This window comes from Erwinia sp. 198 (assembly GCF_003937915.1).
Lineage (GTDB): Bacteria > Pseudomonadota > Gammaproteobacteria > Enterobacterales > Enterobacteriaceae > Erwinia > Erwinia aeris.
In genome coordinates, this window is record NZ_RHUM01000014.1 from 42,835 (window position 1) to 100,505 (window position 57,671).

The window sequence follows — 57,671 nt, forward strand, 5'->3', positions numbered from 1 at the left end:
TGGCGCAACCTGCTGCTCAGGCTGAAGGGTGCGCGCTGGCGCTACGACGGCTTTGGTCGCATGACGTGGCGGAAATCGTCCGCCAGTGCTGTGGAGCAGCACTTCAGCTACGACGATGAACATCGCATCAGTGAAGTACGCTTTGACGGACATAAAGAGTTCAGCCGTGCGGAATACCGCTACGACGTGCTGGGCCGCCGCACGCAAAAAATTCTGCACCGCCACGGGCGTGAAACGGAAGTTATTTCTTTTCTGTGGAGCGGCCTGCGGATGGTGGGCGAAAGCAGCAGCCTTCAGCCTGCGCGCAACACGCAGTACATCTACGGCGAAAACAGCTGGGAACCGCTGGCGCGTGTGGACAGCATCGGCGAACAGTCGGATGTTTTCTGGTATCACACCGAACTGAACGGCTTGCCGGAACGGATGAACGACGAGCATGGCGAGGTGGTGTGGCGCGGCCGCTTCTCCGCCTGGGGTGAAACGGAGCGCGAAAGCGTGACCGGCTTCCAGGCGGTACAGCAGAATCTCCGGTTTCAGGGGCAGTACCTGGACAGGGAGACGGGCCTTCATTACAATTTATTCCGCTATTACGATCCGGTGGGTGGGCGGTTTACCCAGGTCGACCCGATAGGACTGGCGGGTGGGATTAATACTTATGGATATGTGGGCGATCCGATGGTTTGGGTTGATCCACTGGGTTTAAGCAACTTCTTTACACCATCGGTATTCAATGCCCCATCGGGCAGCACGCATACGGTTTACCAACAAGCAATTGATTGGGATTTACCTGTTAATACACGAAACGGAGTGAAAACAAACTTAGATTTAGTATTAGAAGGTAAAAGTCCATTTGTCGTTAAAAACGGAAAATATTCCCAGATAAATCTCCATCACTCCAAACAAAACGGATTAGGTTCATTGTTTGAACTCTCAGCAGGCACTCACCAAAAATATTATGGAACAAATGCACTGCACCCTTATTTACCGAAACCACATCCAACAAACCCTGTAGACAGAGAAAGCTTCAATAATGATCGTGATAGTTACTGGCGACAACGTGGTGAAAGTGAAATACATAAGCGAAGCTTAAAAACTAAATGTAGAGGTTAATATGTTATCTCAGAAGGTTAAAGAATATCTCAAAAATCAGGGGTGGTGGTTTGATGAAGTATCGGAAGAGTATAAGAATGCGCTTAGTAAGTTGGGCATAAAGCAATCATCTGATATATATGATTTTTATATTCACGCTGAAGATGGCCCTACTTTTTATAGTCGCCAGAAAGAGATATATCAGCTTGGTTGGTTCATATTGAATTCAGATTATGATCTGGATCTAAAGAGAACCCATAATGTATTGGGGTTAAGTGATGAATATATTCCACTTGATAGTTTTGAGGGGGGGTATGGTTTTTTTTATAATAAAAAAACTGGTGAATTGGCAGAATTAAGCCTAGGTGAAAAATTGGAGGATTTTAAAGCGGGGACGATTCATCCTCAATGGAAAGATTTTAACAGTTTCATAGAGTGGTTCTTTGGATTATAAATCCTAAGATAAAAACAGCCGGAAACGATCTAACGATCCATTCGGCTTTATTTTTAGCAGCTGGCTTGGGCCAGCAGCGCCTGTTGCCGGGTATACTGCACCCCCGCCTTTGCTGTTCAAGCCAAACCCGCTCCTGTCGGAGTTGCTTTCCCTTCCGGCTGCCGAGTATCAGCACCAGATAGTCGTTCAGCATCTTCAGATTGACACCGTTTCCCACCTCAAACTCCGTCTCAGCTAGCCACTTACCCGCAAATAAGGAAGAGCATTTCAACTGGGATGCCGCGGGCAACCAGACCGACCGCCCGGGCGAAACCGTGTGGCGCAACCTGCTGCTCAGGCTGAAGGGTGCGCGCTGGCGCTACGACGGCTTTGGTCGCATGACGTGGCGGAAATCGTCCGCCAGTGCTGTGGAGCAGCACTTCAGCTACGACGATGAACATCGCATCAGTGAAGTACGCTTTGACGGACATAAAGAGTTCAGCCGTGCGGAATACCGCTACGACGTGCTGGGCCGCCGCACGCAAAAAATTCTGCACCGCCACGGGCGTGAAACGGAAGTTATTTCTTTTCTGTGGAGCGGCCTGCGGATGGTGGGCGAAAGCAGCAGCCTTCAGCCTGCGCGCAACACGCAGTACATCTACGGCGAAAACAGCTGGGAACCGCTGGCGCGTGTGGACAGCATCGGCGAACAGTCGGATGTTTTCTGGTATCACACCGAACTGAACGGCTTGCCGGAACGGATGAACGACGAACACGGCGAGGTGGTGTGGCGCGGCCGCTTTTCGACCTGGGGTGAAACGGAGCGCGAAAGCGTGACCGGCTTCCAGGCGGTACAGCAGAACCTTCGTTTTCAGGGACAGTACCTGGACAGGGAGACGGGCCTTCACTACAATCTGTTCCGGTATTACGATCCGGTGGGTGGGCGGTTTACCCAGGTCGACCCGATAGGACTGGCGGGTGGGATTAATACTTATGGATATGTGGGCGACCCGCTGACGTGGGTGGATCCGCTGGGTTGGATGAGCTGCTCTACGGATGCGGCCAAACTCGCTCGTAACTTAGGCCCCCAACCTTTAGGGGGAGGGAAATATGATGCCCATCATATTGTAATGTCCAATTCCTCAGATCCTCGTATGGTTGCGTTGAGGAAGCGAATGGATGATCTCAATATTGATATTAATAATTCAAAAAATGGGGTTTGGCTTCCAAATACACGAGCAGATCGTATTGATGGTACATTAACAACAGCTCATAAAGGCAATGGCATACATGGTAATGCTTACAAGCAATATGTTTATGATAGATTAATTAATGGCCAAACGGATGAAGAGTTTTTGACTGCGCTTAAGTCAATCAAAAGTGAACTTGCAAGTGGAAAGGTCTTTCCCCTTGCTAATGGTAAATTTCCTATTCTATAAAGAGGATGATAGGGTGCAAGAAATAGCAGATAAAATTAAGAGGAATTTAGATGAATTTTCTTCTCTTTTAAATTCAGAAGATTTTTTATCAAGTAAAATAAGTTCCATTGGCAGTAATGAAGAAAAAATAGTATCGTGGTCTAAATTTAATGCATTTAGTGTCATACCTTTCTATAACGAGCTAACAGGATTCAAAAATGGAGATATGCAACAGAAAGAGCCAAAAAATAAAAAAAATGTATATTGTTATCTTTCAAATGACAGGTTAATTAGTAAGATTCTAAGCTATAACTCTAAAGGAGTTGTAGAAGATGTATCTTATATTATTCGAGAAGAAAACAGCGAGTTAGAAATAAAGCAAGATATTAATGGGAAAAACTTGGCTATTTCTCAAGTTTTTTTTGATGAGAAAAGCAGACCAGTAGAAGCGTATTATGCTAATGATGATGATAATAATTCAGGGTATCATTATTTTTATGAAGGAAATGTCATCAAGGAAATTTTAACAGTAGGTAATAATTCTGCACAACCTTATGTGATTTTATCATGCGAATATGATAATGATAAAAAAATAAAAGAAATATATTTTGACAGTAAAAATGGGAAGGTCAATGTTTTTCCAAGGTAGTTTTATATTAACAGTAATTGAAATTGTTTAATATTAATATCGAACGAGGGAGGGATCTTACTATATTTAGAGATAAATAATATTAGGCAGCTTCTACTGCCTAATATGTTGCCTTTGTTCAAAGTATATCACTTCTCACTTCAGCTGGAGTCGCGCCAGCCATCTGGTGACTTCGCCCACTATTTCATCGGCCAGGCGGTAGAGTATTTTGGTGGCCTTCCAGTGAAGTAACCACAATTTTTTCTGCATCATTGCCAGTAAAAAATAATAGATATCTGTATTAAGTAGCTATCACATTGCAAATTACAGAATTCCTCGTATTTATTCGAATCAGTAAGGAAAAGCCGTTCATCCTTTTAAAAGACTGCCTCCTTAACTCTCTTCACCACCTGTCGCACCGGATAAAGCTGTTTCCCCAGCGTCGGCACTCGTCGCGTCAGCGATCAGTACGATACACCCGTGCAAAACCCTGTGGGTGATGCCGCGCCCGGTGTCAAATCCCGCCTCAACCAGTCGCATTTAAGGTACAGGCTGGAACATTATTGATAGTATGTAGCTTGCCTGGTTGGGTGCTTCTATAAAGCGCATTAACGTGATTAACCGAAAAGCAAAGCTGTATTTTGAAGGGCAAGACCAGGGGATTAGAATAGTATAGTCTAGGTAAAGGAATATCAGGGTACGGCGGAGTATATGAGCTATGATGGGGGGGGCTCGGGCGTTGAGCTGAAAATAATCGTTGTGTCACTAAAGGAATTATCCTTCTGGGAAGATGATAATTTGGCACGCGCTGAGAGGAACGGCGGTGGCGAGGTTATTATTATCGAAGGATGTACGACAATTTTAATTGATAAGTAAATTGTTGCAAGTGAAAATATTATGGGAGTCATGGCTTTACTGTCTTTTTTATTTGTAACTCTTTATCATTTTGACGAGATAAAATTTATTATAGAGAAAATTCATTAGCAAACGCAAGTAAAGGACTGATCGTTGTATTTATTGGGATTATTGTTTTTGGTTGTTTCCTTAAATTCTTAGTCGCGATAATTCCTGGCTTTACTAATGATGCTGCCGGCGATCTAACGGAGGAAATAGGTGCCTCGTTTATAGTGGTGTGGGGAACGAGGTTTACGATTGTAGCTATATCGACTATCTTTGGCCTAATTATGGGTTTTCAAAAAAACATAACTTTAAAAATTATAAAATTTTTCGCAAGTTACCAGTAAACTGGCCGCTGGTCTTCTAACTTTTGTCGAATGTATAGTCTCTTTGGGGGCTGTATTGATGCTTTATGGTATTTGGTTTACGCATTGAGTCAGAAGGGAGATGGTCTATGGATTTTGATAACGAATATAGAATCTTTATTACTCCCGATTTTACTAAGAAATAGATTGCATTGCATTTTTGGAAGTGCCTTTATACCTCTTCACGCAGTACATCTACGGCGAAAACAGCTGGGAACCGCTGGCGCGGGTGGACAGCATTGGCGAACAGTCGGACATTTTCTGGTATCACACCGAACTGAACGGCCTGCCGGAACGGATGACCGACGAGCATGGCGAGGTGGTATGGCGCGGACACTTCTCGACCTGGGGCGAAACGGAGCGCGAAAGCGTGACCGGCTTCCAGGCCGTGCAGCAGAATCTCCGGTTTCAGGGACAGTACCTGGATCGTGAAAGCGGGCTGCACTTCAATCTGTTCCGGTATTACGATCTGGTGGGTGGGCGGTTTACTTAGGTTGACCCGCTGGGGTTGAGTAAGTGTAGTTTAGCTTCCAAAATGGTGAAGTCAGCCAATGGTCGAATGCCAATTAATGGTAAATTTGCAGGAAGGATGTATCCTCTTGAAAGTTTACCTGTAGGGATAAGAAGCAAATATCCACATAGTGTTCCATTTAATCACGCGGGGTTCCCTGACTTTACTAGATATGCAATAAAGAATGTTCGTATTGAACTTGGTAGAACTCGTGGTATTGATTTTGCTCGTGCAGATAGAGCCGCAGGATATGATAGAGCTAACCCAAGGCCTGGAAATTATACCTGGCATCATTACCAGGATTCAGGTTACATGCAGTTAATACCAACCGACATACACGCCGCTGTAAAACATACTGGTGGCATAGCAACAGGGAGATGAATCTATGACACAAATACATGGTTCAAAGGGTGTTGTAAGTGAAAAAGAGATATTCGATATAGAAAGTCAGCATGCCATTAAACTACCTGGTAGCTATAAAAATTTCTTAAAAAAATATAATGGTGGCTATCCTCAGCCAGATGGTTTTGACTTTGCTGATGGTAGTGATGGCTCAAGCATTGATAAATTTTTAGAAATTAGCAGTTCAAAAAGTGAAAGCCTTATAGAATACTTTAGAAATTATAAGGGTCGTATTCCTGAGAAATATTTTCCCATAGCTAAAGATCCTGGGGGTAGCCTAATTTTAATAGAGATTAATAGCGGGGGTGATAATGTTTATTATTGGGACCATGAAAATGAAGCTGAAGACGGCGATAAACCTGGAATGGATAACATGCATCTGATAGCATCAAGTTTTGATAATTTTTTAAATAACTTGTATGAAATAGAATTATAGCTGTAAACCGGAAGGCAACATTAATTTCTTCCGGGTCTTTGAGTCTAGAATGCCATTTTATATTTATTTTTTTAAATTGCTTGCTATCATTTTGGCTCTGGATTTAGAAAGGTATGTTAATTTAAATAATAATTTTGATTGTTATATGCCCGTGCAGGTGTTTTTTCTGACAGAATAGAAGATGGGTATTAAATAGACTTGTAACTTCAAACGGAATTTTGTTCCATCTTAAATCACGCCTATGTCACCCGCTTATCTGTAATATTTACCTACACTAAAATGTAATCGTCTTCCTGTGGAGAGTTCCCGATGACGTCAGCGCAATGTAGCACAACAAGTGAGCAAACCAGCAGCAGCTCTTTGGCTATGGTGCGGTGGGCCAGGTGATGGGTGAGGTACGGGTGTATAAAGAAGAGCAATTTAGTTAGGATCCGGCAGGGAACCGGACGGAGAAATCAGGTGATGCTGTCTGGCAGAATCTACAGCGAAGACTGAAAGGCGCGCGTTGGCAATATGACGGCTTTGGCCGCATGACGTAGCGGAAATCGTCTGCCGGCGCAGTAGAGCAGCACTTCAGCTATAACGATGAACATCGCATCAGCGAAGTGCGTTTCGATGGGCACAGGGAGTTCAGCCGCGCGGAATACCGCTATGACGCGCCGGGCCGCCGCACGCAAAAAATTCTGCATCGCCATGGGCGTGAAGCGGAAGTTATTTCATTTCTGAGGAGTGGCATGCGGATGGTGAGTGAGCACTGTAACCTGACGCTGGCATGCAGCACATCCCATGTTTACAGAGGGCTGCCGGGAGCCGTTCATGGGTAAAGCCTGTTAACGAGCAGCTTAATACTTTGTTATACCATGCTGCACTGAAAGGCCTGCCAACTCATATGGACGTCGGATTCTCAATCTGAGGAGGGTTTGTGCTGCAATCTTTTCCAATATTACAAATCAGTCAGAGAAAGACTTATGCTGCCGGGGCCGCCAGAGCGGGATTATAAAAAAATTAAATGCTATGCCGATTATCGCAAGGATGGATAGCAGTCGTAATTTTGACAAATGCCAAAAGTAATGGCCTGATTAAAAGAGATAAAATAAGCGAAAAATCATGGTAAAATAGCGAAAGGACAGCATTTTCTTAAAGCGGCCATGTCTGTTTTGCATTCAATAAATTCATTATCATTTTAAGATCCCCATCATGAAAACTTCCCCGATCATACTGTTACTGCTCGCCTGTACCGCTCAGGCAGAGGATTTTTGTACCCATCTCGATGCACTGGCCAATAAAGAAGGCATAAGCACCGACGGCACAGAAAACGTCTACAAAGTGACAGGCAAAGGGCGGCTCCAGTTTTACTCCGCGCCAGAGAGTCGATGCGCGATGCGCGGAACATTTATCATTCCGGGGCAACAGGTTTATACCTATCTCGAGTACAAAAATTACGCCTCGGTAATGTATATGGCCGATGACCAACAGGTAACCGGCTGGGTTGATAAAAGCAGACTGGCCGCCACGCATACAGGCGTCGGGCCAGACTACAACCGGCAGGCAGCAACCTCGCAGGATTTATCAGCCGCTGATTTTACCGTTATCATCCGGGGTCAGAAGATAACGTTGGGTGAGGCATGGAACAACAACACCATGCAGGCTGGCGGCAAGGAAGAAAAGAGTGAATTTGTCGGTGATGTGCCTTTCGGTGAGAGCAGCTATAAGTTCTGGCAGCATCATTACTCAGGCTATTCGATATACAGCGCCAATCTTTTTTGGGACAGACTCCATCGGAGCGTCGACAGCTATATTATCGCTCAGATAGAGCTCAACTCCCCTGATATCTCTACCCGGCGTGGAATTAAAACAGGCGACAGCGAGACACAGCTGACCGCGGCTTACGGTCCGGGTACCATAGATAACAGCGACAACCAACGCTGGCTTAGCTATGACAGCGCCGATAAACGGCTTTCTTTTCAGATCGATAATAACCGCATCAGTCATATCATGATGGTGTTCAAATCGGATAATCAGAATTGAAAATTCTCTGGCTTATCGCCTGTACCTGGCTGCTGGCGTTTTCCTGTTTGGCGGCAGAGGATAAAAGCCTGGCGTAATTGTATGGACGCGTCCGAAGGTGTTATCGCAGCTATCATAGCCTGTAACGCCGTTAAGGATGATTATCAGAACAGGCGGCTTAATGCTAATTATCAACGCTATCTGGCTGGCATGAGTACAGACGTGAAGCAAAATTTTATGCTCAGCGGCTGTGGGTTAAATTCAGGGATGAAAATTGCGGCGCTTTTACTTCTCAGGAAGCTGGCGGCACGTTAGCAGCCATCGACGGCTCAGGCTGCTACCTTAAAATGACGGCGGAACGAGCTGATGATTTTAATCGGCATTCCTGAAGGCAATATCTGACCACCGCCTTGCTCATAAATCACTATTCAGAAAATGGCACAGGGACAATGCTACCTTGTGCTTATAGCCACTGTGGTATCAAACAGGAATAACCGTCTGACTATGATCGATCTTCATGCCCAAACCGATGTCCTCAACGACTACGTTCGCAACAATTATGCCGCTTATCTGCCATCTGGCTACCCGATTGCAGACGTTAACGCCGACAGTTTACAGCCTGATTATCACCTCTGGCTGAACGGTGAGCCATTACCTGGCTGGCTCTCTGCTTCTTCCTCTGCGAAGGAAAGAGAGCTGCTACGCGATCGGGCTAAAGGCGCGCTGGTCGGTCTGGCGGCGGGCGATGCCGTCGGCACGACGCTTGAATTTGAGCCACGCGATCGGCACGCTGTTGACGATATGGTCGGCGGCGGGCCCTTTAACTTAAGAGCGGGTGACTGGACCGACGATACCACCATGGCGCTGTGTCTGGCAGAAACGTACCTTTATCGGGATCGGCTGGATCTTAATGACTTCCGCAATCGCATGGTGAACTGGTATCGCTATGGCGTAAACAGCGTGACCGGGGTCTGTTTCGATATCGGTAGCGCAACGCGTTACGCTTTGGAACAGCATCTTCTGCATGGGCTGGCCTGGTTCGGCAATACCGATCCCGGCACCGCGGGTAACGCAGCGATCATCCGGCTGGCGCCTTCCGCTATTTTCCAGCGGCACTCTCTGCTGCATACGCTTAATGATGCGGAACAGCAGGGCAGAGCCACGCATGGTGCTTTTGAATCGCTGGATTGCAGCCGGTTACTGGGGCTGATCCTGCATAAATTGCTCAACGGTGCAGATAAAAACGAGGCTTTATCGCCGCACATCTGCCCGTTCAATGCCAGAGCCGCGCTAATTAATGCGGGTGAATATAAGCAGAAGCGTCGGGACCAGATCCGTTCAAGCGGCTATGTTATTGACACCCTGGAGGCGGCATTATGGGCCGTCTGGCAGACGGATAACTTTCGGGATGCCATTCTGCTGGCGGCTAATCTTGCGGATGATGCCGACAGTGTGGCAGCAACAGCAGGTCAGGTGGCGGGGGCGCTGTATGGCTATTCAGGTATCCCGCAGACGTGGCGAGAAAAGCTTACGGAAGGGGGTCGCATCACCACGATGGCGGAAGAACTGTTTAAGCGCGCGCCAGAATATAACTGATACCGGCTGACGGCAGTCGGTGAGCGATATTGCAGGCTGTAAAATTTTCGCTTTCCTGGGGGATTTTAAAACGTTACGTTTTTTTTATTAATTTTATTGAATAGGCCTGGTTTCGTCCCGGCAGCCGCCGGTTTATGGCTAAAAGATTTGCTTTTCAACTGACCTCGCCTTGCCATGATAATGACCCGGATAGCGCCATTACTGCTTACTACGGCAGCAGATACGTTAACAGGGCAATGCCTGAAGGAGCCGTAGGGCCGCGGCTATTATGCGCCACCTGACTTTAAAGGGCTGTGCCAAAAAACCAGCCCGGTGGGCTTCTTATGTCAGCTGCGGCCGGTAAATATCTGGCCTAAAAAAAGCGCGATCCAAATTCAGATCGCGCTGGTGGGTAAATCAAACTGCGGATAAATCAGGCCCGGACGGGCTGTTCGCCCTTAGTCGGAGAAGGGATACCGTCCGATCCCGACACGCTGTTTATGAGCGCCAGAGCGTAACGCCTGTTTGTTATTAATAAGCGTTATTTCGCCAGCTTATCTTCGGTACGCAATTCAAAATCAGAGGCATCGTGGCGCTCGTGCAGCTGTTCGGCTGGCTCGCCCCAGGTGCGGTTGACGATGCGGCCACGCTGAACGGCAGGGCGCTGTGCGATTTCATCGGCCCAGCGTTGCAGGTTCTTATACGCTCCTACATCCAGGAACTCGGCTGCATTGTACAGATCGCCACGAACCAGCGCGCCATACCATGGCCAGATGGCGATATCGGCGATGGTGTAATTTTCACCCGCAATATAGCGGTTCTCCGCCAGCTGGCGATCCAGCAGATCGAGCTGACGTTTGGCTTCCATGGTAAAGCGGTCGATGGCGTATTCGATTTTTACCGGCGCGTAGTTATAGAAATGACCAAAGCCACCGCCCAGATAAGGTGCAGAGCCCTGTAGCCAGAACAACCAGTTCAGCGTTTCGGTACGGCCTGCCGGATCTTTTGGTAAAAAGTGGCCATATTTCTCTGCCAGATAAAGCAGGATGGCGCCGGATTCAAACACGCGGGTCGGGGGCGTGGTAGAAACATCCAGCAGCGCCGGGATTTTAGAGTTCGGGTTCACTTCTACAAAGCCGGAAGAGAACTGATCGCTGTCGCCAATGCGGATCAGATGCGCATCATATTCGGCCTCGTTAACGTTCAGCGCCAGCAGCTCTTCCAGCAGGATAGTAACCTTCTGGCCGTTAGGCGTGCCCATAGAATAGAGCTGCAAAGGGTGTTTGCCGATTGGCAGAATAGCTTCGTGGCGCGAACCGGCGGTCGGGCGGTTAATGCTGCCCCAGGTGCCGCCTGCGTTTTTGTTCTCCGACCAGACTTTAGCCGGCTGATAATCGTTGCTGCTCATAAAATTTTCCCTTTTCACGGTTGGATGGCGTAGCGGGACTGACTTCTCGCTGTTAATGGTCTAAAAATAGCGTCGATTGCCGCACTGCACCAAAAGCGGTTGTTACAGCTGATGTCAGATATAGCACCGCTACCGCGCAGACGTTTATCTGGAAAGAGCGATCGCTACGGTAATTCAGATACTTCCGTAAGGAGAAAGAATGAAGCACGACAAAGCCGCATTAAAACAGGCGGGGCTGACGCTGTCCGAGGATGGTCGCGTGTGCTGTTACTGGCAACCGTCAATGCCGGACTATCACGATAATGAATGGGGCAGGCCGGTTGTGGACGATCGTCGTCTTTTTGAAAAAGTCTGCCTTGAAGGCTTTCACTCGGGGATGTCGTGGCAGCTCATCTATAACAAACGGGAAAATTTTCGTCGGGCCTTTGCCGACTTCGATTTTCATCAGGTGGCGACGTTCACGGAAGACGACGTCGCCAGACTGATGGCGGATAAAAGCATTGTGCGCAATCGGGCGAAAATTCTGTCCACTATTAACAACGCGCAGCGGGCTATTGAGCTGCTTAACGAGACGGGATCGCTGGCGGAGTGGTTCTGGCAGTTTGCGCCCGGGCCCGATGCCCGACCGGAAATTATCGATCTGGCGTACTGGCAGCAAACCAAAACGTCGCCGGAAGCGATAAAAATGTCAAAAGCGTTAAAAAAGCGTGGCTGGACGTGGGTCGGGCCGGTAACCGCCTATTCGCTGATGCAGGCGCTGGGACTGGTGAACGACCATCTGACAGGTTGTGAATGCCGTAGGGCGGTAGAGGCGGCAAGAGATAAGGCCTGCTTACCTGGCACTAACCAGCCCGATTTCACATCGTATTCCGAAAAAGAGTAAAAGATACGGACCGATCAGGAGAGCAAGAAAACTGTCTGGTAAGCCGCTATAGCTGCCTGACGTAAAAAGCGACCTCGTCCTTTCGCGCCGCTGGCTTCCGCTAATGGGCGCACTTTTACGCCGCGCTTGGCGGCCTTTCTTCCATTTACGCCAGGCATTCGCCGTTGTGGATTGTGTATAGCGTCCGAATCGGCGAAAATGCCGGCCATTGATGATTAATCGCCTGTGTCTTCCTGCGCAAACCGCGCAGCGGCGGCACAGCACCAAACAGAGTTTTTTCATGTCAAATGCACCTTTTATGCAAGAGGTGGCTCGTCGCCGCACTTTTGCCATTATCTCGCACCCGGATGCCGGTAAAACCACCATCACCGAAAAGGTGCTGCTGTTCGGACAGGCGATCCAGACCGCCGGTACGGTAAAGGGACGCGGCTCCAGCCAGCACGCGAAATCCGACTGGATGGAGATGGAAAAGCAGCGTGGTATTTCGATCACCACCTCCGTGATGCAGTTCCCCTATCGCGACAGCCTGGTCAACCTGCTGGATACGCCGGGACACGAAGACTTCTCGGAAGATACCTACCGCACCCTGACGGCGGTCGACTGCTGCCTGATGGTTATCGATGCCGCTAAAGGCGTTGAGGATCGTACCCGCAAGCTGATGGAAGTCACCCGCCTGCGCGATACGCCGATCCTGACCTTTATGAACAAGCTGGACCGGGATATCCGCGATCCGATGGAAGTGCTGGACGAGGTGGAAAGCGAGCTGAAGATCGCCTGCGCGCCGATCACCTGGCCAATCGGCTGCGGCAAGCTGTTCAAGGGCGTTTACCACCTTTATAAAGATGAAACCTATCTTTATCAGTCCGGTAAAGGCCACACCATTCAGGAAGTTCGCGTGGTGAAAGGGCTGGATAACCCGGAGCTGGACGCCGCCATTGGCGAAGAGCTGGCGGCACAGCTGCGGGAAGAGCTGGAGCTGGTACAGGGCGCGTCGCACGAGTTTGAGAAAGAAGCGTTCCTGAACGGCCAGCTAACGCCGGTGTTCTTTGGTACCGCGCTGGGCAACTTCGGCGTGGATCATATGTTGGATGGCCTGGTGGAGTGGGCACCGTCGCCTATGCCGCGCGCTACCGATATCCGTACCGTTACCGCCGCAGACGAGAAATTCACCGGCTTCGTGTTTAAGATCCAGGCGAATATGGATCCGAAACACCGCGACCGTGTGGCCTTCCTGCGCGTGGTTTCCGGCAAGTATGAAAAGGGCATGAAGCTGCGCCAGGTTCGTCTGGGCAAAGACGTGGTGATTGCCGACGCGCTCACCTTTATGGCGGGCGACCGCTCGCATGTTGAAGAGGCGTATCCGGGCGATATCATCGGCCTGCATAACCACGGCACCATTCAGATCGGCGATACCTTTACCCAGGGCGAGAACATGAAGTTCACCGGTATTCCGAACTTCGCGCCGGAGCTGTTCCGTCGTATTCGTCTGCGCGACCCGCTCAAGCAAAAGCAGCTGCTGAAAGGACTGGTGCAGCTGTCGGAAGAGGGCGCGGTGCAGGTGTTCCGTCCCGTGCACAACAACGATCTGATTGTGGGCGCGGTCGGCGTACTGCAGTTCGACGTGGTGGTGGCGCGACTGAAAAGCGAATATAACGTCGAAGCGATCTATGAGTCGGTCAACGTCTCTACCGCCCGCTGGGTGGAATGCAGCGACGCGAAGAAGTTCGACGAGTTCCAGCGTAAAAACGAGGTAAACCTGGCGCTGGACGGCGGTGATAATCTGACTTATATCGCGCCGACCATGGTCAACCTGAATATTACCCAGGAACGCTATCCTGACGTGGTGTTCCGCAAAACGCGCGAACATTAACAGGCAGGCTATATACGGTTACCCTGACAGGCGGCGCTTCGGCGCCGCTTTTTTTTTGCCCGCGGCTGTTCGTATCCCGCCTTACAGACTCATCTTAAAAAAATGCGCTTTTGCCCATTTATCCGCCATATCAACCACAAAGGGCAGCAGAATTCAGATCAGCGTCTATATTTATTTCAACAGGACGCAAAATATGTGGCGCGGTTGCTACAAAGCCTGACTACTGCAGTCACGCCGTTTGTGACTGAAAGCTCACAGTTGTGGGTGCATCAACCTAAGAAGGAAGAGATCGATGAACAAGACTAAGATTGCTAAAACTCTGATGGCTGCTCTGGTAGGTTCTGCACTGGTTAGTGGCGCTGCGATGGCAGAAGACACCACTACGCCAAAAGTACAGTCCACGACCGACAGCGCGGGTTCTAAAATCGATAGCTCTATGAAAAAAGTCGGTGGATACATGGATGACAGCGGCGTGACTGCCAAGGTGAAAGCAGCCCTGGTTGATAACGACGCTATTAAAAGTACGGATATCTCAGTCAAAACTCACGAAGGCGTCGTAACGCTGAGTGGTTTTGTCGCTTCTCAGGATCAGGCTGAACTGGCCGTTTCCGAAGCGAAAAAAATTGAGGGCGTAAAATCCGTCAGCGATAAACTACACGTTAAAGACAGCGCAAAAAGCAGCGTCAGCGGCTATGCCGGTGATGCAGCAACAACCAGCGAAATTAAAGCTAAACTGTTAGCGGATGACATCGTACCGTCCCGCAACGTGAAGGTTGAAACCACCAACGGTGTGGTCCAGCTTTCCGGTTCGGTAAAAACCCAGGCACAGTCAGATCGTGCTGAAGGCATTGCCAAAGCGATTGAAGGCGTCAAGAGCGTGAAAAACGATCTGGCGGTGAAATCGTAATACCGGCGTGGGCTGGCCCTTACGGCCAGCCCGTGACGGTGCCGTCGTCAGACAGAAATCAATAACAGATGATGTTCGATTTTAATATAGGGTAAGGAGAAGCTTATGTTTCGTTGGGGTATTATCTTTCTGGTTATCGCACTGATCGCCGCCGCATTAGGTTTCGGTGGTCTGGCAGGTACGGCAGCATGGGCAGCGAAAATCGTCTTCGTTGTCGGTATCATTATCTTCCTGATCAGCCTGTTTACCGGCCGCAAGAAGTTATAGCTTTAACGCTCCCCACGGCAGCGCCAGCGCTGCCGTGGGAAGAGACGTATTGCCCGTCTGCACGTCCTTTCTTTTTTCCCACGTTCACTTCTCGCAGTATCTCGTCACTTTTTTCTCACGTTCACTTCCGCCTGCATTTCATTACTCTTTTGTCCCGCATTTATTTCTCGCTACACTTCGTCATGCTTTTCACTCCCCGCATTAACACTCATAGCAATAAGCGCCAAACCGTCGTCACTACGTGAGCGTATCCTCACCGCATTAGCTATCAGAGAGGAGGAGAAAGGTGGGCAGACGCATTCCGATTACGCTCGGCAATATTACGCCGCTGTCGCTGGCACCTTTTCATCCGGGCAAGCTCGCCCTGGTCTGTGAAGGCGGCGGACAGCGCGGGATTTTTACCGCAGGCGTACTGGACGAGTTTCAGCGGGTTGGTTTTAATCCTTTTGACCTGATGATTGGCACTTCCGCAGGCGCGCAGAACCTCTCTGCATTTATTTGCGGCCAGCCTGGCTATGCCCGGCGGGTGATTACGCGCTATACCACCAGCAAACTTTTCTTCGATCCGCTGCGCTTTGTGCGCGGCGGTCATCTGATCGATCTGGACTGGCTGGTGGATATCACCGCCAAAGAGTTTCCGCTGGCGATGACGGCGGGCGAAGAGGCGTTTTCGCAGGGGCGTGAGTTTTACATGTGCGCCTGCCGCAGCGACGACTATTCGCCTGGCTACTTTGCGCCTACCGCAGCGAACTGGCTGAACATTATCAAAGCCTCCAGCGCCATTCCCGGCATGTACCGGCCCGGCGTCGATCTGGAAGGCATCAGCTACCTGGACGGCGGTATCAGCGATGCGGTGCCGGTGCGCGAAGCGGCGCGGCGCGGCGCCGACACCATAGTCGTTATCCGAACCGTGCCGTCGCAGATGACCTATACGCCGCAGTGGCTGAAGCGCGTCGAGCGCTGGCTGGACAAAGGCGCGCTACAGCCGCTGGTTAATATCATGCACCTGCATGAAGAGAGCTACCGCCAGACGCAGCAGTTTATTAACGAGCCGCCTGGCGATCTGAATATCATTGAAATCTTTCCGCCGCGTCCACTGGCAAGCATGGCGCTGGGCAGCCGCATAGCCTCGCTAAATCAGGACTATCATCTGGGTCGTCGCTGCGGCCGTTATTTTTTGGCTACAATAGGGCAGTGGCTGCAGGGCGAAGCACAGGCTACTGCGCCAGTAGTGCCGGACGTGCCGCCCGCCAATGAACCGACGATTGTGCCGTCGGCGAGCAACGATGATGATTTTCCTGAAGGATCGCTGGCATGACTTTTGTTGATACGCACTGTCACTTTGATTTTCCGCCCTTCTGCGGCAACGAGGCGGAAAGCCTGCGGCTGGCGGCGGAAGCCGGGGTGGAAAAGATTATTGCGGTAGGCGTTTCGGCGGATCGTTTTGCCGGGGTGCTGGCACTGGCGGAAAACTATGCGCCTTTATACGCGGCGCTGGGTACGCATCCGATGGCGATTGCCGGCCATCAGGAAGCGCATCTGCAACAGCTGGAAGATCATCTACGGCAGGGGGCGTCGAAGCTGATAGCGATCGGCGAGATCGGCCTGGATCTTTATATTGAAAACCCGCAGTTCGACAAGCAGCAGGCGGTGCTGGAGGCGCAGCTGAGGCTGGCAAGGCGCTATGATTTGCCGGTGATCCTGCACTCAAGGCGCACGCACGACAAGCTGGCGATGCAGCTGCGCAAGCTCGATTTGCCCGCGCGCGGCGTGGTGCACGGCTTTGCCGGTAGCGAGCAGCAGGCGTTAGCCTTTATCCGCGAAGGCTTTGCTATTGGGGTCGGCGGCACTATCACCTACGAGCGGGCCAGCAAAACCCGCAACGCTATTGCACGCTTGCCGCTGGCCTCGCTGCTGTTAGAAACCGATTCGCCCGATATGCCGGTGCAGGGTTTTCAGGGCCAGCCAAACCGTCCTGAAAGGATCAGGCACGTCTGGCAGAGCCTGTGCGAGATCCGCGATGAATCGCCGCAGGAGATTGCCGACACCCTGCGCGAAAATACCCGCCGACTGTTTCGGATCTGAAGCTGGTAAATACAGTAGGTCATTAACCGTCCAGCCTGGCTAATGCTCGGTTTCGAAACCTTTCCCGGCAGACCGGGCTGCTATCGCGGTGATACGTCAGGCCACCCTTTCACGGCACAATAATTGTGATTGCCATCATATTAATTCAGTTATTGCCGATCGTGTATTCCATATCCCACCTGATATAGCGCAAAATTAATTCCCAATTCTTTGTTTGATAAGGTCTTTAGTCTTTATTTTTGACGAAAATTACGCGGCTTGAAGGTTTCCTGAATCAGGTGTAAAACTTTCTTTGCCTTGTTGAGAGGTGAAAGGAAACTAATTATATTTCAGGTTGAAATTAAAAGGATTTTATTATGGCTATTCGAGAAGTTAGTGCTGAACTTCGGAGAGCTATTTCAGGGGCAAAAATTGGGCATATCATTGTTATTATCGTGGGATTTCAATTTGCATCAGCCATATTAAGTGGAGTGGGCATTGTGTCCGCCTGGTACACGCTACCGCAAAGCTTTTCGCGCTGGGCAGTGATAATAATAACCTCTTTGGGCAGCGTTCGCCTTTTAGATGATATCTTTGTTTTTCTTCTTAACAGATTAAATAAATCCGGTAGGGAAAGTAATTATTGAAATACCTGAATGAATCAGCCCATATAGTTCAAGGTCGCTTTGATTAGCGGCCTTATTTATTGAAAGGGCCATAAATAGCAGCACCGTTAATCTAACATTGATGCAGTCGGCGCGCAGCGTCATAACCTGTGACGTAGTTATTTCATAATTCGTGGATCCCATGCTGCTGGCAGAGGGGGTTCTCAGGCAGGGCATCCATAATTATCGTCTGAAGAAACAGGCCTGAGGGTATTCTCCGCCAGGCGAATAGCGCCGTTTCTGAATGTTACCATCATAACATTTTATGATGCCTGCCAGGATGGCCCGTATCGGGACAGCCCGGCAGCCTGATGTAATTTTGTCCGGTTTACGGTATAATTACGGCAACAGCAGCGGCCTCAATGTGAAAGCTATCACAGACGAAGCCCGGAACGAATGTTACTATTCTAACATTGTCCCTGCACTGCGCTCACGCCAACCGCCTTTTCGGAGAAAACCATGACTGATTTAACCACTGCCGCCGTTCGCGCGCTGAAGCTGATGGATCTGACCACCCTGAACGACGACGATACGGACGCCAAAGTGGTTGCGCTGTGTCATCAGGCCAAAACGCCTGTTGGCGAGACGGCGGCCATCTGCATCTATCCCCGTTTTATTCCGATTGCGCGTAAAACGCTGCGCGAGCAGGGTACGCCGGATATTCGTATCGCTACCGTGACTAACTTCCCGCACGGCAACGACGACATCGAAATCGCCCTGGCGGAAACCCATGCCGCTATCGCCTACGGCGCTGACGAAGTGGACGTGGTTTTCCCTTACCGCGCGCTGATTGCCGGTAACGAAGAAGTCGGCTACGACATGGTTTACGCCTGCAAAGAAGCCTGCGCCGACGCGGGCGTGCTGCTGAAAGTCATTATCGAAACCGGCGAGCTGAAAACAGAAGAGCTAATCCGTAAAGCGTCTGAAATTGCTATTAATGCCGGTGCGGACTTTATTAAAACCTCTACCGGCAAAGTAGCGGTTAACGCCACGCCGGAAGTAGCGGAAATCATGCTGCGGGTGATTGCCGAAAAAGGCGTAAAGCATCAGGTTGGCTTTAAGCCGGCGGGCGGCGTGAAAACCGCTGAAGACGCGGCTATCTATCTGAAGCTGGCGGACGATATCCTGGGCGAAGAGTGGGCCGATGCGCGGCATTTCCGCTTCGGCGCCTCCAGCCTGCTGGCCAGCCTGCTGAACGCGGCCGGTCACGCTGGAGCAAAAAGCGATTCCGCTTACTAATCCACCTTCATAAACGGGTCAGCCCGCCTGCCGAAAGAAGCGGGCGCCCGTCAACCCAGCCCGGACGCGACGGCCGGGCCATCAAACCTCACCAGGGGGTAACGTGTTTCTGCCACAGGAAATTATTCGTAAAAAAAGAGATGGTCAGGCGCTGAGCGAGGAAGAAATTCGCTTCTTTATTAACGGTGTTCGCGATAACGCGGTATCGGAAGGACAAATCGCCGCGCTGGCGATGACCATCTGGTTCCATGATATGACGCTGCCAGAGCGCGTGGCGCTGACGATGGCGATGCGCGATTCCGGCTCGGTGCTGAACTGGCAGAGCCTGGGGCTGAACGGGCCGGTAGTGGATAAGCACTCTACCGGCGGCGTGGGCGATGTCACCTCGCTGATGCTTGGCCCGATGGTGGCGGCCTGCGGCGGCTACGTGCCGATGATTTCCGGGCGCGGCCTTGGCCACACCGGCGGCACGCTGGATAAGCTGGAGGCGATCCCCGGCTTCGATATCTTCCCGGAAGATCACACTTTCCGCAATATTATCAAAGAGGTTGGCGTGGCGATTATCGGCCAGACCAACTCGCTGGCGCCGGCCGACAAGCGCTTCTACGCCACGCGCGATATCACGGCGACCGTTGATTCCATTCCGCTGATCACCGCCTCGATCCTGGCGAAAAAGCTCGCCGAAGGGCTGGATGCGCTGGTGATGGACGTTAAAGTCGGTTCAGGCGCTTTTATGCCGACTTTTGAGCAGTCTGAAAGCCTGGCGCAGGCGATTGTCGGCGTGGCCAACGGCGCAGGCTGCAAAACTACCGCGCTGCTGACCGATATGAATCAGGTGCTGGCCTCCAGCGCGGGCAACGCGCTGGAAGTGCGCGAGGCGGTGCGCTTCCTGACCGGCGAATACCGCAATCCGCGCCTGCTGGAGGTGACGATGGCGCTCAGCGCCGAAATGCTGGTGTCAGGCGGCCTGGCGGCAGATCGCGACGAAGCCATGCGCAAACTTCAGGCGGTGTTGGATAACGGCCGCGCGGCGGAAGTCTTTGCGCGCATGGTGGCTGCGCAAAAAGGCCCGACCGACTTTATCGACAGGCTGGACAGCTACCTGCCCGCGCCGATGCTCAGTAAAGCGGTGTATGCCGACCGGCCGGGCATCGTCAGCGCAATGGATACCCGCGCGCTGGGGCTGGCGGTGGTGGCAATGGGCGGCGGCCGTCGTCGCGCCAGCGACAGTATCGACTACAGCGTAGGGCTGAGCGAGATGGCGCAGCTGGGTGACAGCGTGGACGGCCAGCGGCCGCTGGCCATGATCCACGCCGCCAGCGAAGCGAGCTGGCAGGAGGCTGCCGCAGCAGTGAAACAGGCGATAACCCTGGCAGAAAAATCACCGCCGCCGACGCCAGTTATTTATCGCAGAGTGACGCAATAAACGGCATACTGTTCCGATCGATAAAATTTAGCTCATCGCGTTAACAACGCAGGAGACCACGATGAAACGTGCATTTATTATGGTGCTCGACTCTTTCGGTATTGGGTCAAGCAAAGACGCTCATAAGTTTGGCGATGAAGGTTCCGATACGCTGGGGCATATTGCCGAAGCCTGCTTTAAAGGCGAAGCGGATATCGGCCGCAAAGGGCCGCTGCATCTGCCCAATCTAACCGCGCTGGGCCTGGGCAAAGCGGCGGAAGCTTCTACCGGTAAATTCCCATCAGGGCTGGACAAAGACGCTGAAATTATCGGCGCCTACGCCTATGCCAGCGAGCTGTCGTCGGGCAAAGATACGCCTTCCGGCCATTGGGAAATCGCCGGCGTGCCGGTGCTGTTTGACTGGGGCTACTTTACGGAAAAAGAGAACAGCTTCCCGCAGGCGCTGCTGGACGAGCTGGTAGAAAAAGCGGGCCTGCCTGGCTACCTGGGCAACTGCCACTCTTCCGGCACGGTGATCCTTGACCAGCTGGGCGAAGAGCATATGAAAACCGGCAAGCCGATTTTCTATACCTCTGCCGACTCGGTGTTCCAGATCGCCTGCCATGAAGAAACCTTTGGCTTACAGCGCCTGTACGATCTCTGTGAAATCGCCCGCGAAGCGCTGACCGAAGGCGGCTATAACATTGGCCGCGTGATCGCGCGTCCGTTTGTGGGCGACAAAGCGGGGCACTTCGAGCGTACCGGCAACCGCCACGATCTGGCCGTTGAACCGCCTTCGCCCACCATCCTGAAAAAGCTGGTGGAAGAAAAGGGCGGCGAAGTGGTTTCCGTGGGCAAAATTGCCGATATCTATGCGCACGTCGGCATCACTAAAAAAGTGAAGGCCACCGGGCTGGACGCGCTGTTCGACGCGACCGTGCAGGAGATGAAAACGGCGCCGGACAACAGCATCGTCTTTACCAACTTTGTGGATTTCGACTCCACCTGGGGCCACCGTCGCGACGTGGCTGGCTACGCGGGCGGCCTGGAGCTGTTTGACCGTCGCCTGCCGGAGCTGATGGCGCTGGTCCAGGAGGGCGATATTCTGATCCTCACCGCCGACCACGGCTGCGATCCAACCTGGCAGGGCACGGAACATACCCGCGAGCACATCCCAATTTTGATCTACGGCCCGAACGTTAAACCAGGCTCGCTGGGATACCGTGACACTTTTGCGGATATCGGTCAGACTGTCGCAACGTATTTTGGCCTGTCCGCAATGGAATATGGCAAAAGCATGCTGTAATCAGCGCAACGTAACATGCCGGTGCAAGCCGGCAAAAAGTAAATAAGGATAAAAGATGGCTACCCCTCATATTAACGCAGAAATGGGTGATTTCGCTGACGTGGTGCTGATGCCGGGCGACCCGCTGCGCGCAAAGCACATTGCGGAAACCTTTTTGCAGGATGCCGTGGAAGTCAATAACGTGCGTGGAATGCTGGGCTATACCGGCACCTACAAGGGCCGTAAAATTTCCGTGATGGGTCACGGCATGGGCATTCCTTCCTGCTCGATCTATGCCAAAGAGCTGATCACCGAATTCGGCGTGAAGAAGATTATTCGCGTAGGCTCCTGCGGCGCGGTTCGTGAAGACGTGAAACTGCGCGATATCGTGATCGGTATGGGTGCAAGCACCGATTCCAAAGTGAACCGGATGCGCTTTAAGGATCACGATTTCGCGGCCATCGCCGATTTCGATATGGTGCGCGATGCGGTAGACGCGGCGAAAAACCTGGGCGTGGAAGCACGCGTCGGTAACATTTTCTCTGCCGATCTGTTCTATACGCCGGATCCGCAGATGTTTGACGTAATGGAAAAATACGGCATCCTGGGCGTGGAAATGGAAGCGGCGGGCATCTATGGCGTGGCGGCGGAGTTCGGTGCGAAAGCGCTGGCTATCTGTACCGTTTCCGACCATATCCGCACCCATGAGCAGACCTCAGCGGCCGAGCGTCAGACCACGTTTAACGACATGGTTGAGATCGCGCTGGAATCCGTTCTGCTGGGCGACAAAGCCTGATTTAAGCGGCCGCTGCCCTCAGCGGCCGTTGGCTAAAGCCGGTTGAAAAAGCATCCGGCTTTACCGTAAGAGTATCCATTCACTTTCCCTACGCATTTTTTGGTATTGTCCTTTATCCTCAGGCGATCAAGTATCTGGTCACGGTCAGTTACTACGCCCGGAAAAAAGCGGCCGCTAACTTTTATCCGCAGGCGTGTCGTCGCCATTATCTTCTTTTACCGGACGGTTAGCGGTAAGCAGAAAGGGCGACTGCTGCCAGCGCGTGCGGCGATCCCGCAGCAGCGTACGGGTAAGGATTATGCCGATAGCCAGCGCCAGCAGCATCATCAGGCGCAGAATATTGGTGGTATTATCGACCTGACGCGAATCCGTCACCAGCACATGGGTATCCAGCGTGACGCGTAGAAAACCGCGCGGTCCGTCAGCGCTGGCCAGCGGCTCTACCAGCTGATGGTTGAAGTAGCTGCCGGCCCGTTGCCCGTCCAGCGCCAGCCGGTCGCGCACGTTAATGGTTTCGCCGCTGCGCGCCAGCAGCGTGCCGCTGTCGTCATAGACCGACGCGTCCAGAATGCGGCTCTCTTTGGTCAGCTGCGCAAGAACATCGATAATCTTCTGATGGTTGTCATCGCTGTTTTCCATCAGCGGCGACAGGCTAAAGGCGACCTGGCGAGTCAGCGTGCGCGCCAGCTCCTCCACCTGCTCCGAGCGGGCCATCTGATGGCCCATGCTGAACCATGATGCGCCCTGCATCAGCACGACCAGCAGCGCCAGGCAGATCAGGACGATTACCGTGCGGTGCAGCCGAAATGTTAGTTTGGCTTTTGCCATTTTTGCCCTTCACATATTGTCCGGAAACGGAACCGCATTTATGTTGCCAGAAGCGGGCGAGACAGGGTAGCCTCTTGCGTGATTAAACTGTCCCCTACAGGAGCTGTAATGCCAAATAGTCTGACCTGGTGCGACCTGCCTTCGGATGTCTCTCTCTGGCCGGGTTTACCTCTTTCCCTCAGCGGCGATGAAGTGATGCCGCTGGATTATCGCGCCGGCCGCACCGGCTGGCTTCTGTATGGGCGCGGCCTGAATAAAGATCGCCTGACGGCGCTGCAGCACAGGCTGGGGGCGGCGATGGTCATCGTCAGCGCCTGGGCGGTGGAGGATTATCAGGTTATCCGGCTGGCAGGATCGCTGACGCCGCGCGCGGCCAAACTGGCGCACGAAGCCGGGCTGGACGTGGCGCCGCTGGGCCGTATTCCGCATCTGAAAACGCCGGGTCTGCTGGTAATGGATATGGATTCCACCGCTATCCAGATTGAATGTATCGACGAGATCGCCAAACTGGCGGGCAGCGGCGAGCTGGTGGCGGAAGTGACCGAACGCGCGATGCGCGGCGAACTCGATTTTACCGCCAGCCTGCGCCAGCGCGTGGCTACACTTAAAGGCGCCGATGCCAATATTCTGGCGCAGGTGCGGGCGGAAATGCCGCTGATGCCGGGTCTCAGTTCGCTGGTGCACAAGCTCCAGGCGCTGGGCTGGCAGGTGGCGATCGCTTCCGGCGGCTTTACCTATTTTGCGGAATACCTGCGCGACAAGCTGCGCCTTTCCGCGATTGTGGCGAACCAGCTGGAAATCCGCGACGGCAAGCTGACCGGCGAAGTGCTGGGCGATATCGTCGATGCGAAATACAAAGCCGAGACGCTGCGAAAGCTGGCAAAGCGCTTTGAGATCGCGCCGGAACAAACCGTGGCAATTGGCGACGGCGCCAACGATCTGCTGATGATCCAGGCGTCCGCGCTGGGCATCGCCTATCACGCCAAGCCAAAAGTTAACGAAAAAACAGAAGTTACCATCCGTCATGCTGACCTGCTGGGCGTGCTCTGCATCCTGACCGGCAGCCTGATCCATGAAGAACGCTAAGGGGTAGATTTGGCCAAAGCGGTAAAGCGCGCCTTTGTTTGTAATGAATGCGGCGCAGATTATCCACGCTGGCAGGGGCAATGCAGCGCCTGCCACGCCTGGAACACCATCACCGAGGTGCGCCTGGCGGCGTCGCCAACGGTGGCGCGTAATGAACGTCTGACCGGCTATGCGGGCAGCGCTGGCCCAAGCCGCGTGCAAAAACTGTCGGAAATCAGCCTGGAGGCGCTGCCGCGCTTCAGCACCGGCTTTAAGGAGTTCGATCGCGTACTGGGCGGCGGCGTGGTGCCGGGCAGCGCCATCCTGATCGGCGGCAGCCCCGGCGCGGGGAAAAGTACGCTGCTGCTGCAAACGCTCTGCAAGCTTTCCGAGAACATGAAAACGCTCTACGTTACCGGCGAAGAGTCGCTCCAGCAGGTGGCGATGCGCGCGCACCGGCTGGGTTTGCCGACCGCCAATCTGAATATGCTTTCGGAAACCAGCATCGAGCAGATCTGCCAGATCGCCGAGCAGGAAGAGCCAAAGCTGATGGTGATTGACTCTATCCAGGTGATGCATATGGCGGATATCCAGTCCTCGCCTGGCAGCGTGGCGCAGGTCAGGGAAACCGCCGCCTACCTGACCCGCTTTGCGAAAACGCGCGGCGTGGCGATCGTGATGGTCGGCCACGTGACGAAAGACGGCTCGCTGGCGGGGCCAAAGGTTCTGGAACACTGCATCGACTGCTCGGTGCTGCTGGATGGCGATGCGGATTCGCGTTTCCGTACCCTGCGCAGCCATAAAAACCGCTTCGGCGCGGTGAACGAGCTGGGCGTGTTCGCCATGACCGAACAGGGGCTGCGGGAAGTCAGCAATCCTTCCGCCATCTTCCTCAGCCGCGGCGACGAAGTCACCTCCGGCAGTTCGGTAATGGTGCTGTGGGAGGGCACGCGGCCGCTGCTGGTTGAGATCCAGGCACTGGTGGATCACTCGATGCTGGGGAACCCACGCCGCGTGGCGGTCGGCCTGGAGCAGAACCGCCTGGCGATCCTGCTGGCGGTACTGCATCGTCACGGCGGTCTGCAAATGGCCGATCAGGACGTTTTCGTCAACGTGGTCGGTGGTGTGAAGGTCACGGAGACCAGCGCCGACTTAGCGTTAATGCTGTCGATGGTGTCCAGCCTGCGCGATCGCCCTTTGCCGCAGGATCTGGTGGTGTTTGGCGAGGTAGGGCTGGCCGGAGAAATCCGTCCGGTGCCGAGCGGCCAGGAGCGGATTTCCGAAGCGGCCAAGCACGGTTTCCGTCGCGCCATCGTGCCCATTGCCAACGTGCCGAAGAAAACGCCAGAGAACATGAAGGTTTACGGCGTGAAAAAGCTGGCCGACGCGCTGGCGATCCTCGACGAGCTTTAACTTAAAAGCGGAGCGTATTGCGCGCTCCGCACTTCAAAGTGGCGGAACGTACGCCCGTTATGCAGGAGGCACCCGGTGTCGTCATTTGATTATCTGAAAACGGCTATTCGCCAGCAGGGCTGTACGTTGCAGCAGGTGGCGGAAGCCAGCGGCATGACCAAGGGCTACCTCAGCCAGCTGCTCAACGCCAAGATCAAAAGCCCCAGCGCGCAAAAGCTGGAGGCGCTGCATCGCTATCTTGGCCTGGAGTTTCCGCGCCGTGAAAAAACCATCGGCGTGGTGTTCGGCAAATTCTATCCGCTGCATACCGGGCACATCTATCTGATCCAGCGCGCCTGTAGCCAGGTCGACGAGCTGCATATCATTATGGGCTACGACGAGTCGCGCGACCGCGAGCTGTTCGAGGCCAGCGCCATGTCGCAGCAGCCGACCGTCAGCGATCGCCTGCGCTGGCTGCTGCAAACTTTTAAGTACCAGAAAAATATCCGTATCCATTCGTTTAACGAAGAGGGCATGGAGCCTTATCCGCACGGCTGGGACGTCTGGAGCCGCGGCATCAACGACTTTATGGAAAACCACGGCATCGTCCCCAACCGGGTTTATACCAGCGAAGAGCCGGATGCGCCGCAGTATCAGCAACATTTGGGCATTGAGGCCGTCCTGATCGATCCCAAACGATCCTTTATGAATATCAGTGGCGCGCAGATCCGCCAGGATCCTTTTCGCTACTGGGAATATATTCCGACGGAAGTAAAACCCTTCTTTGTGCGCACGGTGGCTATCCTGGGCGGCGAGTCGAGCGGCAAATCCACGTTGGTTAACAAGCTGGCAAATATTTTTAACACCACCAGCGCCTGGGAATTTGGCCGCGACTACGTTTTCTCGCACCTGGGCGGTGACGAGATGGCGCTGCAGTACTCCGACTACGATAAGATCGCGCTGGGCCAGGCACAGTACATTGATTTTGCGGTGAAATATGCGAACAAGGTCGCCTTTATCGATACCGACTTTGTGACGACCCAGGCCTTCTGTAAGAAGTATGAGGGGCGCGAGCATCCTTTTGTGCAGGCGCTGATTGATGAGTACCGCTTTGATTTGGTGATCCTGGTCGAGAACAACGTTCCCTGGGTAGCGGACGGGCTGCGCAGCCTCGGCAGCTCGGTGGATCGCAAAGAGTTCCAGGCGCTGCTGGTTTCCATGCTGGAGGCAAACAATATCGATTTTGTGCACGTCGAGCAGGACAGCTACGACGAGCGCTTTCTGCGCTGCGTGGAGCTGGTACAGGAGATGCTGGGCGCGCGATCGACCGGCGGCTGAGGGAATAAAGGGAGCGGAGGACGCTCCCTTTTTGTTTGTTAAGCCAGCGCCCGCAGCGCGTTAACGCTGCGCTCACGCACAAAGATACCCAGCAGCGCCATCCCGGTCAGCGCCAGTACGCTGGCCAGTAAAAAGGCCGACGAGTAGCCGCCGCCATACTGGATCAGAAAGCCGGTGATGCCCGGCGACAGGATGCCCGCCAGGTTCGCCAGCAGATGCACAAAGCCGCCCGCAGTGCCGATGCGCTCGGCGGGCACGATATCCTGCAGCAGCGACCAGCACGCCTGCGGCGTCATATAGGCGAACACGCTGGCCAGCGTAATCAGCGAAACCGCCAGCGTGACGCTGCTGGCCCAGGCCGTCAGCATGACGCACACGGCGGCCACTGCCAGCCCAAAAAAGATCACCAGCTTGCGCGACAGCAAAAAATTGCCGGTACGGCGGAACAGTGCATCGGAAATCATGCCGCCGCCGATAAAGCCGATGGTCGCGCCCAGCCACGGCAGAATACCGATCAGGCTCATGCTTTTAATATCCAGATGCTGAAAGTCGGTCAGGTAGCTGGGCAGCCATGACAGAAAGAAAAACTGGATGTAGTTAAAGCAAAAGAAGGCCGCCGCGACGCCCAGTACCGGCAGCGACAGCACGTAGTGCCAGAGCGGCGTCCTGGTCTGGCCCGTCGGGGTGACGCGAGTGGCGGGGCGCTGAGCGGCGATGGCCTGTCTTTCCGGCTCGCTGACGCGCGGGTGGTGTTCCGGCGTGTCGCGAAACAGCCACAGCCAGAAAGCCAGCCAGACAAAGCCCAGCGCGGCAATCACGATAAAAGAAACGCGCCAGCCGAAGTGCAGCCCGACCAATCCTACCACGGGCGCGGCGATAGCGGCGCCCAGCGGCTGACCGGCATTGGTGAAGCCGACGGCGCGGCCGACTTCCTTGCGTGGGAACCAGTTGGAGATCGATTTATTGGTGGTGGTACCCATCGGCCCCTCGCCGATGCCAAACAGCACGCGGACAATCAGCAGATGCGTGAAGCTGCCCGCCAGCGCCGTCGCGCCGCAGAACAGCGACCAGACGGCCGCCGCCCAGCCAAACACTTTGCGCGGGCCGTAGCGATCGGCGCCCCAGCCGCCCAAAAAGCAGAACAGGCAGTAGCCGATAAAAAAGCAGCTGAACAGGATACCCATCTGCGCGTCGTCGATGTGCAAATCCTTTTTCACCAGCGGCGCCATCACCGACAGCGCGGCGCGATCCAGATAGTTCAGCACGCCAGCGAAAAACAGCAGCAGGGCTACAACGCTGCGATAGTTTTTAAACATGACAGGCCTCCGCGCTTAAGGTGATATGGCTGACGGTATAATCTTTCACTACCGCCAGATCGGGCGCGAAACCCAGGCCTGGCGTGGTGGGAAGGGTCAGCGTCGGAGAAAAATCGAGCTGCGGCCAGAGAAGCGGCGTAAAGCGGATCCAGGGCACTTCCAGCAGGATATCCTGCGGCAAAGCGGCCACCAGGTGCGCCGTCGCCAGCAAACCTGCGCCGTAGTAGAAACAGTGCGGCACCACCTTCATGCCGTGCCGGGCCGCCTGGGCCATCACGCGCAGCATGGCCGTGATACCGCCCACTTTGGCCACGCTGGGCTGCAGCACGTCCACTGCCGCCGCAGAGTAAAACGGCTCGAACCCCCAGTCGCCGCAAACATTTTCCCCTGCGGCTATCGGCGTGCCCGCTCGGCGTACCGCCGCCAGGCCTGCAATATCGTCCGGCGGCCAGATCGGCTCTTCCAGCCAGCCCAGGTTTAATTCCGCCAGCTGGCGCGCGCGCGCGGTGGCTTCCGCTACCGTCCACGGGCAGTTTACGTCCACCATCAGGGTCGCTTCCTGCGGGAGCGCGGCTCTGGCGGCGGCAATGGCGGCGTAATCGGTTTCATGCAGCTTCATGGTGCGAAAGCCCGCCTGCCAGGCGCGCCGTACCTGACGAGCGACCTCTTCCGGCTGGTTGTTGTAGCTGACCAGGCTGGCGTAGAGGCCAATCTCGCTGCGTGTTGCGCCCAGCAGCTGCCATAAAGGCTGACCAAGATGCTGACCCAGCAGATCCCATAGCGCGATATCGATAGCCGACAGCGCGTAGCGTACCGGCCCGCTGCGGCCAAAAGCGTGCAGCGCCTGCTCCGCCTCGCTGACCAGTGCCGTCAGCGCCTCGCGGCTTGCGGGCACCGTTTTTCCCAGAAAAAGCGGGATCACCAGCGATTCCAGCGCCTGAAGCGTCACCGGATTGCACAAGTGGCCGAAGCCTTCGCCCCAGCCCTGGCGGCCATCGTCCGTGGTAATGCGCACCAGCAGCGTTTCCATTTTCTTTAACGCAGGCGAAGCGGCGTTCCAGGCCGGTGTCTGCTCCTCTGGCGTACTGCGGTCGCTTTCAAAAGGAATAGCGAGGCGGATCGCCTCAACGTGACTGATTTTCATGCCATAAACCTCATCGGGTAGGGAGGGAGGCAGCGGCTTGTAATCAGATTTATGGGCGCCGGTTGCCTGTTGCCGTTTCAGTATAAAAAAGCGTCCAGACGGCGGCATCGTACAGCCGCACAAGGATGGCGGGGCGAGGCGAGGGAAATTTTGGCATCTGGCTAAGCGGCTGCGGGACAGCTCACAGAAGCGGCGGATAAAAAGATCGGAAAGGGCCGTCAGCGTTACCTGACAGCCCTGTAAAAGGCGCCTGCGGCATGCCAGCTTTCATCATTCCCAAAAAGGCAGGGTTTTCCCCGCCTTCGGGTAACTACTTGCCGGATTCGTAAGCCATGACGCCACCTCCCTGTTTCCGTCCCAGTAGCGGATTTCGCAGAGCGGCTACCTTACCAGGGCGGTGAGTAGTAACAGCGTGAGACACACTATTAATATGCACAGGATAAGCTTGCTATGCGGTATTCTCATGGCTGCCTTCGCCTTGCCTTGCGGCGGGCAGGAGGCTACTCTGATGCTGTTGGTCATGCAGAACGCCTCGTGGGTTAATTGAAAAATGACCTTCGGGGCTTTCTTCTTTCTGCCACAGCCTCCATCCGCATCGCTACCAACGGCATAAGGCAAAAAGCCTCAAGCACCGACGCAATCATACCGTTTCTCTCCCTGGCAGATTGCGAGCCGTCCCGGTAGTTCGCTCAGTAAACCATCACCACTTTACCGCGCATATGGCCTTCCAGTACCAGGCGGTGCGCTTCCGTCAGCGTTTCCACGCTCAGCCCCTGCAGCGTTTTGCTCAGCGACGTGGTGACTTTCCCGTCGTCCAGCAGTTTCGCCGTGGCGTCCAGAATTTCACCCTGGCGAGCGATATCCGGCGTGTTATACATGCTGCGGGTATACATAAACTCCCAGTGCAGCGCGGCGCTCTTCAGCTTCAGCTGATCCATATTGAGCGGCTTTTCGTTTTCCACGATGGTGCAGATCTGCCCCTGCGGCGCGATCAGCTGCGCCAGCGTCTCCCAGTGGCCGTCGGTATCGTTCAGGCAGAAAATATAGTCGACCTGCTTCAGGCCATGTTTTTCCAGTTCCGCAGGCATATCTTTATAGTCGATAACCAGATCCGCGCCGCGATCTTTACACCACTGCGCCGAGTCAGGACGGGAAGCGGTGGCGATGATAGTGACCCTGCTGTGCAGCTTAGCGAAAGGAATAGCCAGCGAGCCTACGCCGCCTGCGCCGCCAACAATCAGCAGCGTTTTGCCTTCTTCAGCCTTATCGATCAGCAGGCGGTCAAAAAGTCCTTCCCAGGCGGTCAGGGCGGTCAGCGGGATCGCGGCGGCTTCGGCCCAGTTCAGCGAGGTGGGCTTGTGGCCGACGATGCGGGAATCAACCAGCTGCTGCGTGGCGTTGCTGCCCGGACGGGTGAGATCGCCCGCATAGTAGACTTCGTCGCCGACTTTAAAATTGCTGACCTTGCTGCCGACTTCCAGCACCACGCCGCTGGCGTCCCAGCCGAGAATACGCGGCTCCTTAAGGCCGTTTTTCTGCGCGCCCTTATGGACTTTGGTATCCACCGGATTCACCGAGGCGGCTTTCACTTCGACCAGCAGATCGTAACCCTCAGGGCCAGACTTATCTGTTTGTATTTCAATAAATTGATCCGGTTTTTCTGGATTAACGGCAATAGCGTTGATTGTCATAACACCTCTCCTTTGATTTATGCTATTGAGTGTAGAAGCTAAGCAGACTAATGATAAGTCGTACAATTACTAACTCAGCGTTCGTTTCAGGTGAACAATAATGTTTAAACAGCTGCAGGATATGGCTCTCTTTGCAATGGTAGCCGAGTGCGGCAGTTTTACCGGGGCAGCAAAGCGCGCAGGGTTGCCGAAATCCAGCGTCAGCCAGCGTATCAGTCAACTTGAACAGGCGCTGGGATTGCGCCTGATTAACCGCACCACCCGTCAGCTTAATCTGACTTTTGCCGGCGAGCGTTATCTGGTGCACTGCCGTGAGATGCTACAGGCCAGCGAAAGGGCCAGCATGACCATCGATCGCCTGCGGGATAATCCCAGCGGCCGGTTACGTATTACGTCGCCGGCCGGTATCGGGGCCACGCTGCTGGCGCGGTTTAACGCCGCTTTTCAGCAGGCCTGGCCGGATGTGATGCTGGAGGTGTCGGTATCGGATCGGATGCACGATATCGTGCAGGAAGGCTATGACATTGCGCTACGTACTGGCCAGCCGCAGGATTCTTCGCTTATCGGCAGGCGGGTTGGCTACACCAGGCGCTTACTGGTCGCTTCACCTGCCTATCTGGCGCGCTATGAGGCGCTTACCCATCCTCAGCAGCTGGCGGATCATCGCTGTATTGCCCATCAGGTATGGAACGAGTGGCCGTTAAGAAAAGAGGATGAGTATTATCGCTGGCAGCTGCCGCCGGTACATACCGCCAATAATCTGCTGTACGCGCGAGAATGCGCCCTGGCCGACGCGGGTATTACGCTGCTGCCGGAAATGTTGGCTAAGGACATGCTGGCTGAAGGAAAGCTGGTAGAGGTGCTACAGGACTGGAAAGCGTTGGGTAGCGAGCTGTGGCTGGTTTATCCCAGCCGTAAGCTGAACTCGCCCGCGCTGGTGCGCTTTGTCGATTTCGCGCTGGAGTCGGATATTTTCCGGGAGTTTTATCGTTAGGGCTCGGTGTGCTCAGGCGAACTGCGGGGATTTTATCGTCAGGACCTGGCGCGCTCAGGCGAACTACGGGAATTTTATCGTCAGAGCGTGGTGCGTTCAGGCGAACTACGGGGATTTCAACGGCAGAAAAAGGTGACACGCCGTGCCGGCAAACGGCCGGGCACGGCGTAGCGAGATTACTTCGCCATACGCTTGTACTTGATGCGTTTCGGCTCCAGTGCTTCCGCACCCAGCGTACGCTTCTTGTACTCTTCGTATTCGGTGAAGTTACCCTCAAAGAACTCGATCTTGCCTTCATCCTGATAGTCCAGGATATGAGTAGCAATACGGTCCAGGAACCAGCGGTCATGCGAGATAACCATTGCGCAGCCAGGGAACTCCAGCAGGGCGTTTTCCAGCGCGCGCAGGGTTTCGATATCCAGGTCATTGGTTGGCTCATCGAGCAGCAGCATGTTGCCACCGACCTGCAACAGCTTGGCCAGATGCAGACGACCACGCTCGCCGCCGGACAGTTCGCCTACGCGTTTGCCCTGATCGACGCCTTTAAAGTTAAAGCGGCCGACATAGGCGCGGCTTGGCATCTCGGTATTGCCGATACGCATGATGTCCTGGCCGCCGGACACCTCTTCCCAGACGGTTTTCGAGTTATCCATGCTGTCGCGGAACTGATCGACCGAGGCCAGCTTGACGGTATCGCCCAGCACGATGCTGCCGGAATCCGGCTGTTCCTGACCGGACATCATGCGGAACAGCGTTGATTTACCCGCGCCGTTCGGGCCGATGATGCCGACGATGGCGCCTTTCGGCACGGAGAACGACAGGTCGTCAATCAGCAGGCGGTCGCCATAGGATTTGCGCAGGTTGCTGACTTCCAGCACTTTATCGCCCAGGCGTGCGCCAGGCGGAATAAAGAGTTCGTTGGTCTCGTTACGCTTCTGGTAGTCGGTGCTGTTCAGCTCTTCAAAGCGGGCCAGACGCGCTTTGCCTTTAGACTGACGGCCTTTGGTACCGGCACGCACCCACTCCAGCTCTTTCTCGATCGATTTACGGCGGGCCGCTTCGCTGGAGGCTTCCTGCGCCAGGCGGGCATCTTTCTGCTCCAGCCAGGAGGAGTAGTTGCCTTCCCACGGAATACCTTCGCCACGGTCCAGCTCCAGGATCCAGCCCGCTACGTTGTCCAGGAAGTAACGGTCGTGGGTAATCGCCACCACGGTGCCTTCAAAGTCGTGCAGGAAGCGCTCCAGCCAGGCCACGGATTCGGCATCCAGGTGGTTGGTCGGTTCGTCCAGCAGCAGCATGTCCGGCTTTTCCAGCAGCAGACGGCACAGCGCGACGCGGCGACGCTCACCACCGGAAAGATTAGCGACTTTCGCATCCCAGTCCGGCAGGCGCAGCGCGTCGGCGGCGCGTTCCAGCTGGGTATTCAGATTGTGGCCGTCGTGCGCCTGGATGATCTCTTCCAGACGACCCTGCTCGGCGGCCAGCTTGTCGAAGTCCGCGTCTTCTTCCGCGTACAGCGCGTAAACTTCGTCCAGACGCTTCAGCGCGCCCACGACGTCGGCCAGCGCCTCTTCTACCGATTCACGAACGGTATGCTCCAGGTTGAGCTGCGGCTCCTGCGGCAGATAGCCGATCTTGATGCCGGGCTGCGGGCGAGCTTCCCCTTCGATATCTTTATCAATGCCGGCCATAATGCGCAGCAGCGTAGATTTACCCGCGCCGTTTAAGCCCAGAACGCCGATTTTTGCGCCGGGGAAAAAGCTCAGGGAAATATTTTTCAGGATATGACGCTTCGGCGGAACCACTTTGCCGACGCGATGCATGCTATAGACGAATTGAGCCACGTAGGATGAGCCTCTTGGTGTCTGTGTAATAATCGGGGCAGTCGCTGCCCACTCAGATAGCGAAGTTTAGCTGGTTTCACCCGGCAATCACAGACGCAGGCGGCAGATTATCCTGAGTACTGCGTCACGCCCGCCTGTTCCAGCCGCCGGGCCAGCGCTTCCGGCGCCGCTTTATCGCTGATCAGGGTATCAAACAGCGAGAGCTCGCCGATGCGCGCGGGCAGCACCTTGCCGAATTTGCTGCTGTCCGCCACCAGGATAGTCTGGCTGGCGCGCTGTAGGGCCTGATGCTTCATCGGCAGTTCGTTGAGGTTGAAGCAGGTTACGCCCTGATGCACATCGATGCCTGCCGCAGAGATAAAGGCTTTGCCGGGACAAAGATTATCGATAACCGATCCCTGGCCCAGCGGCGTAAAAATGGCGTTATCGGCGTGAAACTCGCCGCCGTTGAGGATCACCTTACAACGGGGTTTTTCTTTCAGCGCCAGGAAGGTATTCACCGCGCAGCAGATGGCGATAAAATCCAGATCGTTATCAATGGCGTCGATAATCCACGGCATGGTGGTACCGCAGTCAAAAAACACCGTTTCGCCGGGTTGGATCAGCGTGGCCGCCAGCTGGCCCAGCCGCCGCTTCTTTTCCACGTTGTGCGCCTGCTGATCGGAAACGAAGTAGTGGCGCTGGCTGGCTTTGGGATCGCTGACGATATAGCCGCCAAGCAACACCACGGAAGAAGGCTGCTCGCCAAGATCGCGTCGAATAGTCATTTCGGAAACGCCCAGCAGAAGCGCCGCTTCTTTCAGATGGATCTTGTCGGTACGCTTCAGCGCGTGGGCCAGTTTTTTTACTCGCTCGCTGCTACGGCTTTCCATAAACGGTTGTTCCTGTTCGGGGACGGGCGCTGCTTTTCCGTATAAATCACTCTGATTTTAATAAGTTGCAGGGAAAGATGCAGGCAGAGAGATTATCTTACCCGCATCGGTAAAGCGCCGCAAACGCCAGTGTTTACGGCCCTGAAGACAGCAGTTATGCGGTAGAGCTTTTCGTCGCGTGGTTGTCGGTTAACGCGGCGATAATATCCTGATGGCAAGAGATAATAGAGTGATGATCCGCTGCCAGCGGCACGATTTTAAGGTGCTGGCAAATTTGACCTAATCCATTATCGGTCATCGCCAGTATTTCACGCCCGTCGTTGCTGTCGATATTAATCAGGTTCACAAATTTTGTGGCCTTGAACAGCGTCACCCTGGTATGGCAAAGCGCTGAACTCAGCGGCTGATCGTTTAGCTTTAACTCCGTGTCTTCAATGCGAATAACGCGCCGGGCCGCTTCGCCTTCTAAGCCAATAGCCGCCAGCAGCGATCCCAGCATGTTTGGCGTAACGCGCTGCTGAACGGCCGTCTGGTAAAGGCTGTCCAGCACAAAAACGTGGATATGCCGATAACCGGCGCGTTCCAGCTGCGCGGCGATTTCCAGCGCAATAATACCGCCCAACGACCAGCCGAGCAGATAAAGCGGCCGATCCTGCGGCAGGCCGCGCTGTAGCATATGCTGCAAATAGTAAGCAGCCAGCGCGGGCAGGGCAGACACGGCAGGCTGATTAAAAAGGTTATAGTTATTAATCCCGATGACGTTCATTTTGCCTTCAAGGCTTAGCGCCAGATCCTGATAGATCTCGCAGCCGACAATGGCGGGATGCACCATCCACATTTCACGGCTGGCCGTATGAACATTCAATGGCTGAAGCAGACGAAACTCCGTTTGCGCCCTGTTCATGTGCTGAAGCAGCTTTTGCAGCGGCGGCGGCGAGGCGGCCGGGGTTTCGGCATGGTCACCGCTGCGAATAGCGTTGGCCTGTTGACGCAGCGTAGCGTGCGAGAGCAGCGTCTTCATCTCTATTGCGATCCCCTGATTTTTCAACTTCATCATCAGCTGGATGGCATGAATTGAATGACCGCCAAGCTCGAAAAAATCATCGTCGCGGCCGATCCGGGAAACGCCCAGTAGATCGCGCCAGCACGCGGCCAGCAGACGCTCTTCGTTATCGATCGGCGGCAGAAAGGTTTTCTCTTCCCGAGCCTGTAAAACGGGCTGCGGCAGCGTTTTACGATCCAGCTTGCCGTTGGGCGATAGCGGGAAGGCATCCAGCCGCACAATAGCGAACGGGATCATATAGTCGGGCAGCGTTTCCTTCAGCTGTTCGCGAAGCCGCTGCTCAAGCCGCGCTTCCGGTTTTGCCACTACCCAGGCGACCAGCCGTTTATCGCCCCGATCGTCATCGCAGGCCTGCACCAGCGCACCTTCTATGCCAGCGCAGCTGCCAAGCTGCTGCTCAATTTCGCCCAGTTCAATACGCAAACCGTGGATTTTTACCTGAAAATCATTGCGCCCCAGATAGTCGATGCTGCCGTCATCCAGCCAGCGGGCCAGGTCGCCGGTTTTGTACAGTCGGCCTTCACCGCAGGCGCTGAAAGGATCGGCGATAAACCGTTCCCTGCTCAGTTCAGGACGATTGAGGTAACCTCTTGCGACCTGAATACCGCCAATATGCAGCTCGCCGCTGACGCCAGGCGGAACGGGTTGCAGCTGCGCATCAAGAATATAGAGGCGAGTATTGGCAATGGGTTTGCCAACAGGGATTAGCGGACGCGGATCCGCAGGCGAGCAGTGCCAGGCAGAAACATCCACGGCGGCTTCCGTCGGGCCATAAAGATTATGCAAAGCCGCCTGGGGCAGCTGCTGGTGGCAGCGCTGCACGGTAGCCAGCGGCAACGCCTCACCGCTGCAAACGATGCGTTTCAGGCTGCCGCACCGGGCCATGTCGCCGTGGCGTAAAAAAAGTTGCAGCATGGAAGGGACAAAATGCAGCGTGGTGACCCGGTACTGCTGAATAACCTCGCTAAGGTAATCCGGTTCGCGATGACCGCCAGGCTTCGCCAGCGCCAGCCGCGCGCCCGTCATCAGCGGCCAGAAAAACTCCCAGACCGAAACGTCAAAACTGAACGGCGTTTTTTGTAACACCGTCTCTTCCGGTTGAAGCTGATAAGCCTGCTGCATCCATTTCAGCCTGTTCATAACGGCCAGGTGTTCATTCATTACGCCTTTCGGCTTACCGGTCGAGCCTGAAGTATAAATAACATAGGCCAGCGAGCGCTGTGGCCGGTCGCAGGCTGCGGAAAGGTTACCGGTTGGCGCTTCCCGCCAGTGCATTTTATCGTTCAGCAGGTGCAGGCGGGGAATCGATCCCAACCCCCGCAGGGCTTTCTCTCCGGCATCGTCAACCAGTAGCGCCACGGCGCCGCAGTCTTCAAGCATATGTTCCAGCCGCTCCTGCGGGTAGTCGGGATCAAGCGGCACATAGGCACCGCCTGCTTTTAGTATCGCCAGCAGCGCTACCACCATTTCGCGACTGCGCTCAACGCAAAGCGCCACGCGGTCGTCTGCCTTAACGCCCTGCCTGCGTAAATGCCAGGCCAGCTGATTAGCCTGGCGGTTGAGCGATTGATAGCTGGTTTGCTGGCTGTAGCCACAGAGCGCGATGGCGTCAGGGCGGTCGGCGGCCTGCTGTTCAAAATAGCGGTGGATACCTTCGGGAAAAGACCAGGCTTGCTCCGTAGCGTTCCAGCGATGAAAAATGTTTTTCTGCTCGTCGGGCAGCAGCAAAGGCAGCCGCGCCACGGGCAGATCCTGAGGGCCGTCCAGGATTGCGGTCATCATTTGCAGCAGGCGATCGGCGATATGCTGCGCTTCTTCTTCGCTAAACCAGGCCAGATTGACGTTGCACTCAAGCAGCGGGTCGTCGCCGGGATGGTAATGCCGTAAATACACGGCCAGCGGCATTTGTTCGTGGTGATGGCGCATCGCCTCGACCTTGAGCGGCAGGCCGTTCAGCTCGATGTCGGTCGGAAACGTTTCCAGCGAAAAGCTCAGGTCAAACAGCTGGCGGCGCCCCTGCTGGCTGAGACGCAGATGGCGATTCAGCTCGGCGATGGGAAAGCGCTGGTGGCGATAGCCTCGGCGTAGTTCGTCAGCAACCTGTTTAATCAAGGGGGCAAAAGGCTGGCTAACGTCGATAGCCAGCCTGGCCGGGATCATTGATGAAAACATGCCGGGCGTTTGCTTATAGCGTGCGCCGCTGCGGTTATGCACCGGTATGCCCAGGGTAAGCGAATCGGTCTGCCACTGACGAGCGAACCAGCAGGCGAGGAGTGCGCTAAAAAAATGCATGGCGGAGCCGCCGTGCTGTTCTGCAAAGTTTTTCAGCTGTTGGTAGCGTGCCGCCGTAATATGCCGCACCGCCTGCGCGCTGGGCCAGGCTTTGTTTTCCTGAAAGCCCTGACGGCGCTCCAGCAATGAAGCAGGCGCTTCGGCAAAATGATTAATCCAATATGCCCGATCGTGCTGGTAGCGCTCGGAGCGGAGATATTGCTGGTCGCGGATAATAAAATCGCTATAGCCCGCAGATATAACTGGCGCACAAGGCGCCTGTGCCTGTAATGATTTATAACGGGCCATAATCATTTTACTTAACAGCGAAACTGAGGTGCCGTCGGCAATGATATGATGCGTGCTGAACAGCCAGAGCGTGGTGACATCATTGACTTTAACCGTCATGCTGCGCCAGAGAAGTTCGCCATGTAATTTAAAAGGTTTAATAAACTGGCGGCGAATAAACGCTTTGGCTTCGTTTAACGACAGAGAGGCCTGACTGATATCGTGGTATTCAAGGACGGGTTCTTTTTTATGGATTGTGGTCTGATTAATACCCTGTTCATCTTCTTCAAGGATGATATTTAACGCGTCATGCTGCGCCATAACTTTCCTGATAGCGTCATGCAACAGATCGGCAGTAAATGCCGTATCGATGTGCCACAGGGCACCCACGTTATAGCAGGGTGCTTCTGGGGTAAGAAGCTGATCGAGCCAGACGGCTTGCTGTACGGTAGTCAAAGGAAAAATAGCCACGCAAATACCTCCGGTGAGGGATAATTAGAAAAATAAATCAGTAATAAGGCGGGTAGTATATAAATTTTAAAAAAATAAGATATGAAAAACTGAAGGAAATGTTATGAGTGATTTAACCTTAATTTGTATGCCGTTATTTTTTTTCGTGAGAAAAAATATTTAGTTTTTAATAAACAGTTAAATAAAGAAAGATAGAGATATTAGTCTTTTTTAGAGACGTCGGTATAGTGCTATTTAAAAGAAGGTTTTACAGGGTTAAACAGCCGTGTGGTTATTGGGATGGTAATGTATTTTAGGGATGGCTGTATATTTATTGCTGCGAATAATGTTCAAATTTAATTGCGCGAAGTCCTTGAAGGAAATAATTGAGATGGCGATATATTAATCGCTAAATATTAAGTCCTGCCGGAAAATAAACAACGCCTGCGGCCTTTTTCAGCGCAGGCGTCGCCATTAAATAGCTACCAGCCCGCGCACGCCGTCCGCTTCCATTGTTTCGCCCCGGCCGCGCTGCACGATTTCGCCGCGCGACATCACCAGATAGCTGTCGGCAAGCCCGGCGGCAAAATCGTAAAACTGTTCCACCAGCAGGATAGCCATATCGCCGCGCTGCGCCAGCTGGCGGATCACCGCGCCAATCTCCTTGATGACCGAAGGCTGGATGCCTTCCGTCGGCTCGTCCAGGATCAGCAGCTGCGGACTGGCGGCCAGCGCGCGGCCAATGGCCAGCTGCTGCTGCTGGCCGCCGGAAAGATCGCCGCCGCGCCGCAGCCGCATTTCCCGCAGCACCGGGAAAAGCTGATAAATCTCTTCCGGCACCTGTTTTGCCCGCGAGCCGGAAAAGCGCGACAGGCCCATCAGCAGATTCTCTTCCACCGTCAGGCGTGGGAAAATCTCGCGTCCCTGCGGCACATAGGCCATACCGGCCTGCACGCGCTGGTGCGGTCTGCGGGCGTTGATGCTCTGCTCCTGCCAGCTGATGACGCCCGATTTTGCCGGAAGCAGCCCCATCAGGCATTTCAGCAGCGTGGTTTTCCCCACGCCGTTGCGTCCCAGTAGACAGGTGATTTCGCCCGGACGTACCTCAAAGGAGAGGTCGCGTAAAATATGGCTGCCGCCATAATATTGATTAAGATCGTAGACTTTCAGCATGTTAGCGCCCCAGATAAACGTCGATAACCCGACCATTCGCCTGCACCTCGCGCAGCGAGCCTTCCGCCAGCACCTGGCCCTGATGCAGCACCGTTACGCGGTCGGCTATTGCTTCGACAAAGGCCATATCGTGCTCCACCACCATCAGCGAATGGCGGCCGGCCAGATCCTTAAACAGCCCGGCGGTGTACTCCGTTTCCGCATCGGTCATGCCCGCTGCAGGCTCGTCCAGCAGCAGCAAATGCGGTTCCTGCACCAGCAGCATGCCAATCTCCAGAAACTGCTTTTGCCCGTGCGAGAGCAGGCCAGCCGGACGCCCGCGCTCCGCGCCCAGCCGCAACAGCTTCAGGACATCGTCAATACGATCCTGCTGCTCGCCGTTAAGTTTGCCGCGCAGGCAGGCCCACACCGATTTATCGCCTTTGAGCGCGATTTCCAGATTTTCAAATACGGAAAGCGCCTCAAACACCGTGGGCTTCTGGAATTTACGGCCGATGCCCTGCCGCGCAATCTCTACCGGCGACAGCGTCGTCAGGTCGGTGGTCTGATCGTAAAATACTCGCCCGCTGGTAGGGCGCGTTTTGCCGGTGATCACGTCCATCAGCGTGGTTTTCCCGGCGCCGTTCGGGCCAATAATGCAGCGCAGCTCGCCCACGCCAATCTGTAGCGACAGGTCGGTCAGCGCTTTAAAGCCGTCGAAAGCCACCGTAATATTTTCCAGCTGTAAGACCGGGTCGGTTTGCTCGCGATAGCGGTCCGCAGGATGCGGCTGGGTAAAAAGCGGTTCAGTCATGCTTCCTCCGGCGAAGACCAATCACGCCGTGCGGCAGAAACAGCGTAACCAGGATAAACATCAGCCCCAGAAAAAAGAGCCAGAACTCGGGAAAGGCGACGGTAAACCAACTCTTTGCACCGTTGACGATCCCGGCACCCAGCAGCGGGCCGATCAGCGTGCCCCGGCCGCCGAGCGCCACCCAGATAGCCGCCTCGATAGAGTTGGTAGGCGACATCTCGCCCGGATTAATAATGCCGACCTGCGGCACGTAGAGCGCGCCCGCCAGCCCGCACAGCACGGCGGAAAGCGTCCAGACAAACAGTTTGAAGCCCTGCGGATGATAGCCGCAAAAGATCAGGCGGTTTTCCGCATCGCGCACCGCCGTCAGCACGCGGCCAAATTTGCTGCGCGCCAGCGCAAAGCCGATAGCGAGCGTGGCCAGCAGCAGCAGCACCGTAACGATAAACAGGGCGATGCGGGTGCCGGTTGCCGCGATCGGAAAGCCGAGCAGGGTGGTGAAGCCGGTAAAGCCGTTGTTGCCGCCAAAGCCGGTTTCGTTGCGGAAAAATAGCAGCATTCCGGCCCAGGTCAGCGCCTGCGTCATAATCGAAAAGTAGACGCCTTTGATTTTCGAGCGAAAGGTAAACCAGCCGAAGATCAGCGCCAGCAGCCCCGGCACCAGCACGATCAGGCAGAGCGCCCAGGCAAAATGCTGCGTACCCGCCCAGAACCAGGGCATTTTCTCCCAGGAGAGAAAGGTCATAAAGGCGGGCAGGCTGTCGCCCGAGGCCTGGCGCATCAGGTACATGCCCATTGCATAGCCGCCGAGCGCGAAAAAAAGCCCGTGGCCGAGCGACAGCAGTCCGGCATAGCCCCAGACAAGATCCAGCGCCACGGCGACGATCGCATAGCAAAGTATTTTGCCGACCAGCGTCAGCGTCCAGGCAGAGATCGCCAGCGGATTTTCCGCCGGCAGCAGCGCGAGGAAAGGCAGGATCAGCAGCGCGGCCGTCACCAGCAGACCGGCGACGACGCTAAGGCGCGGCGCTTTTCGCGTCAGAGTCAACGTAACAGGTTGCGTCATTAGTCAGTCACCCTTCCTTTGATGGCGAACAGGCCCTGCGGCCGCTTCTGGATAAACAGCACGATCAGCGCCAGCAGCAGGATTTTCCCCAGCACCGCGCCGATTTGCGGCTCCAGGATCTTGTTGAGAATGCCTAAGCCGAATGCGGCCAGCACCGTCCCCGCCAGCTGGCCGACGCCGCCGGTCACTACCACCAGGAAAGAGTCGATAATATAGCCCTGGCCCAGCTCCGGCCCGACGTTGCCCAGCTGCGACAGCGCCACGCCGCCCAGGCCTGCCATGCCGGAACCCAGCCCGAACGCCAGCATGTCCACGCGTCCGGTCGGCACACCGCAGCAGTCGGCCATGGCGCGGTTCTGCGTTACCGCCCGTACGTTCAGCCCAAGGCGGGTTTTGTTCAGCAGCAGCCCGGTCAGGATCAGCACAAAGATCGCAAATAAAATCACCGCGATGCGGTTGTAAGGCAGCACCAGCCCCGGCAAAGCCTGCCAGCCGCCGGACAGCCACGGCGGGTTAGCCACCTCCAGGTTTTGCGTGCCGAACAGCATGCGCACCAGCTGGATCAGCATCAGGCTGATGCCCCAGGTTGCCAGCAGCGTCTCCAGCGGACGGCCATAAAGATGGCGCACGATGGTGCGCTCCAGCGCCATGCCGATGGCGGCGGTGACAAAAAAGGCCACCGGCAGCGCCAGCAGCGGGTAGAAAGCGAGCCATTCCGGCGCATAGCGCTGAAACAGCGTCTGCACCAGCCAGGTGGCGTAGGCGCCCAGCATCAGCATTTCACCGTGGGCCATATTGATAACGCCCAGCAGGCCATAGGTGATCGCCAGGCCCAGCGCCGCCAACAGCAGCACCGATCCCAGCGAAACGCCGGAGAACGCCTGGCCGAGCAGCTCGCCCAGCTGCAGACGCTGTTTGATCTGCTTCAGGCCGTCGGCAGCGGCGGCGCGCACCTGTGCATCCGGCTCGTTTTGCGCCACGCGCGTCAGCGCGGCCTGGGTTTGCGGATCGCTGGTTTCGCCCAGCAGCTTTACGGCCTTCAGGCGTATCTGAGGATCGGCGTCGGCAAGCTGTAATCCGGCCACGGCCTGAGCCAGCGCGGCACGTACGGCGTCGTCCTGCTCTGCGGCCAGGCGTTTGGTCAGCAGCGGCAGCTGATCGGCCTGCGCTTCGTTTTGCAGCTCGCGCGCGGCGTCCAGGCGCGTGGCGGCGCTGTCGCTGACCAGCTGATGGGCGGCCAGCGTGGTGGCGACCAGCACGCGCAGCCTGTTGTTCATAAAGAGTTTTTTTGTGCCGCCTTCGGGCGTCGCGTCGCCATCAAGCGGTGTCAGCCTGCCGTCAACGAGGCTGAACGGCCGCCTGTTGGCATCCAGCACCACGTTTTCCTGATGCAGCGCGGTCAGCAGCGCAAGACGCGAGGCGTCCGGCTGGGCCGCCCATTGCTGAAGCAGCGCGACCTGGCCCGGACGGCTGGCGGCGGCGAAATCGGCAGCCGGCCCGGCAAAAGCGGCGGGCAGCAGGCACAGCGTAATAAAGAGCGTTAGCAGTTGACGTAGGATCATCGCAATGCCCATCCAGTTAAAAAGAGAGAACCGGGCGGCGGCGGCCGCCCCGGCCACGCGGTTACTGCACGGTTTTTACCGGCCGATCGGGCTTTTTATCGTTGCCGGGGAGATAAGGGCTCCACGGCTGCGCGCGCACCGGCTTGTCGGTTTGCCACACCACGTTAAACTGGCCGTTCTCTTCAATCTCGCCAATCATTACCGGCTTGTGCAGGTGATGGTTGGTGGCATCCATGGTCAGCGTAAAGCCGTCCGGCGCGTTAAGGGTCTGGCCCGCCATCGCTTCACGCACCTTATCCACATCGGTGGTTCCCGCTTTCTCGACCGCCTGTGCCCACATATGAATACCTACATAGGTGGCCTCCATCGGATCGTTGGTGACGGCGGTCGCGGCGTTCGGCAGGTTGTGCGCTTTGGCGTAAGCGCGATAGTCCGCAACAAACTTTTTATTGGCCGGATTGTCCACCGACTGGAAGTAGTTCCAGGCGGCCAGGTTGCCGACCAGCGGTTTGGTATCAATGCCGCGCAGCTCCTCTTCGCCGACCGAGAACGCCACTACCGGCACATCGGTGGCTTTAATACCCTGATTGGCCAGCTCTTTATAGAAAGGCACGTTGGAGTCGCCGTTGATAGTGGAGATCACCGCCGTTTTTCCGCCCGCAGAGAACTTTTTAATGTTGGCGACGATGGTCTGATAATCGCTGTAGCCAAACGGCGTATAGACTTCCTCAATATCGCTGTCCTTCACGCCCTTGACGTGCAGGAAAGCGCGCAGGATTTTATTGGTGGTGCGGGGATAGACATAGTCGGTGCCGAGCAGGAAAAAGCGCTTCGCGCCGCCGCCGTCTTCGCTCATCAAATAGTCCACCGCCGGGATCGCCTGTTGGTTCGGCGCCGCACCGGTATAGAAGACGTTTGGCGATATCTCTTCACCCTCGTACTGCACCGGATAGAACAGCAGGCCGTTCAGCTCTTCAAATACGGGCAGCACCGACTTGCGGGAAACGGAGGTCCAACAGCCGAAGACCACGGCCGCTTTGTCCTGCGTGAGCAGCTGGCGCGCTTTTTCGGCAAACAGCGGCCAGTTGGACGCCGGATCGACCACTACCGGCTGAAGCTTTTTACCCAGCACGCCGCCGCTGGCGTTGATTTCGTCGATGGTCATCAGCGCCACGTCCTTCAGCGGCGTTTCGGAAATCGCCATGGTGCCGGACAGCGACGAGAGGATGCCGACCTTGATCGTCTCCGCCGCGTGCGCGCTCCATGCCGCGCCCATCGCAATGACCGAAGCCGAAAGCGCAAAAGCTTTTAATAACGAACGTCTTTTCATCCGGTGAACCTCAAGAGTTAAGTGGATCGGGTAAAGTTCTGGCCTGCTGCAACCGGTGCAGCGTTATTTTTCTGACTTCGGCCTTGCTGACGGCAATATGCGCCGTCAGGATGTGCCGGGCCGCTTCGCTTTGCTGCTGGAGCACCGCCAGCAAAATCCGTGCGTGTTCCTGGTAAGTCGCGGCGATCCTGTCCTCTCGGGTAAAATCGAGGCGGCGGATAATGCGAATTTTCTCGGTGAGTTCGGCGTGGATGGCGGCCATCTCGTGATTGCCCGCCGCCGCCACTATCGCCATATGAAACGCTTCGTCATGCAGCGAGACCGCTTTGCCGTCGGCCAGCGGCGACGCCTCCAGCCAGAAGCGCCGTAGCGCGTTTAGCCGCTCGCCGGTCTGCGCCAGCGGCATCGCACACAGGCGCTTAACGGCTTCGCACTCCAGCACGATGCGCAGATCGTACAGCTCTTCAAAACGGGTGAAGTCGAACTCGCATACCTGCCAGCCGCTGCGGAATTCGACCTCGACATAGCCTTCGCGCGCCAGCCGAAACAGCGCCTGACGCACCGGCGTACGGCTCACCGCCATCCGTCCGGCGATCTCGTTTTCGCTGAAGCGATCGCCGGGCATCAGGCGGAAATCGAAAATATCGTTTTTCAGCGTCTGATAGATTTTGTCCGCCAGCGGCAGGGGACGAGGCTTTGATGTCTGCATCGCGCCGCGCCTTATTCCAGCCACAGCAGCGCGTCGCCCGGTCTGACTGGTCGACCCGGCTGGCAGACGATACGCCTGACGCGGCCCGCCTGCGGCGCGTTGACGGACAGCTCCATTTTCATCGCTTCCACCACGATCAGCGGCTGGCCAACCGCCACTTCGTCACCCGGCCGCACCAGCACTTTCCAGATATTGCCGCTGAGATCGGCGCTGATCGGCAGGCCATCTTCCTCTTCCTGCGGCAGCAGCGTCTCCTCGCTGGTCAGCGGCGCGCCTTCTTCTTCCTGCGCCCACAGCGCGACCTCGGTTTCGAAGGCGCTGGCCTGGCGCTGGCGGAAACCGGCGATATCGGCAGCGTGTTCCTGCAAAAAGCGCGTGTGCTCGGCGAAGTCGAAGAAGGTGTCCTCCATGGCGATGCGGCCCCGGCCCTCGCGGAAGTCTTCCCGCAGCCTGTCCAGCTCCGTCTCGCTGACCGGATAGAAACGCACCTGGTCGAAGAAGCGCAGCAGCCAGGGTTCGTTCGCCGCGAACTGGTCGTTTTTCAGGAACCTGTTCCAGATCGGCAGCGTGCGGCCCACCAGCTGATAGCCGCCGGGGGAGTCCATGCCGTAGATGCACATATACATGCCGCCGATGCCGACGGTGCCTTCGGCGGTAAAAGTGCGGGCCGGGTTATATTTGGAGCTGAGCAGGCGATGACGCGGATCCACCGGTATGGCGCAGGGTGCGCCCAGATAGACATCGCCCAGTCCCAGGATCAGGTAGCTGGCGTCGAACAGCGTCTGGCGCACCGCCTCGCGTGTCGGCAGCCCGTTGATACGCTGAATAAAATCAACGTTGTTGGGCAGCCATGGCGCGCTGGCGCGCACCGTTTCTTTGTAGCGCTCGACGGCGCCCAGGGTGGCGCTGTCCTCAAAGGCCATCGGCAGGTGCACAATGCGGGAAGGCACCCGCAGCCGGCTGACGTCGCCCAGCTCTTTCTCCACGCGCAGCAGCAGCGCCAGCAGCTGTTTCTGGCTGAGGATGCGGCTGTCGTAGCGGATTTGCAGCGAGCGCACGCCTGGCGACAGCTCCTCCATGCCCGGCTGGCCGGTTTCGCGCAGGGCAATCATCAGCAGATGAACGCGCAGGCGCAGCGCCAGATCCAACACGTTATCGCCATATTCCAGCAGAATATAGTTATCGCCCGCCTGCCGATAAACGGCGGCTGGCGTGCTGGCTGTCGCCGCAAGCGCGGCCAGGATAGTGGCCGACCCGTACGCGGTTTCCGCCAGCGACGGCATGGCAAAGGCGGGCGCGGTGACGTTATGCAGCGTGCTGATGCGCGCCTCCTGCGCTTTTTCCAGCGCCTGCGCCTCGTCAAAACTAATCGGATGGAAACGGATGCGGTCGCCCGGCTTGACCTGACCAACTTTCCATAGCTCCGCTTTGGCGATGGTCACCGGACAGACGAAGCCGCCGAGGCTTGGCCCGTCTCGCGTCAGGATCACCGGAAAGTCGCCGGTAAAATTCACCGCGCCGATAGCGTATTCGCAGTCGTGCACGTTAGAAGGATGCAGGCCCGCTTCGCCGCCGTTGGGGCGCGCCCAGTCCGGTTTTGGCCCAGCCAGCCGCACGCCAAGTCGGTTGGAGTTGTAGTGAACCTGCCACGACTGCGCGAAGAACTCATCAATGGATCGCCGGGTAAAAAAGTCCGGCGCACCGTGCGGGCCATAGAGCACGCCGATGCGCCATTCGTCGCCGTAGGTGGGGATCAGCGCGGCGTCGACGGCCTGCGGCTCGCCGACCGGCGCTGGCGTGGTACAGGCGGCAAGCTGCGGCTGCGAAACGGGTAGCATATCGGCCACGCGCAGCGTGCGTCCGGCATGGCCGCCAAACTGGCCAAGAGCAAAGGTCGAACGGCTGCCAAGATACTCGGGCACGTCAAAACCATTGCGTACCGCCAGGTAGGTGCGGCAGCCCGTGCGTGCGCGGCCCAGCGTCAGCGTCTGTCCGGCTTTGACCGCCACCGGCTGCCAGTAGACGACCGGCGCAGCGTCCAGCGTCGCCGGGCAATCCGCGCCGGTTAAGGCGATCACGGCGTCGGTGTGGAAGCGCAGCGTCGGGCCTTGCAGAGTAAACTCCAGGCCCGCCGCTTCTTCCGCGTTGCCAACGATGCGGTTCGCCAGCCGAAAAGCGAAATCGTCCATTGGGCCGGAGGGCGGCACGCCGATATCCCAGTAGCCGGGACGGCCTGGATAATCCTGAATGCTGCTCCATGTGCCGGGCTGGAGCACTTCAATGACGTGGGCGACAGGCGTAAAGCTGTCCAGCTGGCGCGTCCACACCTGACCGCTGCAAAACTCATCGGTGGCGATAACCTGACGCAGATAGTCAAGATTGGTGGCGATGCCGTGCAGCCGTGTTTCATTCAGCGCCTCGCGCATTTTCGCCAGCGCCGCGTCGCGGTTTTCCGCGTGAACGATCAGCTTGGCGATCATCGGATCGTAAAAGGCCGGGACTTCTGAACCCGTCGTCACGCCGCTGTCCACGCGTATCCCTTCCGGGAAGCAGACGTCGGTCAGCACGCCAGGGCTGGGCTGAAAATGTTTCACCGGATCTTCAGCGTAGAGGCGGACTTCTATCGCTGCGCCCTGCGGGGCCTGCGCCATACGCGCCCAGTCCGGCTCCACGCCCGCCGCCACCTGCAGCATGCACTCGACCAGATCCAGCCCGGTCACGCATTCGGTGACCGGATGCTCGACCTGTAAACGGGTATTCACTTCCAGAAAGAAGAATTCGTCGCGCTGCGCGTCGTAGATATATTCCACCGTGCCCGCGCTGCGATAGTTGACGCGCTCGCCCAGCCTGACGGCCGATTCCAGCAGGGCGCGGCGCGTTGCCTCCGGCAAATTAGGCGCGGGCGTCTCTTCCACCACTTTCTGATTGCGGCGCTGTAGCGAGCAGTCGCGTTCGCCCAGGGCGACCACTTTGCCTTTGCCGTCGCCAAAAATCTGTACTTCCACGTGGCGCGCACGATCGATGCAGCGTTCCAGAAAGACGCCCGCGTCGCTGAAGAACTGCTCGCCCAGGCGACGGACGCTTTCCCAGGCGCCGCGCAGCGCCTGTGCGTCGCCGCAGCGGGTTAAGCCGATGCCGCCGCCGCCCGCGGTGCTTTTCAGCATCACCGGATAACCGATGATATCTGCGGCGGTTAAGGCTTCCGCCAGCGAGTTAAGCAGCGGCGTGCCCGGCGTCATCGGCACGCCAGCCTCGGCGGCCAGTTCACGGGCGCGGTGCTTGAGGCCAAATTCGCCGATTTGCTGCGCCGTCGGGCCGACGAAAACGATGTTCGCTGCTTCACAGGCCGCTGCAAACGGCAGGCTTTCGGAAAGAAAACCGTAGCCAGGCCAGATCGCCTGCGCCCCGCTCTGCTGTGCCGCTGCCAGGATCCTGTCGATACGCAGATAGCTGTCGGCGGCTTTTTCACCGCCCAGCGCGATGGCGATATCCGCCTCTTTGACGTGCTGCGCGTTTTTATCCGCGTCGGAATAGACCGCCACGCCGGTAATGCCCAGCTTTTTCAACGTGCGCAGGGCGCGGCAGGCGATTTCGCCCCGGTTGGCGACAAGAACGGTATTAAACATGGGAGGCCTCCTTGCGCGCCAGCCAGTTGCGCCAGCCGCCAAACTCGGTGATGTCCCGGGCGTCGGCCAGCGCCGCCGGTTCGCAGATAAAGCCTTTTACCTGACGACCATCCTCCAGCGTCAGCGTGCCGATGCCGAGCGGCGCGGGGATTTCCGCTACGAATTCGCCAAAGCGCGCCAGCGGAATATCCCACAGCTCGACGGTAATGGCTTTGCCGCTGGTCGCTTTCGCCAGGCCCGGCTTGGGCGGCTGAGTGTTAGCCAGCGCATAAAGACGATAGGCGTCGGCGGTGCGGGTTTCTTCCACCAGCACCGCATGGCGGCGTGTCAGCTGATGGTTCAGCGGCATCCCGCTCAGGTGCGCGCCAACGACCGCGACGCGAACATGGTGTGGGGAAGTGGGCAAGGCGGACGGCGCGGCGCAGGCTTTTCCGGTCGCGCCGAGGTCGAGCGCCAGACTCTGCTGCCAGCGCTGACCAAAGGTCGCCAGCGCGCGATCGTGCCACGCGGGCGCAATCAACGTGATCCCGGCGGGCAGGCCGTCCTCACGGAATGGCGCAGGCAGAGCGAGCGCCGAGAGGTCGGCCAGATTAGTAAAGTTGGTATAGGTGCCGAACTGCGAGTTAAAGCGCACCGGCTCCTGTCGCATCTCTTCCAGCGTGTGGATAGTCGGCGACGTCGGCACCGCCAGCGCGTCAAACTGGGCGAGCGTTTGCTGGATCTGACGGCTCAGCTCCGCGCGCAGGTATTCCGCCCGATAGGCGTCAACCGCGCTGTAGTGCTCGCCGCTGGCGATAATGCCATGCACGGTCGCATCCATCAGTTCAGGATGGTGCAGCAGGTCGCCGACGGCTGCGGTACGTTCAGCTACCCATGGGCCCGAGTAAAGCTGTTCGGCCAGCTGGTGAAACGGGGCAAAATCGACAGGATGCAGCGTGGCACCGCTCGCCTGCAGCGCGGCCAGCGCTTTTTCCCAGGCGGCTTCGGCCTGCGCATCGTCAAAAAAAGTGGGATGAGAAGGAACAGCCAGGCGCGGCGCATCAGGCAGCGCGGCGGGCGCGAGCGCCGGATTGTCGCGTGAATAGGCGTCGCTGGCGTCATAGCCGCCCGCACAGGTCGCTACCAGGAAAGCATCCTCCACCGTCAGCGCAAACACGGAAAGCGTATCGTTCAGGCGGCAGGCTGGCAGTACGCCGGTAGCCGACAGCCAGCCTTTGGTCGGCTTCAGGCCGACGATATTGTTAAAGCCGGCCGGAACGCGCCCTGAGCCAGCGGTATCGGTGCCCAGCGCGAAGCAGACCAGTCCACGCGCCGTCACGGAAGCCGAACCGGAGCTGGAGCCGCCGCTGACGTAATCTGCATTAAAGCTGTTTTTCACCGCGCCATAGGGCGATCGCGTACCGACCAGGCCGGTAGCGAACTGATCGAGATTGGTTTTGCCGATAACCACGGCACCCGCCGCCTTCAGCCTGGCGAGAGCAACAGCATCGCATGCGGCTTCGTGAGCGAATGCGGGACAGGCAGCGGTGGTCGGCCAGCCCGCCACGTCGATATTGTCTTTCACCGCGAAAGGCACACCGAACAGCGGCAGCGACTGCGGATCCTTTTGCCAGGCCGCCAGCAGCGGTTCCGTCTGCGCCCGAAGCTGAGAAGGGGTGGCGAGATAAAGCCAGGCGTTATCTTCCAGGCTCAGCTCCGCCAGTAAAGAGGAAAGGGTAACGAAGAGATCCTGCGGCTGCTGCTGATGGTAACGCCGCCAGTCATTCAGGGTAAAACCGGTGAAAGCCATAGGTTGAATTCCATCTGGTATACAAGATGGAATAAGCAGAGCAAAAGCCGTGCCATAGAAATAATCTTTTTATTATTAGTGGATTAAATAAAAATCGCAGGCAGGGGTGCACATTATTCGGGCAGCGGTGAACAAAAAAGGGGCGATTAGAAAGTGGCGCCGGGCAGTTTTGCGCAGGCGTCCGGAACCCGGCGCCGTCGCGCACGGCACCCAGGCGTTGTAAATCTTGCGGGCAGGTCGTGCGCGATTATTCTGCCGGATGCCACTGTTCGATGGCGGACTGCCGTCGGCGCCGCATCAGCATTTTTTCCAGCTCGAATACGGCAAACAGCAGCGCGCCGACGACCAGCGTGAGCAGCCAGGCGTTCTGCGGCAGCGGCACGGTGGCAAACAGGTTTTGCATCACAGGCAGGCCGAACAAAGCCAGTTGCAACAGTGCGAGCAGAGCGCTCGCCAGCCAGAAGCCATAATCTTTCAGCAGGCTGGTATTGAGCGAGGATCGCGTCGGTTCGCGGCAGTTCAGCAGCCAGACCCACTGCGCCACGATCAGCGTTTGCAGCAGCACGGCGTGGATAAATTTCGGTTCGTAGCCGCGTGATTGCAGCCAGAGCTCGGTCATGAAAGCGCTCAGCATAATGGTTACGCCTGTAAAGCCGAGGCGCCAGAATCGGCAGCCTTGCGCCGTCCGGCTCGCTTCCTGTAACCGGGAACAGACAAGCGTAGACGCTGTTTTTCCGGTGATAAGGCTAACGGCAAGCGTGACCGACGCCGCTACGTTTATCCATAAAACCTGAAGGGGCGCGAGCGGAATGAATTTTCCTGCCAGCAGGGCGGCGATAAACAGCAGCGTCTGCGCCAGGCAGATTGGCAGCGTAAAGCGCCCCGCTTTTTTCAGGCTGCCACGAAGGCGCTGGCCTTCCTGCACGGCGCTGATAAGAGCGGCTAAATGATTATCGGGCAGCACGATATCGGCGATCGCTTTTGTCGCGTCGCCGTTTGCAGCCTCTGTCGCAATGCCGACATCGGCCTGTTTGAGCGCGGGTATATCCTGAGCGCCGTTACCGGTGATGCCGACCACTTCGCCCTGGCTTTGCAGCGCGGCGACCAGCCGTTGTCTGTGTGCGGGCGTCATGCCCACAAAGATGTTATAGCGATCCACCGTCCTGGCCAGCTCAATATCGCTCATTCGCTCCAGCTGGCAACCGGTTAACTTGCTATGGCTGTCGCCAATGCCTGTCATTCGACCGATGGCCAGCGCCGTTTCCACACGGTCGTCGGCCAGCATTTTTACCCGGATCCCGGCACGCTGGCATTCGGCAATCGCGCTGGCCGCTTCAGGACGCGGCGGATCCAGCATGGCCGCTATACCGCAGAAAATCAGGCCGTTTTGCAAATCATCGTGGCAAAACGCGGCCTGGGATTTATCGGCCGGACGGCAGGCGCTGGCAATAAGGTGTAGCCCTTCCGCAGCGTGGTGCGCTATTTGCTGCTGCCACCAGGCGACATCCAGCGCTTCCACGCCCTGTCCGGTCTGCTGGAAGTCGCATATCCGCAGCAGCGCTTCCGGCTCGCCGAGCGCCAGAATATAGCTTTCGCCGTTAATTTGATGGCGCGTCGCCTGATACTTTCTGAGGTCATCAAACGGCAGCTTATCCAGTAGCCGCGCCGCCCGTGCAGGCAGGTGCGCTTTGGCGGCCGCCACCTTAAGCGCGGCCTGCGCCGGCTCGCCGATGATACGCCAGTTTTTTTCCTCATCTTTTAGCAGCGTGCTGTCGCTGCACAGATCCATATTTCTTAGCAGATCGCGAAGCCGGGCATGTACGGCTGGCGTTATGACGGCGCCGTCTTTTTCCTGTAAAAAGCGGCCTGTCGGCTGGTAGCCGTTGCCCTCTACGCGGATCGTTTCCTGGTGCAGGATCAGCGCCCTGACCGTCATTTCGTTCATCGTCAGCGTGCGGGTTTTATCGCAGCAGACGACGCTCAGCGCCCCCAGCGTTTCCGCCGTGGAGAGATGACGGACGGTAATATTCATTTTTCTCAGTCGCCATATGCTTAGCGCCAGCGCCAGCACGATAATCATCGGCAGCCCTGCCGGCACGGCGGCAACCGCCAGGCCAGCCAGCGTCTGCATCAGTCCCTGCATCGGCAGGCTGTGCCGCAGCAGCGCATAAAAGAACAGAAAAGCGCTCAGCGTGACCATCAGCAGCCAGAAGCCGTTGCCGAGCCTGTCGAACGATCTTAGCTGCGCCGTCCTGCGTGGTCTGACGGAGCACAGGGCTGCCTCAATGCGGCCCAGCTGTGTTTTTGCTCCGGTGGCTACCGCAATACCGGTAGCGCAGCCCGAAACCAGCGTGGATCCGCAAAAAAGCATATTGCTGCGGGCTTCTGCAGGCCGTTCGCCTTTGGTCGGGGCCGTTTGTTTGGCAACGGCGGTCGCTTCTCCCGTCAATACGCTTTCATCTACCCGCAGATTTTGCGCCTCGATCAGGCGGAGATCGGCAGGGACTTTATCACCCGCACCCAGCATAATGATGTCGCCCGGCACCAGGCTGCGGGTATCTATCTGCAGAATATTACCTTCACGCCTGACGCTGGCGCGGTCGGGAAAGCCGTCAGCAAGATTTGGCGAGCTTTGCCCGGCGTTTTGCTGTAGCCAGTTAGCCAGCAGGTTAAGCAGGATAATGACAAGGATGGCGCCGGTATCCCGCCAGTGCCCGGTGACGGCGGTTAACACCGAAGCCAACAGCAGAACGCAGATGGGCGCAGTAAGCAGGCACATCAGCGGGTACCGGTGCCTGCGCGGCGGCAGCGTATTGGGGCCGAGGCCGACCAGACGCTTCTGCGCCTCTTGCGCGGAAAGCCCCGATTCACGACTCTGCATTCTTTTTATTACGCCAGCCGCGTCGTAGCGATACCAGGCAGGCGGCGATTTTAATTTTTGCATCACAGGTAATCCTTGCGGGGGAGTGGATAACAGAACCCGCTACCAACGTCATAACATCAGCGAGTCAGATGGCTGTTTTCCGCCAGTCAGGCTAAAGGCGGGTAGCGTTGAGGCGAGCAAGGAAGGCTATGCTGGAGGAAAGCAGAGTACGGATTGTTGATCGCAATTAACCTTTAGCCAGGCAAAATAGCGTGACGAAGCCCTGTTGACCCGGCGTTTAAAGAAGTCAGGTTAAGTAAATTTGCCGATGCGGCATAGCGGGAGTCGCCAGGCCTGGTTAGCATGTTAAGAGCTTTAATGGTAAGCACAGGACAAAGAGAGGCGTTAACGTGGGAAAGGTCATGGCGGACAAGTGGCGGTTTTGGGTGGCAGGCGCTTGCCTGACGATAGCGGCAAGCACGGCGCACGCGGATTCGCTGGATGCGCAGCGCACGCGCTACCTGCAAATCAAGCAGGCCTGGGACAATAAACAGATGGATCAGGTTGCGCAGCTCATGCCCACGCTGCGCGATTACCCGCTTTATCCCTATCTTGAATATCGCGAGCTGGCACAAAGCCTCGATCAGCAGAGCAGCTTCGTTATCAACGATTTTATTAAAAAGAACCCGACGCTGCCGCCGGCTCGCGCGCTTTCCTCAAGCTTTATCAACGAGCTGGCGCGACGCGAAGACTGGCGTGGCCTGCTGGTGTTCAGCCCGACCGAACCTAAACCTGTTGCCGCACGCTGCAACTGGTACTACGCCAAATGGGCCACCGGCGAGGAGCAGGTGGCCTGGAAAGGGGCCAAAACGATCTGGCTGCGCGGCACCTCGCTGCCGCCGGGCTGCGACAGGCTGTTCAGCGCCTGGCAGGCGGCAGGCGAACAAACGCCGATTACCACCCTGGAGCGGATTCGTCTGGCTATGGTGGCCGGCAACAGTAATCTGGTGAATTTCCTGGCGGATCGGCTACCTGAGGATTATCAGACCATCGCCAGCGCGGTGAAGGATTTGCAAAACAATCCGCAAAACGTGGAGGCCTTCGCCCGTATTGCCGGCCCGACCGATTTTACCCGTCAGGCCACCGTCATCGCTTTCGCGCGCGTGGCGCGTGAAGATGCCGAAAACGCCCGCGCGATGATCCCGACGCTGGTGCGGCTGCAAAAGATGAGCGAGCAGGAAGAGCAGAGCCTGAAAGAGGCGGTCGCGTGGCGATTAATGGGCAACGACGTGACCACGGAACAGGCGCGCTGGCGCGATGACGTGGTGATGCGCAGCGATTCCGATGCGCTAATCGAGCGCCGCGTCAGAATGTCGCTGGGCAACAACGATCGTCGCGGGCTGAACACCTGGATCGCCCGACTGCCGGTAGAAACCAAGCAGAAAGATGAATGGCAGTACTGGCAGGCCGATCTGCTGCTGGAACAGGGGCGCAAAGAGGAAGCCGATAAAATCCTGCGCGGCCTGATGCAGGAGCGCGGCTTCTATCCGATGGTCGCCGCCCAGCGACTTGGCGTCGCCTACCCTTTACAGGTGGACGAAGCGCCGTCGGTAGAGCGCAGCCTGACTCAGGGGCCGGAAATTGCCCGCGTGCGTGAACTGATGTACTGGAATATGGATAACCTGGCGCGAACCGAATGGAGCTACCTGGTCGGCAGCAAAAGCCGCAGCCAGCAGCAGCAGCTGGCGCGCTACGCCTACGAGCAGAACTGGTGGGTGCTCAGCGTGCAGGCGACCATTTCCGGCAAGCTATGGAACAGCCTGAAGGAACGCTTCCCGCTGGCTTATCAGGAACAGTTTAAGCGCTATACGGAAGGCAAAGCGATCCCGGTCAGTTACGCGATGGCGATTGCCCGTCAGGAGAGCGCCTGGAATCCGAAAGCCCGCTCGCCGGTTGGCGCGTCCGGGCTGATGCAGGTCATGCCCGCGACCGCGCAGCATACGGTGAAGGTCTATAGCCTGCCGGGCTACAGCAACAGCAGCCAGCTGTTGGATCCGGAAACCAATATCCAGATCGGCTCCCAGTATCTGGAATCGGTCTACCAGCAGTTCGGCCAGAACCGCATTTTTTCTTCGGCGGCCTATAACGCCGGGCCGTCGCGGGTCAGAACGTGGCTGGGGAACAGCGCTGGCCGACTGGATGCGGTCGCTTTTATCGAAACCATTCCTTTTTCGGAAACGCGTAACTATGTAAAAAACGTGCTGGCTTACGATGCTTACTACCGTCACTTTATGCAGCGGTCGGACAATATTCTCTCTGACGGCGAGTGGCAGCGACGCTATTGATCCCGTACGGCCTGTGCTAGACTGCTGTACTAGTTAAAGAGTATGGGCCACCTATGACTGAACCTTCCATTCCCGTAACGATGGAACCGCACAACGAAGAGTGGCAGCGCTTTGTTGTGCTGCTCCAGCACGCTTTTGACAACGGACTGCACCTGCCGCTACTGCAGCTGATGATGACGCCGGACGAACGCGAGGCGCTGGGCACGCGCCTGCGTATTATTGAAGAGCTGATGCGCGGCGAAATGAGCCAGCGCGAGCTGAAAAACGATCTGGGCGTCGGCATTGCTACCATTACCCGTGGCTCAAACAGTCTGAAAAGCGCGCCGCCTGCCCTGAAAACCTGGCTGGAGGCGCAGCTGCTGAACGGTTCAGATAAGATCTGACCCGTCGGCGCTTTGTTGGTATACCGCGTTATGGAAAGGGCAGAGCGCCAGGATCAGCGACTGATGATAGACGCTGGTGCGGCTGAGCTGACCGGCGGTAAAGGCGCCGATCGCGCCGCCCTTATGCTTGATGTTTTCAATGCCGGTCAGGCTCGCCATCACTTCGCCCAGCTCGCGTCCGGCCGCAATGCCTTTCAGCACCACCGGCGGTAGCGTAAAGCTGGCGGAGCGTGACTCGCCGCGCCGCTGACGGTTTTCAATCACCATCCAGGCAAACGCGCTATCGCCTTCAATACCGGCTTCAATCGCCACCCAAAAATCCGCCTGCGGACGCAGCTGGCGGGCATTTTGCACACGCTGGCGTGCGCCAGTTCTCGTTTCTGCATCGGTAAGGGGCTGCAGGGCCACACCGCTGTCGACCTCGACGCCCTCCATATGGCAGGATCCCTCACCGAAAATATCGCTGAAAGCCTGAGAAATTGCCTTAATTTTTGCCGGATTAATGGTTGCAGCGACAACATGGTACATAATTGTTTGAACCCCTTACGCAAATTTGCCGCAGTATAACGGAAAACAGCAATGTTACAGGTCTATCTTGTTCGCCACGGAGAAACGCTTTGGAATGCAGCGAGACGCATTCAGGGACAGTCGGACAGCGCGCTGACGGCTAAAGGAGAGCAGCAGGCGCGGCAGGTGGGTGAACGGATGAAACATCTGGGCATTACTCACGTCATCGCCAGCGACCTGGGCCGCACCAAACGCACGGCTGAAATCATCGCGGACGCCTGCGGCTGTGCAGTCACGCTGGACAAGCGTCTGCGCGAGCTGAATATGGGCGTGTTGGAACAGCGTCCGCTGGATTCACTGACGCCGGAAGAAGAGAGCTGGCGCACCACGCTGATCGACGGCACCGAAAACGGTCGTAT

Annotated in this window: 47 protein-coding genes and 1 pseudogene (1 of these 48 running past the window's edge); 29 read left to right on the forward strand and 19 right to left on the reverse strand. The window is 56.3% G+C overall.

The genetic code is table 11. The features are described 5' to 3' along the window. From EGK14_RS21335 to tri1, 11 genes and pseudogenes are all read left to right on the forward strand, one after another. The coding region (locus EGK14_RS21335; protein WP_199746476.1) for an RHS repeat-associated core domain-containing protein at positions 1-1,110 on the forward strand (1,110 nt) is incomplete at its 5' end. A gap of 1 nt (position 1,111) precedes the next feature. Further along, complete coding sequence (locus tag EGK14_RS17975; RefSeq protein ID WP_125290463.1) at positions 1,112-1,543, forward strand: hypothetical protein; 432 nt, start codon at positions 1,112-1,114, stop codon at positions 1,541-1,543. 200 nt (positions 1,544-1,743) lie between these two features. Further along, positions 1,744-2,961 (forward strand): RHS repeat-associated core domain-containing protein, encoded by a 1,218-nt coding sequence (locus tag EGK14_RS21900; protein WP_125290464.1) that lies wholly within the window; start codon positions 1,744-1,746, stop codon positions 2,959-2,961. 13 nt (positions 2,962-2,974) lie between these two features. Continuing rightward, positions 2,975-3,589, forward strand: a complete 615-nt coding sequence (locus tag EGK14_RS17985; protein ID WP_125290465.1) for a hypothetical protein — start codon at positions 2,975-2,977, stop codon at positions 3,587-3,589. Positions 3,590-4,279: 690 nt separating this feature from the next. Beyond that, entirely contained in the window at positions 4,280-4,444 is a 165-nt protein-coding gene (locus EGK14_RS21340) for a hypothetical protein (RefSeq protein WP_158616066.1), read from the forward strand. 570 nt (positions 4,445-5,014) lie between these two features. Continuing rightward, positions 5,015-5,722, forward strand: a pseudogene (locus EGK14_RS21905) (HNH endonuclease); the annotation flags it as partial. 4 nt (positions 5,723-5,726) lie between these two features. Next, positions 5,727-6,179, forward strand: a complete 453-nt coding sequence (locus EGK14_RS18000; RefSeq protein ID WP_125290468.1) for an SMI1/KNR4 family protein — start codon at positions 5,727-5,729, stop codon at positions 6,177-6,179. Between the two features lie 1,197 nt (positions 6,180-7,376). Continuing rightward, positions 7,377-8,207 carry a hypothetical protein gene (locus EGK14_RS21430; protein ID WP_199746478.1) on the forward strand — a complete coding sequence of 277 codons (831 nt, stop codon included), beginning with the start codon at positions 7,377-7,379 and terminating at the stop codon, positions 8,205-8,207. Between the two features lie 81 nt (positions 8,208-8,288). Beyond that, positions 8,289-8,501, forward strand: a complete 213-nt coding sequence (locus EGK14_RS18010) for a hypothetical protein (RefSeq protein ID WP_125290469.1) — start codon at positions 8,289-8,291, stop codon at positions 8,499-8,501. After that, positions 8,435-8,575 carry a lysozyme inhibitor LprI family protein gene (locus EGK14_RS21910; protein ID WP_125290546.1) on the forward strand — a complete coding sequence of 47 codons (141 nt, stop codon included), beginning with the start codon at positions 8,435-8,437 and terminating at the stop codon, positions 8,573-8,575. Before EGK14_RS18010 ends, EGK14_RS21910 begins: the two co-directional genes overlap by 67 nt. 115 nt (positions 8,576-8,690) lie before the next feature. Beyond that, positions 8,691-9,782 carry an ADP-ribosylarginine hydrolase Tri1 gene (gene tri1, locus EGK14_RS18020; RefSeq protein ID WP_125290470.1) on the forward strand — a complete coding sequence of 364 codons (1,092 nt, stop codon included), beginning with the start codon at positions 8,691-8,693 and terminating at the stop codon, positions 9,780-9,782. A 520-nt stretch (positions 9,783-10,302) separates the two neighbouring features. On the opposite strand, the gene yghU is transcribed toward tri1, so the two are convergent. Then, entirely contained in the window at positions 10,303-11,169 is an 867-nt protein-coding gene (yghU, locus tag EGK14_RS18025; RefSeq protein ID WP_125290471.1) for a glutathione-dependent disulfide-bond oxidoreductase, read from the reverse strand. A 199-nt stretch (positions 11,170-11,368) separates the two neighbouring features. Between yghU and EGK14_RS18030 the strand changes: the two genes are divergently transcribed. The 11 genes from EGK14_RS18030 to deoD all read left to right on the forward strand — a co-directional run bounded on the left by EGK14_RS18030 (position 11,369) and on the right by deoD (position 22,550). Next, the gene (locus EGK14_RS18030) at positions 11,369-12,052 is read left to right on the forward strand and encodes a DNA-3-methyladenine glycosylase I (RefSeq protein ID WP_125290472.1); all 684 of its coding nucleotides are present in this window, start codon (positions 11,369-11,371) and stop codon (positions 12,050-12,052) included. Between the two features lie 280 nt (positions 12,053-12,332). Beyond that, a complete protein-coding gene (prfC, locus tag EGK14_RS18035) occupies positions 12,333-13,922 on the forward strand; it encodes a peptide chain release factor 3 (RefSeq protein ID WP_125290473.1) in 1,590 nt (529 codons plus the stop codon). A 292-nt stretch (positions 13,923-14,214) separates the two neighbouring features. Beyond that, complete coding sequence (osmY, locus tag EGK14_RS18040; protein ID WP_125290474.1) at positions 14,215-14,829, forward strand: molecular chaperone OsmY; 615 nt, start codon at positions 14,215-14,217, stop codon at positions 14,827-14,829. 105 nt (positions 14,830-14,934) lie between these two features. Further along, entirely contained in the window at positions 14,935-15,096 is a 162-nt protein-coding gene (locus EGK14_RS18045; RefSeq protein ID WP_071995405.1) for a DUF1328 domain-containing protein, read from the forward strand. 286 nt (positions 15,097-15,382) lie between these two features. Next, positions 15,383-16,414 (forward strand): patatin family protein, encoded by a 1,032-nt coding sequence (locus EGK14_RS18050; RefSeq protein ID WP_125290475.1) that lies wholly within the window; start codon positions 15,383-15,385, stop codon positions 16,412-16,414. After that, positions 16,411-17,181, forward strand: a complete 771-nt coding sequence (locus EGK14_RS18055; protein WP_125290476.1) for a TatD family hydrolase — start codon at positions 16,411-16,413, stop codon at positions 17,179-17,181. Before EGK14_RS18050 ends, EGK14_RS18055 begins: the two co-directional genes overlap by 4 nt. 356 nt (positions 17,182-17,537) lie before the next feature. Then, complete coding sequence (locus EGK14_RS18060) at positions 17,538-17,807, forward strand: hypothetical protein (protein ID WP_125290477.1); 270 nt, start codon at positions 17,538-17,540, stop codon at positions 17,805-17,807. 477 nt (positions 17,808-18,284) lie between these two features. Next, positions 18,285-19,064: a deoxyribose-phosphate aldolase gene (gene deoC, locus EGK14_RS18065; protein WP_125290478.1), complete on the forward strand. Its 780-nt coding sequence runs from the start codon at positions 18,285-18,287 to the stop codon at positions 19,062-19,064. A gap of 103 nt (positions 19,065-19,167) precedes the next feature. Continuing rightward, on the forward strand, positions 19,168-20,490 hold the full coding sequence (gene deoA, locus EGK14_RS18070; RefSeq protein ID WP_125290479.1) for a thymidine phosphorylase: 1,323 nt from the start codon (positions 19,168-19,170) through the stop codon (positions 20,488-20,490). A 61-nt stretch (positions 20,491-20,551) separates the two neighbouring features. Beyond that, positions 20,552-21,775 carry a phosphopentomutase gene (gene deoB / locus EGK14_RS18075; RefSeq protein ID WP_125290480.1) on the forward strand — a complete coding sequence of 408 codons (1,224 nt, stop codon included), beginning with the start codon at positions 20,552-20,554 and terminating at the stop codon, positions 21,773-21,775. Between the two features lie 55 nt (positions 21,776-21,830). Beyond that, the gene (gene deoD, locus EGK14_RS18080) at positions 21,831-22,550 is read left to right on the forward strand and encodes a purine-nucleoside phosphorylase (RefSeq protein ID WP_125290481.1); all 720 of its coding nucleotides are present in this window, start codon (positions 21,831-21,833) and stop codon (positions 22,548-22,550) included. 174 nt (positions 22,551-22,724) lie between these two features. Here the strand turns inward: deoD and EGK14_RS18085 are convergent, their stop codons facing one another. Then, complete coding sequence (locus tag EGK14_RS18085) at positions 22,725-23,378, reverse strand: YtjB family periplasmic protein (RefSeq protein WP_125290482.1); 654 nt, start codon at positions 23,376-23,378, stop codon at positions 22,725-22,727. A gap of 108 nt (positions 23,379-23,486) precedes the next feature. Between EGK14_RS18085 and serB the strand changes: the two genes are divergently transcribed. The 3 genes from serB to nadR all read left to right on the forward strand — a co-directional run bounded on the left by serB (position 23,487) and on the right by nadR (position 27,173). Further along, complete coding sequence (gene serB, locus EGK14_RS18090) at positions 23,487-24,464, forward strand: phosphoserine phosphatase (RefSeq protein ID WP_125290483.1); 978 nt, start codon at positions 23,487-23,489, stop codon at positions 24,462-24,464. Positions 24,465-24,473: 9 nt separating this feature from the next. Continuing rightward, positions 24,474-25,856 (forward strand): DNA repair protein RadA, encoded by a 1,383-nt coding sequence (gene radA / locus EGK14_RS18095; protein ID WP_125290484.1) that lies wholly within the window; start codon positions 24,474-24,476, stop codon positions 25,854-25,856. A 75-nt stretch (positions 25,857-25,931) separates the two neighbouring features. After that, entirely contained in the window at positions 25,932-27,173 is a 1,242-nt protein-coding gene (gene nadR, locus EGK14_RS18100; protein WP_125290485.1) for a multifunctional transcriptional regulator/nicotinamide-nucleotide adenylyltransferase/ribosylnicotinamide kinase NadR, read from the forward strand. Positions 27,174-27,211: 38 nt separating this feature from the next. Here the strand turns inward: nadR and EGK14_RS18105 are convergent, their stop codons facing one another. The 4 genes from EGK14_RS18105 to EGK14_RS18120 form a co-directional block, all read right to left on the reverse strand. Further along, on the reverse strand, positions 27,212-28,489 hold the full coding sequence (locus EGK14_RS18105; protein WP_125290486.1) for an MFS transporter: 1,278 nt from the start codon (positions 28,487-28,489) through the stop codon (positions 27,212-27,214). Then, positions 28,482-29,633, reverse strand: coding sequence for a mandelate racemase/muconate lactonizing enzyme family protein (locus tag EGK14_RS18110; RefSeq protein WP_125290487.1), 1,152 nt, complete (start codon positions 29,631-29,633; stop codon positions 28,482-28,484). The genes EGK14_RS18105 and EGK14_RS18110 overlap by 8 nt, the downstream gene beginning before the upstream one ends. Before the next feature lie 310 nt (positions 29,634-29,943). Then, positions 29,944-30,069: a DUF5431 family protein gene (locus EGK14_RS21915; RefSeq protein ID WP_158616068.1), complete on the reverse strand. Its 126-nt coding sequence runs from the start codon at positions 30,067-30,069 to the stop codon at positions 29,944-29,946. Positions 30,070-30,322: 253 nt separating this feature from the next. Next, a complete protein-coding gene (locus EGK14_RS18120) occupies positions 30,323-31,324 on the reverse strand; it encodes a zinc-binding alcohol dehydrogenase family protein (RefSeq protein ID WP_125290488.1) in 1,002 nt (333 codons plus the stop codon). 97 nt (positions 31,325-31,421) lie between these two features. On the opposite strand from EGK14_RS18120, the gene EGK14_RS18125 reads away from it, so the two are divergent. After that, a complete protein-coding gene (locus EGK14_RS18125; RefSeq protein WP_125290489.1) occupies positions 31,422-32,318 on the forward strand; it encodes a LysR family transcriptional regulator in 897 nt (298 codons plus the stop codon). Positions 32,319-32,494: 176 nt separating this feature from the next. On the opposite strand, the gene ettA is transcribed toward EGK14_RS18125, so the two are convergent. The 12 genes from ettA to EGK14_RS18185 all read right to left on the reverse strand — a co-directional run bounded on the left by ettA (position 32,495) and on the right by EGK14_RS18185 (position 54,098). Further along, a complete protein-coding gene (gene ettA, locus EGK14_RS18130; protein WP_125290490.1) occupies positions 32,495-34,162 on the reverse strand; it encodes an energy-dependent translational throttle protein EttA in 1,668 nt (555 codons plus the stop codon). Between the two features lie 107 nt (positions 34,163-34,269). Continuing rightward, positions 34,270-35,034 (reverse strand): DNA-binding transcriptional repressor DeoR, encoded by a 765-nt coding sequence (deoR, locus tag EGK14_RS18135; RefSeq protein ID WP_125290491.1) that lies wholly within the window; start codon positions 35,032-35,034, stop codon positions 34,270-34,272. A 154-nt stretch (positions 35,035-35,188) separates the two neighbouring features. Next, on the reverse strand, positions 35,189-39,127 hold the full coding sequence (locus tag EGK14_RS18140; protein ID WP_125290492.1) for a non-ribosomal peptide synthetase: 3,939 nt from the start codon (positions 39,125-39,127) through the stop codon (positions 35,189-35,191). Between the two features lie 453 nt (positions 39,128-39,580). Further along, the gene (gene urtE / locus EGK14_RS18145; protein ID WP_125290547.1) at positions 39,581-40,279 is read right to left on the reverse strand and encodes an urea ABC transporter ATP-binding subunit UrtE; all 699 of its coding nucleotides are present in this window, start codon (positions 40,277-40,279) and stop codon (positions 39,581-39,583) included. 1 nt (position 40,280) lies between these two features. Then, positions 40,281-41,072 carry an urea ABC transporter ATP-binding protein UrtD gene (urtD, locus tag EGK14_RS18150; protein ID WP_125290493.1) on the reverse strand — a complete coding sequence of 264 codons (792 nt, stop codon included), beginning with the start codon at positions 41,070-41,072 and terminating at the stop codon, positions 40,281-40,283. After that, a complete protein-coding gene (urtC, locus tag EGK14_RS18155; RefSeq protein WP_125290494.1) occupies positions 41,065-42,138 on the reverse strand; it encodes an urea ABC transporter permease subunit UrtC in 1,074 nt (357 codons plus the stop codon). Before urtC ends, urtD begins: the two co-directional genes overlap by 8 nt. Next, positions 42,138-43,700, reverse strand: a complete 1,563-nt coding sequence (gene urtB, locus EGK14_RS18160; protein WP_125290495.1) for an urea ABC transporter permease subunit UrtB — start codon at positions 43,698-43,700, stop codon at positions 42,138-42,140. Before urtB ends, urtC begins: the two co-directional genes overlap by 1 nt. 61 nt (positions 43,701-43,761) lie before the next feature. Continuing rightward, a complete protein-coding gene (gene urtA, locus EGK14_RS18165) occupies positions 43,762-45,030 on the reverse strand; it encodes an urea ABC transporter substrate-binding protein (RefSeq protein ID WP_125290496.1) in 1,269 nt (422 codons plus the stop codon). Positions 45,031-45,040: 10 nt separating this feature from the next. Continuing rightward, positions 45,041-45,739 carry a GntR family transcriptional regulator gene (locus EGK14_RS18170; protein ID WP_125290497.1) on the reverse strand — a complete coding sequence of 233 codons (699 nt, stop codon included), beginning with the start codon at positions 45,737-45,739 and terminating at the stop codon, positions 45,041-45,043. 11 nt (positions 45,740-45,750) lie between these two features. Beyond that, the gene (uca, locus tag EGK14_RS18175; protein WP_125290498.1) at positions 45,751-49,365 is read right to left on the reverse strand and encodes an urea carboxylase; all 3,615 of its coding nucleotides are present in this window, start codon (positions 49,363-49,365) and stop codon (positions 45,751-45,753) included. Then, complete coding sequence (atzF, locus tag EGK14_RS18180; RefSeq protein WP_125290499.1) at positions 49,358-51,154, reverse strand: allophanate hydrolase; 1,797 nt, start codon at positions 51,152-51,154, stop codon at positions 49,358-49,360. Before atzF ends, uca begins: the two co-directional genes overlap by 8 nt. A 247-nt stretch (positions 51,155-51,401) precedes the next feature. Continuing rightward, the gene (locus EGK14_RS18185) at positions 51,402-54,098 is read right to left on the reverse strand and encodes a cation transporting ATPase C-terminal domain-containing protein (protein ID WP_125290500.1); all 2,697 of its coding nucleotides are present in this window, start codon (positions 54,096-54,098) and stop codon (positions 51,402-51,404) included. 341 nt (positions 54,099-54,439) lie between these two features. Between EGK14_RS18185 and sltY the strand changes: the two genes are divergently transcribed. Together sltY and trpR are read left to right on the forward strand one after the other, a co-directional pair. After that, positions 54,440-56,362, forward strand: a complete 1,923-nt coding sequence (gene sltY, locus EGK14_RS18190; protein WP_125290548.1) for a murein transglycosylase — start codon at positions 54,440-54,442, stop codon at positions 56,360-56,362. Positions 56,363-56,415: 53 nt separating this feature from the next. Then, positions 56,416-56,745, forward strand: a complete 330-nt coding sequence (gene trpR, locus EGK14_RS18195) for a trp operon repressor (RefSeq protein WP_125290501.1) — start codon at positions 56,416-56,418, stop codon at positions 56,743-56,745. On the opposite strand, the gene yjjX is transcribed toward trpR, so the two are convergent. After that, positions 56,731-57,273, reverse strand: a complete 543-nt coding sequence (yjjX, locus tag EGK14_RS18200) for an inosine/xanthosine triphosphatase (RefSeq protein ID WP_125290502.1) — start codon at positions 57,271-57,273, stop codon at positions 56,731-56,733. The two genes, trpR and yjjX, sit on opposite strands and share 15 nt — an antisense overlap. Before the next feature lie 51 nt (positions 57,274-57,324). On the opposite strand from yjjX, the gene gpmB reads away from it, so the two are divergent. Further along, a protein-coding gene (gene gpmB, locus EGK14_RS18205) for a 2,3-diphosphoglycerate-dependent phosphoglycerate mutase GpmB (RefSeq protein WP_125290503.1) crosses the window boundary here: on the forward strand, positions 57,325-57,671 show its 5' portion. Its footprint extends 301 nt past the window's final position; the window shows 347 of its 648 coding nt (coding positions 1-347); its start codon is at positions 57,325-57,327; its stop codon lies beyond the right edge, outside the window.

Excerpts from the sequence above, each read along its gene's own strand:
- EGK14_RS18120 (WP_125290488.1), bottom strand. The coding sequence starts at position 31,324 with ATGACAATCAACGCTATTGCCGTTAATCCAGAAAAACCGGATCAATTT.
- EGK14_RS18110 (WP_125290487.1), bottom strand. The coding sequence starts at position 29,633 with ATGAAAATCAGTCACGTTGAGGCGATCCGCCTCGCTATTCCTTTTGAA.
- EGK14_RS18030 (WP_125290472.1), top strand. The coding sequence starts at position 11,369 with ATGAAGCACGACAAAGCCGCATTAAAACAGGCGGGGCTGACGCTGTCC.
- atzF (WP_125290499.1), bottom strand. The coding sequence starts at position 51,154 with ATGGCTTTCACCGGTTTTACCCTGAATGACTGGCGGCGTTACCATCAG.
- urtC (WP_125290494.1), bottom strand. The coding sequence starts at position 42,138 with ATGACGCAACCTGTTACGTTGACTCTGACGCGAAAAGCGCCGCGCCTT.
- deoR (WP_125290491.1), bottom strand. The coding sequence starts at position 35,034 with ATGGAAAGCCGTAGCAGCGAGCGAGTAAAAAAACTGGCCCACGCGCTG.
- EGK14_RS17975 (WP_125290463.1), top strand. The coding sequence starts at position 1,112 with ATGTTATCTCAGAAGGTTAAAGAATATCTCAAAAATCAGGGGTGGTGG.
- deoD (WP_125290481.1), top strand. The coding sequence starts at position 21,831 with ATGGCTACCCCTCATATTAACGCAGAAATGGGTGATTTCGCTGACGTG.
- trpR (WP_125290501.1), top strand. The coding sequence starts at position 56,416 with ATGACTGAACCTTCCATTCCCGTAACGATGGAACCGCACAACGAAGAG.
- EGK14_RS21340 (WP_158616066.1), top strand. The coding sequence starts at position 4,280 with ATGAGCTATGATGGGGGGGGCTCGGGCGTTGAGCTGAAAATAATCGTT.
- yjjX (WP_125290502.1), bottom strand. The coding sequence starts at position 57,273 with ATGTACCATGTTGTCGCTGCAACCATTAATCCGGCAAAAATTAAGGCA.
- urtB (WP_125290495.1), bottom strand. The coding sequence starts at position 43,700 with ATGATCCTACGTCAACTGCTAACGCTCTTTATTACGCTGTGCCTGCTG.
- deoB (WP_125290480.1), top strand. The coding sequence starts at position 20,552 with ATGAAACGTGCATTTATTATGGTGCTCGACTCTTTCGGTATTGGGTCA.
- serB (WP_125290483.1), top strand. The coding sequence starts at position 23,487 with ATGCCAAATAGTCTGACCTGGTGCGACCTGCCTTCGGATGTCTCTCTC.
- sltY (WP_125290548.1), top strand. The coding sequence starts at position 54,440 with ATGGCGGACAAGTGGCGGTTTTGGGTGGCAGGCGCTTGCCTGACGATA.
- EGK14_RS18045 (WP_071995405.1), top strand. The coding sequence starts at position 14,935 with ATGTTTCGTTGGGGTATTATCTTTCTGGTTATCGCACTGATCGCCGCC.
- EGK14_RS18085 (WP_125290482.1), bottom strand. The coding sequence starts at position 23,378 with ATGGCAAAAGCCAAACTAACATTTCGGCTGCACCGCACGGTAATCGTC.
- EGK14_RS18000 (WP_125290468.1), top strand. The coding sequence starts at position 5,727 with ATGACACAAATACATGGTTCAAAGGGTGTTGTAAGTGAAAAAGAGATA.
- uca (WP_125290498.1), bottom strand. The coding sequence starts at position 49,365 with ATGTTTAATACCGTTCTTGTCGCCAACCGGGGCGAAATCGCCTGCCGC.
- EGK14_RS18060 (WP_125290477.1), top strand. The coding sequence starts at position 17,538 with ATGGCTATTCGAGAAGTTAGTGCTGAACTTCGGAGAGCTATTTCAGGG.
- EGK14_RS18185 (WP_125290500.1), bottom strand. The coding sequence starts at position 54,098 with ATGCAAAAATTAAAATCGCCGCCTGCCTGGTATCGCTACGACGCGGCT.
- urtA (WP_125290496.1), bottom strand. The coding sequence starts at position 45,030 with ATGAAAAGACGTTCGTTATTAAAAGCTTTTGCGCTTTCGGCTTCGGTC.
- osmY (WP_125290474.1), top strand. The coding sequence starts at position 14,215 with ATGAACAAGACTAAGATTGCTAAAACTCTGATGGCTGCTCTGGTAGGT.
- tri1 (WP_125290470.1), top strand. The coding sequence starts at position 8,691 with ATGATCGATCTTCATGCCCAAACCGATGTCCTCAACGACTACGTTCGC.
- EGK14_RS18105 (WP_125290486.1), bottom strand. The coding sequence starts at position 28,489 with ATGTTTAAAAACTATCGCAGCGTTGTAGCCCTGCTGCTGTTTTTCGCT.
- EGK14_RS18010 (WP_125290469.1), top strand. The coding sequence starts at position 8,289 with ATGGACGCGTCCGAAGGTGTTATCGCAGCTATCATAGCCTGTAACGCC.
- prfC (WP_125290473.1), top strand. The coding sequence starts at position 12,333 with ATGTCAAATGCACCTTTTATGCAAGAGGTGGCTCGTCGCCGCACTTTT.
- EGK14_RS18170 (WP_125290497.1), bottom strand. The coding sequence starts at position 45,739 with ATGCAGACATCAAAGCCTCGTCCCCTGCCGCTGGCGGACAAAATCTAT.
- urtE (WP_125290547.1), bottom strand. The coding sequence starts at position 40,279 with ATGCTGAAAGTCTACGATCTTAATCAATATTATGGCGGCAGCCATATT.
- yghU (WP_125290471.1), bottom strand. The coding sequence starts at position 11,169 with ATGAGCAGCAACGATTATCAGCCGGCTAAAGTCTGGTCGGAGAACAAA.
- EGK14_RS18055 (WP_125290476.1), top strand. The coding sequence starts at position 16,411 with ATGACTTTTGTTGATACGCACTGTCACTTTGATTTTCCGCCCTTCTGC.
- urtD (WP_125290493.1), bottom strand. The coding sequence starts at position 41,072 with ATGACTGAACCGCTTTTTACCCAGCCGCATCCTGCGGACCGCTATCGC.
- deoC (WP_125290478.1), top strand. The coding sequence starts at position 18,285 with ATGACTGATTTAACCACTGCCGCCGTTCGCGCGCTGAAGCTGATGGAT.
- EGK14_RS21430 (WP_199746478.1), top strand. The coding sequence starts at position 7,377 with ATGAAAACTTCCCCGATCATACTGTTACTGCTCGCCTGTACCGCTCAG.